Origin of the sequence: Micromonospora mangrovicola (assembly GCF_047200535.1) — a bacterium.
GTDB lineage: Bacteria > Actinomycetota > Actinomycetes > Mycobacteriales > Micromonosporaceae > Micromonospora.
Genome location: NZ_JBJZOG010000055.1, coordinates 1 through 46,752, shown reverse-complemented (window position 1 = coordinate 46,752; position 46,752 = coordinate 1). Strand labels below are relative to the sequence as shown.

The 46,752-nt window shown below is 71.8% G+C and carries 47 protein-coding genes, 2 tRNA genes and 1 riboswitch; of the genes, 24 read left to right on the top strand and 25 right to left on the bottom strand.

The window, feature by feature from the left end; translation table 11 throughout:
* Positions 1-193 precede the first annotated feature (193 nt).
* The 4 genes from ACL02O_RS21310 to ACL02O_RS21295 form a co-directional block, all read right to left on the bottom strand.
* The gene (locus ACL02O_RS21310; RefSeq protein ID WP_412819876.1) at positions 194-2,050 is read right to left on the bottom strand and encodes an acyl-CoA dehydrogenase; all 1,857 of its coding nucleotides are present in this window, start codon (positions 2,048-2,050) and stop codon (positions 194-196) included.
* 115 nt (positions 2,051-2,165) lie between these two features.
* Positions 2,166-2,837 (bottom strand): NAD(P)-dependent oxidoreductase, encoded by a 672-nt coding sequence (locus ACL02O_RS21305; RefSeq protein WP_412819875.1) that lies wholly within the window; start codon positions 2,835-2,837, stop codon positions 2,166-2,168.
* 83 nt (positions 2,838-2,920) lie between these two features.
* The gene (locus ACL02O_RS21300) at positions 2,921-4,048 is read right to left on the bottom strand and encodes a PP2C family protein-serine/threonine phosphatase (protein WP_412819874.1); all 1,128 of its coding nucleotides are present in this window, start codon (positions 4,046-4,048) and stop codon (positions 2,921-2,923) included.
* Between the two features lie 97 nt (positions 4,049-4,145).
* Complete coding sequence (locus ACL02O_RS21295; RefSeq protein ID WP_412819873.1) at positions 4,146-4,763, bottom strand: septal ring lytic transglycosylase RlpA family protein; 618 nt, start codon at positions 4,761-4,763, stop codon at positions 4,146-4,148.
* A 205-nt stretch (positions 4,764-4,968) separates the two neighbouring features.
* Between ACL02O_RS21295 and ACL02O_RS21290 the strand changes: the two genes are divergently transcribed.
* From ACL02O_RS21290 to ACL02O_RS21280, 3 genes are all read left to right on the top strand, one after another.
* On the top strand, positions 4,969-5,505 hold the full coding sequence (locus tag ACL02O_RS21290; protein ID WP_412819872.1) for a phosphoribosyltransferase: 537 nt from the start codon (positions 4,969-4,971) through the stop codon (positions 5,503-5,505).
* A gap of 41 nt (positions 5,506-5,546) precedes the next feature.
* The gene (locus ACL02O_RS21285; protein ID WP_412819871.1) at positions 5,547-6,566 is read left to right on the top strand and encodes a hypothetical protein; all 1,020 of its coding nucleotides are present in this window, start codon (positions 5,547-5,549) and stop codon (positions 6,564-6,566) included.
* Positions 6,567-6,795: 229 nt separating this feature from the next.
* Positions 6,796-7,230, top strand: coding sequence for an ASCH domain-containing protein (locus ACL02O_RS21280; RefSeq protein ID WP_412819870.1), 435 nt, complete (start codon positions 6,796-6,798; stop codon positions 7,228-7,230).
* Positions 7,231-7,288: 58 nt separating this feature from the next.
* Here the strand turns inward: ACL02O_RS21280 and ACL02O_RS21275 are convergent, their stop codons facing one another.
* Together ACL02O_RS21275 and ACL02O_RS21270 are read right to left on the bottom strand one after the other, a co-directional pair.
* Entirely contained in the window at positions 7,289-8,173 is an 885-nt protein-coding gene (locus ACL02O_RS21275) for an LLM class flavin-dependent oxidoreductase (RefSeq protein WP_412819869.1), read from the bottom strand.
* A gap of 43 nt (positions 8,174-8,216) precedes the next feature.
* Positions 8,217-9,272 (bottom strand): MerR family transcriptional regulator, encoded by a 1,056-nt coding sequence (locus tag ACL02O_RS21270; RefSeq protein ID WP_412819868.1) that lies wholly within the window; start codon positions 9,270-9,272, stop codon positions 8,217-8,219.
* A 122-nt stretch (positions 9,273-9,394) separates the two neighbouring features.
* Here ACL02O_RS21270 and ACL02O_RS21265 point away from each other — a divergent pair, with 122 nt between their 5' ends.
* Genes ACL02O_RS21265 through ACL02O_RS21255 form a run of 3 tightly spaced genes read left to right on the top strand, consistent with a single transcriptional unit; the run spans position 9,395 to position 10,841 of the window.
* A complete protein-coding gene (locus tag ACL02O_RS21265) occupies positions 9,395-9,715 on the top strand; it encodes a PadR family transcriptional regulator (protein ID WP_412819867.1) in 321 nt (106 codons plus the stop codon).
* A 37-nt stretch (positions 9,716-9,752) separates the two neighbouring features.
* On the top strand, positions 9,753-10,103 hold the full coding sequence (locus ACL02O_RS21260; RefSeq protein WP_412819866.1) for a hypothetical protein: 351 nt from the start codon (positions 9,753-9,755) through the stop codon (positions 10,101-10,103).
* Positions 10,104-10,841: a hypothetical protein gene (locus ACL02O_RS21255; protein ID WP_412819865.1), complete on the top strand. Its 738-nt coding sequence runs from the start codon at positions 10,104-10,106 to the stop codon at positions 10,839-10,841. It begins immediately after the preceding gene.
* Here the strand turns inward: ACL02O_RS21255 and ACL02O_RS21250 are convergent.
* Together ACL02O_RS21250 and ACL02O_RS21245 are read right to left on the bottom strand one after the other, a co-directional pair.
* Positions 10,828-11,388 carry an NUDIX hydrolase gene (locus ACL02O_RS21250; RefSeq protein WP_412819864.1) on the bottom strand — a complete coding sequence of 187 codons (561 nt, stop codon included), beginning with the start codon at positions 11,386-11,388 and terminating at the stop codon, positions 10,828-10,830. The two genes, ACL02O_RS21255 and ACL02O_RS21250, sit on opposite strands and share 14 nt — an antisense overlap.
* A gap of 1 nt (position 11,389) precedes the next feature.
* The gene (locus tag ACL02O_RS21245) at positions 11,390-12,283 is read right to left on the bottom strand and encodes a LysR family transcriptional regulator (protein WP_412819863.1); all 894 of its coding nucleotides are present in this window, start codon (positions 12,281-12,283) and stop codon (positions 11,390-11,392) included.
* Between the two features lie 107 nt (positions 12,284-12,390).
* On the opposite strand from ACL02O_RS21245, the gene ACL02O_RS21240 reads away from it, so the two are divergent.
* The 7 genes from ACL02O_RS21240 to ACL02O_RS21210 all read left to right on the top strand — a co-directional run bounded on the left by ACL02O_RS21240 (position 12,391) and on the right by ACL02O_RS21210 (position 17,044).
* Positions 12,391-12,747: a DUF1801 domain-containing protein gene (locus ACL02O_RS21240; RefSeq protein WP_412819862.1), complete on the top strand. Its 357-nt coding sequence runs from the start codon at positions 12,391-12,393 to the stop codon at positions 12,745-12,747.
* Positions 12,744-13,130: a VOC family protein gene (locus ACL02O_RS21235; RefSeq protein WP_412819861.1), complete on the top strand. Its 387-nt coding sequence runs from the start codon at positions 12,744-12,746 to the stop codon at positions 13,128-13,130. Before ACL02O_RS21240 ends, ACL02O_RS21235 begins: the two co-directional genes overlap by 4 nt.
* 86 nt (positions 13,131-13,216) lie before the next feature.
* Entirely contained in the window at positions 13,217-14,197 is a 981-nt protein-coding gene (locus tag ACL02O_RS21230; protein ID WP_412819860.1) for a GNAT family N-acetyltransferase, read from the top strand.
* The gene (locus ACL02O_RS21225; RefSeq protein WP_412819859.1) at positions 14,194-14,685 is read left to right on the top strand and encodes a P-loop nucleotide/nucleoside kinase family protein; all 492 of its coding nucleotides are present in this window, start codon (positions 14,194-14,196) and stop codon (positions 14,683-14,685) included. Before ACL02O_RS21230 ends, ACL02O_RS21225 begins: the two co-directional genes overlap by 4 nt.
* A 19-nt stretch (positions 14,686-14,704) precedes the next feature.
* A complete protein-coding gene (locus tag ACL02O_RS21220; protein WP_412819858.1) occupies positions 14,705-15,058 on the top strand; it encodes a hypothetical protein in 354 nt (117 codons plus the stop codon).
* Between the two features lie 249 nt (positions 15,059-15,307).
* On the top strand, positions 15,308-15,943 hold the full coding sequence (locus tag ACL02O_RS21215; protein WP_412819857.1) for a flavin reductase family protein: 636 nt from the start codon (positions 15,308-15,310) through the stop codon (positions 15,941-15,943).
* A 654-nt stretch (positions 15,944-16,597) separates the two neighbouring features.
* On the top strand, positions 16,598-17,044 hold the full coding sequence (locus tag ACL02O_RS21210) for a cytidine deaminase (RefSeq protein ID WP_412819856.1): 447 nt from the start codon (positions 16,598-16,600) through the stop codon (positions 17,042-17,044).
* Between the two features lie 199 nt (positions 17,045-17,243).
* Here the strand turns inward: ACL02O_RS21210 and ACL02O_RS21205 are convergent, their stop codons facing one another.
* Positions 17,244-17,573, bottom strand: a complete 330-nt coding sequence (locus tag ACL02O_RS21205; protein ID WP_412819855.1) for a nucleoside triphosphate pyrophosphohydrolase family protein — start codon at positions 17,571-17,573, stop codon at positions 17,244-17,246.
* A gap of 426 nt (positions 17,574-17,999) precedes the next feature.
* Between ACL02O_RS21205 and ACL02O_RS21200 the strand changes: the two genes are divergently transcribed.
* Positions 18,000-18,185 carry a hypothetical protein gene (locus tag ACL02O_RS21200; protein ID WP_412819854.1) on the top strand — a complete coding sequence of 62 codons (186 nt, stop codon included), beginning with the start codon at positions 18,000-18,002 and terminating at the stop codon, positions 18,183-18,185.
* Between the two features lie 2 nt (positions 18,186-18,187).
* On the opposite strand, the gene ACL02O_RS21195 is transcribed toward ACL02O_RS21200, so the two are convergent.
* Together ACL02O_RS21195 and ACL02O_RS21190 are read right to left on the bottom strand one after the other, a co-directional pair.
* Positions 18,188-18,457 carry an e9imm peptide gene (locus ACL02O_RS21195; protein WP_412819853.1) on the bottom strand — a complete coding sequence of 90 codons (270 nt, stop codon included), beginning with the start codon at positions 18,455-18,457 and terminating at the stop codon, positions 18,188-18,190.
* 105 nt (positions 18,458-18,562) lie between these two features.
* Positions 18,563-18,636, bottom strand: a tRNA-Gly gene (locus tag ACL02O_RS21190).
* Positions 18,637-18,883: 247 nt separating this feature from the next.
* On the opposite strand from ACL02O_RS21190, the gene ACL02O_RS21185 reads away from it, so the two are divergent.
* Positions 18,884-19,870, top strand: a complete 987-nt coding sequence (locus ACL02O_RS21185; protein WP_412819852.1) for a zinc metalloprotease — start codon at positions 18,884-18,886, stop codon at positions 19,868-19,870.
* 71 nt (positions 19,871-19,941) lie between these two features.
* Here ACL02O_RS21185 and ACL02O_RS21180 read toward each other — a convergent pair whose 3' ends face one another.
* Positions 19,942-20,484, bottom strand: a complete 543-nt coding sequence (locus ACL02O_RS21180; RefSeq protein WP_412819851.1) for a pyridoxamine 5'-phosphate oxidase family protein — start codon at positions 20,482-20,484, stop codon at positions 19,942-19,944.
* Positions 20,485-20,562: 78 nt separating this feature from the next.
* Between ACL02O_RS21180 and dcd the strand changes: the two genes are divergently transcribed.
* The gene (dcd, locus tag ACL02O_RS21175; RefSeq protein ID WP_412819850.1) at positions 20,563-21,141 is read left to right on the top strand and encodes a dCTP deaminase; all 579 of its coding nucleotides are present in this window, start codon (positions 20,563-20,565) and stop codon (positions 21,139-21,141) included.
* A gap of 50 nt (positions 21,142-21,191) precedes the next feature.
* Here dcd and ACL02O_RS21170 read toward each other — a convergent pair whose 3' ends face one another.
* The gene (locus tag ACL02O_RS21170) at positions 21,192-22,226 is read right to left on the bottom strand and encodes a C40 family peptidase (RefSeq protein ID WP_412819849.1); all 1,035 of its coding nucleotides are present in this window, start codon (positions 22,224-22,226) and stop codon (positions 21,192-21,194) included.
* Positions 22,227-22,238: 12 nt separating this feature from the next.
* A riboswitch (cyclic di-AMP (ydaO/yuaA leader) is annotated at positions 22,239-22,374 on the bottom strand.
* Between the two features lie 236 nt (positions 22,375-22,610).
* Between ACL02O_RS21170 and ACL02O_RS21165 the strand changes: the two genes are divergently transcribed.
* Positions 22,611-24,638, top strand: coding sequence for an N-acetylmuramoyl-L-alanine amidase (locus ACL02O_RS21165; RefSeq protein ID WP_412819848.1), 2,028 nt, complete (start codon positions 22,611-22,613; stop codon positions 24,636-24,638).
* Positions 24,639-24,699: 61 nt separating this feature from the next.
* On the opposite strand, the gene ACL02O_RS21160 is transcribed toward ACL02O_RS21165, so the two are convergent.
* From ACL02O_RS21160 to ACL02O_RS21140, 5 genes are all read right to left on the bottom strand, one after another.
* Positions 24,700-25,716: an NlpC/P60 family protein gene (locus ACL02O_RS21160; protein WP_412819847.1), complete on the bottom strand. Its 1,017-nt coding sequence runs from the start codon at positions 25,714-25,716 to the stop codon at positions 24,700-24,702.
* A gap of 163 nt (positions 25,717-25,879) precedes the next feature.
* The gene (locus tag ACL02O_RS21155) at positions 25,880-26,884 is read right to left on the bottom strand and encodes a hemolysin family protein (RefSeq protein WP_412819846.1); all 1,005 of its coding nucleotides are present in this window, start codon (positions 26,882-26,884) and stop codon (positions 25,880-25,882) included.
* On the bottom strand, positions 26,877-28,184 hold the full coding sequence (locus ACL02O_RS21150) for a hemolysin family protein (RefSeq protein WP_412819845.1): 1,308 nt from the start codon (positions 28,182-28,184) through the stop codon (positions 26,877-26,879). Before ACL02O_RS21150 ends, ACL02O_RS21155 begins: the two co-directional genes overlap by 8 nt.
* A gap of 168 nt (positions 28,185-28,352) precedes the next feature.
* The gene (locus ACL02O_RS21145) at positions 28,353-30,551 is read right to left on the bottom strand and encodes a (Fe-S)-binding protein (protein WP_412819844.1); all 2,199 of its coding nucleotides are present in this window, start codon (positions 30,549-30,551) and stop codon (positions 28,353-28,355) included.
* Between the two features lie 376 nt (positions 30,552-30,927).
* Complete coding sequence (locus ACL02O_RS21140; protein WP_412819843.1) at positions 30,928-31,191, bottom strand: cell division protein CrgA; 264 nt, start codon at positions 31,189-31,191, stop codon at positions 30,928-30,930.
* Positions 31,192-31,422: 231 nt separating this feature from the next.
* Between ACL02O_RS21140 and ACL02O_RS21135 the strand changes: the two genes are divergently transcribed.
* The 4 genes from ACL02O_RS21135 to ACL02O_RS21120 are packed head-to-tail and all read left to right on the top strand — an operon-like array spanning position 31,423 to position 35,345.
* Positions 31,423-32,229: a DUF881 domain-containing protein gene (locus tag ACL02O_RS21135; protein ID WP_412819842.1), complete on the top strand. Its 807-nt coding sequence runs from the start codon at positions 31,423-31,425 to the stop codon at positions 32,227-32,229.
* Positions 32,226-34,409 carry a class E sortase gene (locus tag ACL02O_RS21130; RefSeq protein ID WP_412819841.1) on the top strand — a complete coding sequence of 728 codons (2,184 nt, stop codon included), beginning with the start codon at positions 32,226-32,228 and terminating at the stop codon, positions 34,407-34,409. The genes ACL02O_RS21135 and ACL02O_RS21130 overlap by 4 nt, the downstream gene beginning before the upstream one ends.
* Before the next feature lie 2 nt (positions 34,410-34,411).
* Positions 34,412-34,690: a hypothetical protein gene (locus ACL02O_RS21125; protein ID WP_412819840.1), complete on the top strand. Its 279-nt coding sequence runs from the start codon at positions 34,412-34,414 to the stop codon at positions 34,688-34,690.
* Between the two features lie 4 nt (positions 34,691-34,694).
* Positions 34,695-35,345, top strand: coding sequence for an aminodeoxychorismate/anthranilate synthase component II (locus tag ACL02O_RS21120; RefSeq protein WP_412819839.1), 651 nt, complete (start codon positions 34,695-34,697; stop codon positions 35,343-35,345).
* A 113-nt stretch (positions 35,346-35,458) separates the two neighbouring features.
* On the opposite strand, the gene pknB is transcribed toward ACL02O_RS21120, so the two are convergent.
* The 7 genes from pknB to ACL02O_RS21085 all read right to left on the bottom strand — a co-directional run bounded on the left by pknB (position 35,459) and on the right by ACL02O_RS21085 (position 44,367).
* Positions 35,459-37,270: a Stk1 family PASTA domain-containing Ser/Thr kinase gene (gene pknB / locus ACL02O_RS21115; RefSeq protein ID WP_412819838.1), complete on the bottom strand. Its 1,812-nt coding sequence runs from the start codon at positions 37,268-37,270 to the stop codon at positions 35,459-35,461.
* The gene (locus ACL02O_RS21110; RefSeq protein WP_412819837.1) at positions 37,267-38,631 is read right to left on the bottom strand and encodes a serine/threonine-protein kinase; all 1,365 of its coding nucleotides are present in this window, start codon (positions 38,629-38,631) and stop codon (positions 37,267-37,269) included. The genes pknB and ACL02O_RS21110 overlap by 4 nt, the downstream gene beginning before the upstream one ends.
* A gap of 1 nt (position 38,632) precedes the next feature.
* Positions 38,633-40,138, bottom strand: coding sequence for a peptidoglycan D,D-transpeptidase FtsI family protein (locus tag ACL02O_RS21105; protein WP_412819836.1), 1,506 nt, complete (start codon positions 40,136-40,138; stop codon positions 38,633-38,635).
* Positions 40,135-41,565 (bottom strand): FtsW/RodA/SpoVE family cell cycle protein, encoded by a 1,431-nt coding sequence (locus ACL02O_RS21100; protein ID WP_412819877.1) that lies wholly within the window; start codon positions 41,563-41,565, stop codon positions 40,135-40,137. Before ACL02O_RS21100 ends, ACL02O_RS21105 begins: the two co-directional genes overlap by 4 nt.
* Before the next feature lie 85 nt (positions 41,566-41,650).
* Positions 41,651-43,090, bottom strand: a complete 1,440-nt coding sequence (locus tag ACL02O_RS21095; protein ID WP_412819835.1) for a PP2C family protein-serine/threonine phosphatase — start codon at positions 43,088-43,090, stop codon at positions 41,651-41,653.
* The gene (locus ACL02O_RS21090; protein ID WP_412819834.1) at positions 43,087-43,572 is read right to left on the bottom strand and encodes an FHA domain-containing protein FhaB/FipA; all 486 of its coding nucleotides are present in this window, start codon (positions 43,570-43,572) and stop codon (positions 43,087-43,089) included. Before ACL02O_RS21090 ends, ACL02O_RS21095 begins: the two co-directional genes overlap by 4 nt.
* A gap of 6 nt (positions 43,573-43,578) precedes the next feature.
* Positions 43,579-44,367 carry an FhaA domain-containing protein gene (locus ACL02O_RS21085; protein ID WP_412819833.1) on the bottom strand — a complete coding sequence of 263 codons (789 nt, stop codon included), beginning with the start codon at positions 44,365-44,367 and terminating at the stop codon, positions 43,579-43,581.
* A 210-nt stretch (positions 44,368-44,577) separates the two neighbouring features.
* On the opposite strand from ACL02O_RS21085, the gene ACL02O_RS21080 reads away from it, so the two are divergent.
* From ACL02O_RS21080 to ACL02O_RS21070, 3 genes are all read left to right on the top strand, one after another.
* A tRNA-Leu gene (locus ACL02O_RS21080) sits at positions 44,578-44,663 on the top strand.
* 107 nt (positions 44,664-44,770) lie between these two features.
* Entirely contained in the window at positions 44,771-45,844 is a 1,074-nt protein-coding gene (locus ACL02O_RS21075; RefSeq protein ID WP_412819832.1) for an NAD-dependent epimerase/dehydratase family protein, read from the top strand.
* Positions 45,841-46,647, top strand: a complete 807-nt coding sequence (locus ACL02O_RS21070) for a WecB/TagA/CpsF family glycosyltransferase (RefSeq protein ID WP_412819831.1) — start codon at positions 45,841-45,843, stop codon at positions 46,645-46,647. Before ACL02O_RS21075 ends, ACL02O_RS21070 begins: the two co-directional genes overlap by 4 nt.
* Positions 46,648-46,752 lie beyond the last annotated feature (105 nt).

Sequence of the window (46,752 nt, the reverse complement as noted above, 5' to 3'; positions counted from 1 at the left end):
CCAGTTAGATCACCTCGATGCCGAGCAGGATGGGCAGTCCGGCGACCACCCCCCCCCCCCCCCCCTCCACCCCCCCCCCCCCCCCCCCCCCCCACAACACCCCCCCCCCCCCCCCCCCCCCCAACCCCCCCCCTCCCCCCCCCCCCCCCCCCCCCCCCCGCCGTCGGTCAGGGTCGAATCGTCCCGCAGGGGATCAGAATGCCTCCTCCGGGAGGTCCATGATCTCCAGGTCGGCGCCCTCGATGATCCGCCGGTCGGCGCCGATTCGCGGCAGCACCTCGCGGGCGAAGAACCGGGCGGCGGCCACCTTGCCGGTGTAGAACGCCTTGTCGGCGGTGGAGACCTCGCCACCGAGGGCCTTGAGCGCCACGTCCGCCTGCTTCTGCAGCAGCCAGCCGACCACCAGGTCGCCGACCGCCAGCAGGAACCGGCGGCTGCTCAGGCCGACCTTGTAGAGGGCGCGGGCGTCGCCACCCTGGGCCTCGCCCAGCCAGCCGGTCATCACGCCGAGGATGTTCTGGATCTCGGCGAGCGCCTTGCCGAGCGCCTGCCGCTCCTCCTTGAGCTGGCCGTTGCCGGCCTCGGAGGTGATGAACTCCTGGATCTCGCCGGCGACCGCCATCAGGGCCTTGCCGTTGTCCCGGACGATCTTCCGGAAGATCAGGTCCAGGCTCTGGATCGCCGTGGTGCCCTCGTAGAGAGTGTCGATCTTGGCGTCCCGGACGTACTGCTCCAGCGGGTAGTCCTGGAGGAAGCCGGAACCACCGAAGGTCTGCAGCGCCTCGTGGCCGAGCAGCTCGTACGCCCGCTCCGAGCCGACACCCTTGACCAGCGGGAGGAGCAGGTCGTTGACCCGCTTGGCCAGCTTGGTGGCCTTCTCGTCGCCGGCCGCCTCGGCGATGGCGACCTTGTCCTGCCAGCTGGCGGTGTAGCAGACCAGCGCCCGCAGGCCCTCGGCGTACGACTTCTGCATGAGCAGCGAGCGACGCACGTCCGGGTGGTGGGTGATGGTCACCCGCGGGGCGGTCTTGTCGGCGCTCTGGGTCAGGTCGGCGCCCTGCACCCGGTTCTTGGCGTACTCCAGCGCGTTCAGGTAGCCGGTGGAGAGGGTGGCGATCGCCTTGGTGCCGACCATCATCCGGGCGTACTCGATGATCATGAACATCTGCCGGATGCCGTCGTGCTTCTCGCCCAGCAGCCAGCCCTTGGCCGGTACGCCGTGCTCGCCGAAGGTCACCTCGCAGGTGTTGGAGACCTTCAGGCCCATCTTGTGCTCGACGTTGGTGGCGAAGACGCCGTTGCGCTCGCCCAGCTCGCCGGTCTCCTCGTCGAAGTGGTACTTCGGCACGACGAAGAGGGAGAGGCCCTTGGTGCCCGGGCCGCCGACGCCCTCCACGCCGACCGGACGGGCCAGCACGTAGTGGACGATGTTGTCGGAGAGGTCGTGCTCACCCGAGGTGATGAAGCGCTTGACGCCCTCGATGTGCCAGGAGCCGTCCGGCTGCTGGATGGCCCGGGTACGGCCGGCGCCGACGTCGGAACCGGCGTCGGGCTCGGTCAGCACCATGGTCGAGCCCCACTGCTTCTCGATGAAGAGCTTGGCCCACTTCCTCTGCTGCTCGGTGCCCTCGACGTGCAGCACGTGCGCGAAGGACGGGCCGGAGGCGTACATCCAGATCGGGGCGTTCGCGCCGAGCACCAGCTCGGCGAGGGACCACCAGAGGGCGCGCGGGGCGTTGGTGCCGCCCAGGACCTCGGGGAGGTCCAGCCGCCAGAACTCGGAGTCCATGAATGCCTGGTACGACTTCTTGAACGACTCCGGCAGCGGCGCGGTGTGCGTCGCGGGGTCGAAGACCGGCGGGTTGCGGTCGCTGTCCGAGTAGCTGGCGGCCAGGTCCTCGCGGGCCAGGCGGTCGACCTCGGAGAGGAAGCTACGGGCGGTGTCGACGTCCAGGTCCGTGTACGGCTCCTGGCCGAACGCCCGGTCCGCCCCGAAGACCTCGAACAGGTTGAACTCGAGGTCCCGAAGGTTGCTCTTGTAGTGGGTCATGCTCGCTGGCCCCGCTTCCGGACAGGTGTTACCGATCAGTAACCCCGACTGTATTACTCACCGGTAGCCATCGACAAGCCGATCTCGGAAGTGATGGCGATTACACACTTCCGGTTCAGCTTCCGGCCACCCCGACGGTCTGCCGGACCGACTCGGGCCGGTCGAGCAGGGCGAGCATGAGGTGGGCGACGTCGGCCCGGGACACCGCGAACCCGCCCCGGACGTTGCGCCCGTACGCCGTCCGGTAGCTGCCGCTCGCCGGGCCGTCGGTCAGCCGCGGCGGCCGGACCACGGTCCAGTCGAGGTCACCCTCCCGCAGGCCCTCCTCCATCAGCGCGAGGTCGGCGTAGCTGCGCCGCAGCAACCGCCGGATCACCGGCCCGAACACGAAACGCATCAGCGGACCGTCGCCCGGGTCGCGGCGGGGCGGGTTCGGCCGGCCGGGAGACGGCACCACGCCGACCGGCGCGGCACTGACCACCACGATCCGCCGGACGCCCACCCCGGTCATCACATCGGTGATCTCCCGGGTGCCGCGCGACGTGATCCCGGCGTCGGCCGCGGAGCGGGCACCGAGACCGGACAGCACCGCGTCCGCGCCGTCGACCGCATTCCGCAGCGCCGCCGGGTCGGCCGCCGCCAGATCCGCGGTCACCACCCGGGCGGTCGTGCCCGGCAGCCGGGCCGGGTCGCGGACCACCGCCGTGACGTCGTGACCGGCGGCCAGCGCCTGGTCGACCAGGTGACGACCGATCCCGCCACTGGCCCCGAAGATCGTGAGCTTCATTCCGCCATTCCTTCACCGGCCGCCGCCTGCGGCGACCGGGCATCCTGAGACAACTGGCCGAAGGCCGACCGGGTCGGGTCCCGTCAGCTCTCGGCCGCCCCGACCTCCCAGCTCGGCACGGCGGCGGTCACGGCGGCACGCGGGCCGCTGTATTCCATCAGCACCAGCGCGATGTCGTCGTCGAGCCGGCCGTGCACCCACTCGACCAGCGCGGTCTCCAGCGAGGCCAGCCCGTCGGCGACGGTGCCGTGGCCGAGCAGCCGCCAGGCCCGGTCGGCCGTCGGGAAGAACTCGCCGTCCCGGCGGGCCTCCCCGAGCCCGTCGGTGAAGAGCAGCAGCCGGTCGCCCGGTTCGAGCCGCTCCACCCGGGGCCGGACCACCGGCATGAAGCCAAGCGGGGGCGCGGGCGCCGGGGGCTCGAGCGGGATCACCGCGCCCCGGCGCAGCAGCAGCGGCGGCGGGTGACCACAGTTGACGATGGTGAGGGTGCCGCCCCGCTCCTCGACCAGGGCGGCGGTGACGAAGTCCTCGTCGCCCACGTTGCGGGCCACCGCCCGATCCAGGTCGGTCACCACGGCCCGCAGGTCGGCCCGCTCGTAGGCGACGTGCCGGTAGGAGCCGAGCACGATGCTGGCCAGCCGGACCGCGTCCAGCCCCTTGCCCCGTACGTCACCGATGATCATGCGGACGCCGTATGGGGTGTCCATCACCTCGTACAGGTCGCCGCCGATCTCCGCGGTGGCGGTGGAGGAGATGTAGCGGGCGGCCACCGCGAGCGTGCCCACCTGGGGACCGAGCGGCCGAAGCACCGCCTGCTGGGCGACCGAGGCGAGCCGGGTCAGCTCGGCGATCCGTTCGGCCTGGCGCTGGCGTACCGCCGCGACGCCGGCGGCCAGCGCGGCGGCGAGCGCGATCGCCGCGACGTTGACGGCGGTGACCAGGGAGGTCGTCGGCTCCGCGAGCGCGAACGCCACCCCCGCCCCGGTGGCGAGCACACCCAGCCCGAGCACCACCCGCCAGGAGGCGAGCGCGGCGGCGACGAGCGGAGCGGCCGCCATCAGCGCGATGTAGTGCGCAGGGCGGCCGTCCGCCAACTCCACGGCGGAGACGAGTGCGAGCAGCGCGAGGGCCGCGCCGATGCCGGCGCGGGATCCGGGGCTCAGCGGGCCGCGGCCCGGCTGGAGAGGTTGGCTGCGTACACCGGACAGCATGCCTGATTGACGCGACCGGGTGAATGCACCTGGCGGGTGGTCCGTGGAACTTCTGTCCGGCCAGGACGGTCCGGCCCGTTCCGCGCCGGTCACCCGGTCAGCCGAGGACCTCGTACCTGACGTCGACCTCGCCGAGGCTGGTCGAGGCGATGGCCGCGAAGGCGGCCCGGGACAGGTCGAGGCACCGGCCGTCCACGTACGGACCGCGGTCGTTGATCCGCACGATCACGGACTTGCCGTTGGCCGGGTTGGTCACCCGGACCTTCGTGTTGAACGGCAACGTCTTGTGCGCGGCGGTCAGCGCGTCCGGGTTGAAGGTCTCCCCGTTCGCGGTCATCTGACCCTCGTCGTAGAACGACGCGCCGCAGGAACCGCTGTCCACGACCTTCGGAGAGGACGTGGTCTTGGTCGCGGTGGGCTTCGGGCTGGCGGTTCGGGTCTTGTCCCGCGAGGCCGCCTGGGTACGGGTCGCCTTGGCGCTGGGGGTGGCCTTCGGCGACGGGCTGAGGCTCGGCGACGCGGAGGGGGACGCCGAGCTGGGGGCGAGGGTGCTGGGCAGCGCCTCGGCGGCGGTCGGCTCGGGGGCGGCGGGCTCGGCCGAGGTGAGCTGGACCGCGCCGACGGTGCCGCCGACCGCGAGCACCACTCCGACGGCCGCGGTGGCGGCGATGCCGGTGGGCGAGAACTTACGGGTACGGAGGTGCCTGCCAGCCACCAGCCGGTCCTTTCGTCAACGGAACAAGCCGGCTGGGACCGTAACGAGAGAAGTACTTCCGAAGTCAACGTGATCATGGTGCTATGCCCGCATTTACCCCGGTACGTGTAGCCGATCAAGCCAGCCACCCTCCTACGAAAGGGGGAAGGATTGCTGGTCGGGGCCGGTGTCGCCGTATCCGGCGTCGGTACCCGAGGATGGGAGCGTGCTGAGCCGACGTCTGGTCGAGCTGTTCCGCTGGGTCGACCCCGGGCCGGACAGCAGTCATCTGGTCAGCGACACCTCCGGCTGGTGGCGCGATCCGGAGCTGCTGGCCGGCCTCGGACCCGCCCTCGCCGGCCTGTTCCCGGCCGCCCGGCCCACGGTCGTGGTCGCCCCCGAGGTGACCGGGCTGCTACTCGGCCCGCTCGTCGCGGTGGCCGCCGGCGCCGGCTTCGTGCCCGCCTACAAGGACGGCGGCGAGCGCCGGCGGGTCGGCGTGCTGAGCTGGGCGGAGACGCCGCCCGACCACCGGGGCCGGCGCCTGCGGCTCGGCTTGGACCACGCCCGGCTCGGCCCCGGCGACCGGGTGCTGCTCGTCGACGACTGGGTGGACAGCGGGGCCCAGCTCGCCGCGCTGCACCGGCTGGCGGTAGCCGGCGGTGCGGAGGTGATCGGCGCCGCCGCCGTGGTGACCACCTGCCCGCCGGCCGTCGCCGAGCCGCTCCGGCTACGCGCCCTGCTCACCGGGGACCACCTGTGAGCGCTTGACCTCAAGCGTGGTTGAGCATCGACGATCACCGGATGAGCGACGGCATCCTGGACGAAGCGTACGGACGACTGCACCGCACCGGCCCCGAGTTCGAGGGCTGGCTCTCCAACCACGGGCCGATGGCGGTCGAGGCGCTGGTCCGGCACGGCCACGGCACCCGGGTGCACCGCTGGCTCGACGACTACCTGCGCCGCCTCGACGACCTGCCGCGCGGGCTCGCGCCGATCGACGACTGGCGGGCCGCGCTGGGCGACCCGAAGCGGGCCGGCGACTGGCTCACCCACTTCGACCACGAGCTGCGCGAACACCCGTGGCAGGACGTGCTCGGCACCTGGTGGCCCCGGCTGCTGCCGGGCATCGCGGCCGGGGCCACCCACGGCGTCATCCGGGTCGGCCACGCGGTACGGGTGCTGCGTACCGACGGGGTGAACACCGCACGGCTCGCCGAGCTGGGACAGGCGCTCGGCTACTGGGCCGCCCGGTGGCAGCCGGTGCCCGGGGCCGGCCCGCTCACCGGACACTCCGACGTGGCCACCGCCTTGGCCGGGGTGCCCCGGCTCCCCGACCAGACCGGCGGGATCCGGGACCGGCTGGGCCGGCTGGCCGGCGTACCGGACTGGGCCGGCGCGGCCGTGGCCCTGCGCCCGCCGGCGGGCCCGGCGGAGGCCGAGCGGACCCTCACCGACCTGGTGCACCGCACCGGCCTGGACTACCTGCGGTTCGGGCACGGCAACCCGGTGATGCTGGTGCACGCGGTGACCGCGCCGACCGCGGTGCTGCGTACCCTGCCGGCCCTGGACCCGGCGCTGTGGGCGCCGAGCGTCGCTGCGGCCTGGTCGGCCACGGCCGCCGTCACCTCGGTGTACGCCCCACCCGTCGCGGCCGCCCCGCCCGCGGTCACGCCCGGCGACCCGGGCGAGGTCTTCGCGCGGGCCGCCCGGCACGGCGACGCGCACGTGGTGAAGCTGGCCGACGCGGTGCTGGACGTACACGCGGCGACCGGCGACGGTCGGGTGCTGGCGGCGGCCGGCTACGCCGGTCAGCTCATCTGACGAACTCCTCCACGGCGGTGCAGACCCGGCCCAACACCTCGGCGGAGCGCGCCAGCGGGCCGGGCACCAGCAGCGAGTGGTCGGCCTCGGGCACCTCCAGCACCTGCGGGCTGAGCCGGCGCGCCTCCTCGTGGTCTGGCCGGTCCCCACGCTAGTGCAGCCGGCCCCGTCCGTCGGGGGCGATCGAAATCCCGCGACCGGCCGTCGACCGGCGGCTAGCCTCGGCAGGATGTGGCCCCGGATCGGTGGACTCCGCACGCTCGCCCTCGGCACGCCCGGCGAGATGCGCGCCAACCTCAACGCCCTCGTGCTGGCCGGCGTGAAGACCGCCACCGCCGGCCTGCTGACCGACGAGTACACCGCCGAGAACGAGGAGCTGGAACACGTCGGCGAGCGGCTGGTCCTGGTCGACGACCGGGACGCCCTGGTCGGCATCGTCGAGGTGACCGGCGTGGAGGTGGTCCGCTTCGCCGACGTGACCTGGGACTTCGCCCGCTCCGAAGGGGAGGGCGACCGGTCGATCGAGGAGTGGCGGGAGGGGCACCACCGCTACTGGGCCCGGGCGGGCTTCCCGGTCGACGACGACACCCCGGTGGTCTGCATCCGGTTCCGGCTGGTCTCCGCCGGGGGCGGCGGGATCAGCACCGGCGACCTGGGCACCTGAGGTGCACGGAGGGGTGCCTCCTGACGTCGCCGGTGAAGCAGGGGCCCCTGCCGACCCGTCACAGCCGACGTAGCTCCGGCAGCAGGCCGGCCGCCACCACCAGCACCGCCTCGTCGCCGGCGTACCAGCTGCTGGCCCGGGGCCAGTGCGTCACCACGTCGGTGAAGCCCAGCCGCGCCGCCCGCGCGACCTGCTCGGCGAAGAAGTCCGCGCCACTGAGCGAGAAGACCGGGGCCGAGTCCAGCGACAGGTAGCGGTCCAGGGTGGCCGGGTCGCGGCCCGCCTTCTCCAGGGTCCGGTCCATCCGTGCGGCGAGGTCGGCGACCGTCGACCACCAGCTCTCCAGATCGTCGCCGCCGAGCCCGGTGGTCACCCAGCCCTGGCCGTACCGGGCGACGAGTCGCATCGAGCGTGGTCCGTTCGCGGCGACCACGAACGGCACCCGGGGCTGCTGCCGGCAGCCAGGGTTGTTCCGGGCGTCCACGGCGGCGAACCACTCGCCGCGCCAGGTGGTGCCGTCCTCCCGCAGGATCCGGTCCAGCAGCTCCACGAACTCGGCGAACCGGTCGACCCGCTGCCGCGGCGGCAGGGTCTCGCCGCCCAGCACCGCGGAGTCGAACCCGATGCCGCCCGCGCCGAGGCCGAGCAGGACCCGACCGTCGGAGACGTCGTCCAGCGCGGTGATCTGCCGGGTGAACGCCGCCGGGTGCCGGAAGTTGGGCGAGGCGACCAGGGTGCCGAGACGGATCCGCGTGGTCACCGTCGCGGCGGCGGTCAGCGTGGTCATCGAGTCGAACCACGGACCGTCGACCAGGTCCCGCCAGCCCAGGTGGTCGTAGGTCCAGGCGTGGTCGAAACCCCACTCGTCCGCCTGCCGCCAGCGCCGCCGCGAGTCCGACCAGCGCTGGTCGGGCAGGATCACCAGGCCAATTCGCATGATCACCAGGGTACGACCCCGGGCCGGTAGGCCCGCCCGGGATCGCGTACTACCCCGCGACCACGTCGGCGACCACGCAGGCGATGTTGTCCGGCGCGCCCCCGGCGTACGCGAGGTCGACCAGGTGCCCGACGGCGGTCTCCGGGTCGTCGGCCCCGGCGAGCGCCGCGCGCAGCGCCTCCGGCCCGACCACGCCGGAGAGCCCGTCGGAGCAGAGCAGGTAGCGGTCCCCGATCAGGGCGGTCCGCAACGCCAGGTCCGCCTCGACCGGGGCACCGGCCCCGAGGGCCCGGGACAGCAGGGCCCGCTGCGGGTGGGCCATGGCCTCCGCCGGGGTGAGCCGGCCCTGGTCGACCTGCGCCTGCACGTACGTGTGGTCCTGGGTCAGCCGGGACAGCTCGCCCCCGCGCAGCAGGTACGCCCGGGTGTCCCCGATGTGCGCCAGAGCTAGCTGTGTGCCGCGCCGCAGGACGGCGGTGAGCGTGGTGACCGGTTGGTGGCGGTCGGTGCCCTGCGCGCGGACCGTCCGGTCGGCCGCGGTGATCGCGGCGGCCAGCGTGGCGAGCAGTTCCGCGGCGGGTGCGTCGGCGAGTTCCAGCGGCCGGAGCGCGTCGACGGCGGCCGTGCTGGCGGCCGCGCCGCCCGGCCCGCGCAGGCCGTCCGCCACGGCGAGCAGGGTGTCGCTGGCGTACGCGGTGTCCTCGTTGGAGTCCCGGACCGCCCCGGCCGCGCAGCGGACGGCGTACCGGAAGGTGGGTTCGGGCATGGTGGCGCCCCTTTCGGAGAGCTGGTCGACGAGGAGCGCGACGACGCGTCCGCGGGCCGCCGTGTCGGCGCTGACCCGACGCCACCAGGCGTCGACCGCCTCGGCCGCCGCCGCCGGGCGGAGACCGCAGACGGCCCGGATCTCGGCCAGCGGCATCCCGGCCCGGCGCAGCGTGGCGATCAGCCGGGCCCGGTCGAGCTGGGCCGGTTCGTAGTACCGGTAGCCCGAGTGCGGGTCGACGGCGGCGGGCGGGAGCAGGCCCAGCTCGTCGTAGAGCCGCAACGCCTTCGGCGTCAGGCGCGCCGCTCGGGCGAACGACCCGATGGTCAGCAGCTCCACGGACACATCCTCCCCGTGCCGGTCACGGCGACCGGCACGGACACGCTGGGCCTTGCCGCAGGGGCAGGGTCAAGGCGTTGACCATATATCGATCACTTATATATGTTGGCCGGGTGTCCCAGATGCGTGAGCCGACATTCCTGATCCTCACCGCGCTCACGGCCGGCCCCCGGCACGGCTACGGGATCATCCAGGAGGTCACCGCGCTCTCCGCCCAGCGCGTCACCCTGCTGCCCGGCACGCTCTACACCGCGCTGGACCGGCTCACCGCCCAAGGGCTCGTCGAGCCCGACCGGGAAGAGGTGGTCGACGGGCGGCTGCGCCGCTACTACCGGCTCGCCCCGGCCGGCCTGGCCGCCCTGCGGGCCGAGACCGACCGCCTGCGCCAGCTCGCCACCGCTGCGGAGACCCGGCTGCGCGCACTGCGCCCCCGCACCGCCTGACCTGGTTCCCGCTTACGCTCCCGACGAAGGGGAGGCCATGTCGCTCATCCGCCACTACCGACGGCTGCTGCTCGCCTACCCCCGCGCCTACCGGCGGGAACGAGGCGAGGAGATCCTCGGCCTGCTGCTCGACACCACCCCTCCGGGGCGGACCCGACCCACCGTCACGGGGGCGGTGGACCTGGTCCGCGCCGGGCTGCGCTGCCGGCTCGGCCGCCCGGCCAGCCGTACGGTCGGCGTCTGGGCCGCCCTCACCGCGCTGATCTGCGGCCTCTTCACCGCCGCGGTGGCGTCCCGGCTGGTCTGGGAGACCTCCCGTCCGCAACCGGACCGGGCCGAGGTCATGGCGATCTTCACCGAGGCGTTTCCTTCGGTGGTCACCAGGTAGGTGGAGCCCCACCGGCTGGACGAGGACGTGTTGACCGCTCCCGCGCTCTTCGTCTACTACAACCAGCCGGTGACGCTGGACATGTGGCCGGGCCTGCTGTTCGGCGACGGCGGCGAGTACCAGGAAGGCTCGGCCGGGGGGTCGGCGGTCGGCCCCATGCCGACGTCCCCGGCGGAGACCCTGGCCACTGCGGAGCGACGCCTGCGGGCCGCCGGCTGGCAGGTGTACGAGCCGACCTCGACGGTCCTCCAGACCTGCGCCGCCCCGCCCTGCGAACCGCAACAGATCCAGACCGTCCTGGTGGCCCGCCGGGGCGACACCGTCTTCCGGGCCACCTTCAACGATCCCCGCACCTACAACTCGTATCTCAACGTGGAGGCGCAGCGGGCCGCGCCGCCGCTGGTGCTGCCCACCGCCGTGCCGGCCGGCCTGGTCGGCGGTGTGCTCGCCTGGCTGGTCTTCGCCTGGGCCAGCCGGCGCACCGAGGGCCGCCGAGGCATGAGGCCGCTGCTCGGGCTCACCCTGTTCCTGTGGTGGGTGCCGGCCCTGCTGACCACCCCGTCGCTCGTCGGCCACCACCTCGACGAGCCGCACCCCTCGTGGCACCCGCTCTGGGAGTGGCTCGGGCAGCCGGCCTGCTCGCTGCTCTTCCTGATCGGCGCCGGCTGCGCGATCCTGCTGGCCATCGCGCTCGTGCCCCGGAGGGACCTGCGGCCGCTGACCGTCAGCGTCGGCTGAGCTTCGCCAGCATCCGCGCCAGGTGCGGTTCGATCCTGCCCGGCTCGGCCGCGGCGACCTCCCGGGGCGTCCACCAGCGGACGCCCCGGAACTCGCCCGGATCGGGGACCAGCTTCTGGTCGCGGCTGCCGCTCAGCACGTACCAGAGGCTGACGTCGGTGTGCCGGTCCGCCGGCCCGCCGACGGTCTCGGTGACCGTCAGGAAGGCTGGGCGCTCGCCGTGCGGCGGGGCGAAGACGGCCGGCACGCACAACTCCTCCACCACCTCCCGGCGCACGGTCTCCGCCGGGTGTTCGCCCGGCTCGACGTGACCGCCGGTCGGCAGCCACATGCCCGCCTTGCGGTGGTCGACCAGCAGCACCGCACCGTCCGTCACGTCCCGGAGCAGGAAGTACGCGACCAGGTGCGGCGAGGGCGTACGCGGTTTCTCCCGACGGAAGATGTCCGCCGTCCGTGCCAACCAGGCCAGCGTCTCGGCGCGGTGCCGCGCCTCCAGTTCGTCCCCCGGGGTGAGCGCCTCGACCAGCGCCCGGATCTCGTCCCGCACGTCACTCCTCCGGGTGGCTGTTGGCGTCGGCGGCGGCGCGCACGAACTCGCGTACCCGGGCGGTGGTGTTGGCCGCCAGCCACACCGGGCCCCGGAGGATCGGCGGCGCATCGTGGATCGGCACGTACGCGAGGTCCGGACGGGGATGGTAGCGGCGGGTCCGCTCGCCCACCGGCAGCACTCCCCGACCCATCGCCACCAGGGACAGCATCTCGGAGAAGGTGTTGCCGGCCGGCCCCTTCGGCACCGGCCGGCCCGACGGTGTCCGGTCCGGGGTGCGGTCGCGCTTGAACTCGGTCGAGGTCACCGCCGGATACTGCACCACCGGATGGTCGGCCAGCGCCTCCAGCGACACCGACTCCGCCCCGGCCAGCGGGTGGTCGGCGGCCACCGCGAGGACCCGCCGCTCGCGCAGCAGCGCCGGGCCGTTCGCCATGCCGTCGAATGGGAACGACGCGATGAGCACGTCCAGCGAGCCGTCGCGCAGGCTGGACCGCGTACTGGCCAGCGGGGCCTCGTGGACATGCACCACGCAGTCCGGGTGGCGCTCGGTGAAGAGGGTGACCGCCCGGAGCAGCACCGGCGCGGTCGACTCACCGACGAACGCCACCCGCAGCTCGCCGGTCAGCCCACGCCCGGCCTCGACGGCCCGCCGGACGGCGTCCTCCATGCCCGCCACCAGGGGTTGCAGGTCGTCGGCGAGCCGGGCGCCGATCGGGGTCAACCGGACCACCCGACTGGTGCGCTCGAAGAGCGGCGCGCCGATCCGACGTTCCATCTTCCGCACCACGTGGCTGATCCGCCCGGTGGTCACCCGCAGCCGCTCGGCGGTCCGGCCGAAGTGCAGTTCCTCGGCGAGGGTCAGGAACGTCTCGACCTCGTACCGTTCCAGCACGTCGCCCCCATCGTTGACTCAGGGTCAACAATCGTAGCTCGATCGCGTCTTGGTCGGCGGCGGCATCCGGACGAGGGTGAACGGTGAGACCTTCAGGGAGGAACACCATGGACCCCGTCACCGACCACCTCGCCGGACTTGCTCCCGCACTGCGGGAGACCGGCGAGAAGCTGCGTACCGTCATCGACGCCGCGCTGCCGGAGGCCACCGGCGCGATGTGGCACGGCCACCCCGTCTGGAGTCTCGGCGATCGCCCGGGACGGACGCCGGTCTGCCTGGTCAAGTCGTACCCGGCGGATCTCACCTTCGGCCTGTGGCGCGGGCAGGACGTCGACGACGACTCCGGGCGGCTCGTGCCGGGTGCGCGGCGGATGGCCTCGGTCAAGCTGCGGACCGTCGACGAGAACGACCCGGTCCGGTTCGCCGGCTGGCTCCGCCAGGCGTACGAGCTGGAGACGCGGTGAGCGCGGTGCGGGTGACGGGCTTCGACCATCTGGTCCTCACCGTCGCCGACGTCGAACGGGCCCTCGACTTCTACTGCGGCATCCTCGGCCTGGCACCGGTCCGGGTCGGCCGCTGGCGGGCCGGGGAGGTCCCCTTCCCCTCCGTGCGGGTCAACGCCGAGACCATCATCGACCTGGTACGCGGCGAGCCGGACGGGTCGAACGTGGACCACTTCTGCCTGGTCGTGGAGCCGCTCGACTGGGCCGAGGTGATCGAAGCGGGGGTGTTCACCGTGCTGACCGGGCCGGTGCAACGCTTCGGCGCACAGGGGAGCGCCACCTCGATCTACGTGCGCGATCCGGACGGCAACACGGTGGAGCTGCGCTGGTACCCGACGCCGTGAGGGTTCGCGCGGGATCCGGCCGCGCTGACCGGGTCCCGCGGATAAACGGGTGACGAGGCGGGCGGGTCCGTTGTTAGCGTGGCGCGATGCCCGAACTCCAGCGGCTCGACGCCCGTCACGCCCCCGCGCTGCTCCGGTTCGAGCGGGAGAACCGGGCGTATTTCGCGCGGTACGTGCCGGACCGGGGCGACGACTACTTCACCGGGTTCGCCGCCCGGCACGCGGCCCTGCTCGCGGAGCAGGCGACCGGCCGGTGCCACTTCCACCTCCTGATCGACGACGACGGGTCCGTGCTGGGCCGGTTCAACCTGGTCGACGTGGCCGACGGCAGCGCCGAGCTGGGCTACCGGGTGGCCGAGCTGGCCACCGGGCGGGGCGTGGCCGGGGACGGCGTACGCCGGGTCAGCGAACTGGCCCGCGACGCGTACGGGCTACGCCGGCTGGTCGCGTCGGCGGCGCTGGCGAACCCGGCGTCGCTCGCCGTACTGCGGCGTGCCGGGTTCGTCCCGGACGGCGAGGTGCTGCTCAGCGGCCAACCGGGCCTCCGGCACGTGCTCGACCTGGCCGGCGACATGTCGATGAGCGCCGACGAGGTCCACACCGTGCTGGACGCCCTGGCCGCCGTCGGCTGCCCCGCCTGGATCAGCGGCGGCTGGGGCGTGGACGCCCTGGTCGGCGAGCAGACCCGCCCGCACCGGGACCTGGACCTGGCCGTCCCGGCCGAGCACGAGTCGGCGGCGCTGCGGGCGCTCGCCCGGCTCGGGTACGCCGTCGAGACCGACTGGCGCCCGGTCCGCGTCGAGGTCGTGGCGGCTGGGCGGGGCCGGGTGGATCTGCACCCGCTGACCTTCGACGAGGCGGGCGACGGCCACCAGGCCGGCCTGGACGGCAGCAGCTTCCGCTGGCCGAGGGACTGCTTCACCACCGGGACCATCGGTGGCCGTCCGGTCGACTGCATCTCCGTGGACCAGCAACTGCGGTTCCACAGCGGCTACGAACCGCGCGAGGTCGACCGGGCGGACCTGGCCCAGCTGCACCGGCTCGCCGCGGCGGTCCGCCAGCCGTGACCAGGCCGCCGGCCACGCTCTTCCTGACCTGTGGCCTGCCGGGCAGCGGCAAGACCACCCTGGCCCGACGGCTGGAGCGGGATCACTCCGCCCTGCGGCTCACCGCCGACGAGTGGCTGTGCGACCTGCATCCGGAGCTGTCCGAGGCGGAACGCGACACGCTCCGCGACCGGGTGGAACGGATCCAGTGGTCGACGGCGCTCGGGGTGCTGGCGCTCGGCGCCAACGTGGTCCTGGACTGGGGGCTCTGGGCGCGGGAGGAACGGGACCGCTACCGCTCGCAGGCCCAGGCGATCGGCGCGCGCGTGGTGCTCTGCCCGCTGGAACCCACCCGCCAGAAACTGCTCGACCGGCTGCGGCCGAGGAACGCCGCCCCGGGACCCGGGGTCTTCCGGGTCACCGAGGATGAGTTCGAGCGGGCGTGGCACTTCTTCCAACGGGAACGTCCGACGCCGGAGGAGCTGGCGCTGTTCGACCCGATGCCCTGACCGGGGGGAGCATCACGCGATGGACGAGATCAGTGACGCCGAGCTGACCGAGATCGACACGCTCGCCCAGGCCGCCACCCCGGGCCCGTGGTACGTGCGTCAACTCGACGATGATTGGGCCATGAGCCTGGTCGCCGTCAGCACCGTCCCCGACACCGGCCGGGGTGAACGCTGGCCGGACTTCGACCATCGCGAGGTGGTGGCCGCCACCCTCGTCCAGCAGCCCCGCTACGCCGACGTCGCCGACGAACGCTGGGACGAGAACGCAGCGTTCATCGCCAACGCCCGCCGGGACGTACCGCGCCTGGTCGCGGAGGTTCGTCGGCTCCGACAACTGCTGGCGGCCACCTCTGCCAAGCTTCCCGAGGACTGAGCCGGCCCGGCGACGCCCGTGCAGGTTTGCGTTTCCACCCGCTGGCGCGGGCAGTCAGCCGGAGCACGCCGTTAGGTCGCGAGGTGGGCCGGCGCGGCGAGCGGGACGTGGCGCAGCCCTTGGCTGGGGGTCGGCTAACCGCTGGGGTGGTCCGGGTCGGAGACACGGTGCGCCGCCCGGCGTCGCGTTACGTGGCGCGTGGAGTTCTGTTCGCCGTGCACCGAACCGTCCCGCCCGTACCGTCCGGGCATGACCCAGGCGAGCGATCATCTGACCATCCGACCCAAGATCCTTTACTTTGGTACGCCCGTGGTGCTGTTGAGCACCGAGAACGAGGACGGGACGAGCAATCTCGCGCCGATGTCGTCGGCCTGGGCGCTCGGCCAGGTCATGGTGCTCGGTCTGGGAGCGGAGGGGCAGACCGCCCACAACCTGCGGGAGCGGCCGGATCTCGTGATCAACCTGCCGAGCGCGGAGCAGTGGCAGGCGGTGGAGCGGCTCGCCCCGCTCACCGGCCGCAAGCCGGTTCCGGAGCACAAGCGGGCTACGTTCCGGTACGAACCGGCGAAGTTCGCCGCCGCCGGGCTGCGTCCGGAGCCGGCCGAACTGGTACGACCGCAGCGGGTCGCGGAGTGCCCGCTGCAACTGGAGGCGCGGGCCGTACGGATCAACCCCGACCTGCGCGGCGACTTCCTGATCGTCGAGGCGCACGTGCTCCGCGCACACGCGGATCCCGCCATCGTCGTGCCTGGTACGCAGCACGTAGCCCCCACCGCCTGGCGTCCGTTGATCTACAACTTCCGGCACTACTTCGGCCTCGGCCCGGAACTCGGGCACAGCTTCCGATCGGAGACCCCGGTGACTGGGACGCAGGCCTGGCGGTAGGGCCAACCGCCTGGCCAGGAGGCGATCCGGTCGGCTGCGAGACCACCCGTTGCGTCAGGCTCCGCCGGAGGTAGACCGCAAAGAAGAGACTCTATGGCGGCCCGAGCTCCACGACCGCACGAACGCCCAGCCGGGGCCGGCGGTCCAGATCAGCAGCCCGGCGGAATGAGCCAGGCGTGGGTTGACTAATGCGGCGAGCGAACAGCCAGGCCCAAGGAGAAGCCGTGACGATTAGGGACGACGTCCGAGAGCTCTGCCGACACGGCCCGCTGCCCCCTGAGCAGGACGGCTCAGAGCATGCCGATGCCGACCTCGAAAAGCGGGAACAGCTCCTGCACGCCATCACCCCACCCGTCACCCGAGGAGGTCAGGCTCCCACACCACCCGTGACGTCCGAACCACCCGAAGGCTCCAACCCATGGATCATGAGGCTGTGGATCCGGTACCGGAACACTCTCGGCGGGTTGATCCCGAGGCGAAGGCAAGCAAAGAGACGATCGTCTAGCCGGACGTGTCACCCAACATCTGACACCGATCCGTCACGCATCAAGTGGAGCCCGACACCGCCGGCAGCCGACTGTCCGGTCTCAGGACCTTCGTGACGGATCGGTATCAGGACCTGGGTGACGTCGGGTCGTAGCTTACGCTCGCGCCATGAATCTTGATCAGCGTCTCATTGATGCAGCCGTTGACCAGATGGACCGCCGATGGCCAGCTGAGGAGTACGGCGGGGCAGCTGCGGTTTACCTTGAGGACGGTCAGATTCTGACCAGTGTTTGCCTAGATAATCTCAACGCCGGGGTCACTCTCTGCCATGAAACCGGAGCCATCTGCCAGGCGTACACGTTGAACAAGCGGGTCACTGCTTCGGTGTGCGTGGGACGAGAGGCTGGCAGCAGCGACATCTTCGTACTGGCACCGTGCGGAATCTGTCAGGAACGCCTCGCCCTGTGGGGACCGGAGGTTCAGGTGGGTGTCGCCGATCCGACCACCTCATCTGGATGGACAGCACGGACGCTTCTCGAGCTCAACCCGTTCTACTGGGGAGCTCGATTTGCCGATGGTGGCCCTTGGCCGTCTCCGGCGGTCCATACATCCTGACCCGGCTGTTACTGACCAGTCCGTTCACCTTAGTGATCATCCAGCCGGAGGTGTCACCCACGTCCTGATAGCGATCTGGGTCCATTTTCGGGCGTCGTTGACGCTCTCGACCGCACCAGCGCCTCGTCGTGACCAAGCCTGACAACAAGCCTCGTTCCTGATCCACAGCCCAAGCTGTGGGCACCGCCGAACCCCTGGCTCAGCGGTTGTCGCCGCTGCCACTCAGCACGCCACGGCCCTGGCGGCTGGCCAGCTTGGCCAGGTTGGCCGTCGCGATGTCGTCCAGCGACAGGTCGAGGTAGTCGGCGAGCACGGCCACGTACCAGAGCACGTCACCGAGTTCCTTGACGATGTCGGCCCGGTCGATCCGCGACTCGTCGCTGTCCAGGTCGCGGACCCACTTCTTGAACTTCTCGGCGATCTCACCCGATTCGCCGACCAGCCCGAGCACCAGGTGAAGCAGCTCGTTCCTCTTGTCACGTGGAGCGGCGGTACGGAGGGCGCCGCGCTGGTACTCGTCCAGGTCCATGGCGGACCAGTATGGTCGAACCCCTCCCACCCGACAACGCCGCGACCATCTGCCCGGCCCGCCACCGGGTCGACATCCTCCACAACCACACCCCACCAGGACCGGTCACCCGCTCCTGCAGCCACACGGCGGGGCCTCATTGCCATCTCCGCCGTGAGTCCCACCCACCGCGGAGCGGCTCTGCCTGGAACTCATGGTGGAGATGGCGACTCGCGCAACCATCGACTACCGCACCGTCCGGACAGGCTTCCCCCATCTCTGTCGTCGATCCCTGCCCGGGGGCAAACAGCTCTTGCAGCCCGCCAGCGTGGCTGGCCGGCCCGGCCGATGCCGGCCGGCGGTCGCCAGCAGGCCGGGGCCGGGCCGGCGCGGCCCGCTTGCGGGCCCGCGCGGACCGGAGCGAGCACCCGCGATCTGATGGCCCGGATGGGCCACGACTCATCCCAGGCCGCGTTGATCTACCAGCACGCCACCGCTGAGGCGGATCGGGCCATCGCCCAGGCGCTGCACGAGGCGGTACGCGCGGACCGGGAGAAGTCGAAGAAGTCAGCCGGCAAAGGCAAGCCCAAGGACAAGGCCGGTAAAAGGGCTAAGGAGCGTGGGGAAGGGTGAGGCTATGTGCTCGGCGGCGGCGCCGTCCATGGCGTGGACCGCATCTGGATCGGCTGATAGGCCAAGGCTCGGTCAACCACCTCAGCAGCCGTCAACTCGGGGTCGGTCCAGAAGATCAGGCCGGAGACGTAGCCGTCCGGGCAGACGAGGTCTCGCTCAAGTTGGTCCAGCCAACCGCCCAACTCATCGTCGTCCGCGTAGTCGACACTCATGATTCGCTCGACAAGGGCGATCGCCTCGTCTCGGGTCAGCTTCGCTGCCAGGTCGCTCACCCCTCAGCGGAGGCTAACGGCACGCCAATGGCACGGGCAACGATCGCAGGCTACGGAACATCGAAGGCCCTGGCTGGGACTTGCGTCCTGGCCAGGGCCTTCGTGTGGAGCGGGTGACGGGAATCGAACCCGCACTGTCAGCTTGGGAAGCTGATGTTCTGCCATTGAACTACACCCGCAGGCGGCACCACTGTACCTGAGGTCACCAGCTCCGTGCATCCAGGTACCCCCCGTGGCGGCTTCGCCGACCGCGCAACCACCCAGAAACGATCTTGAAACGGCTCCGGGGCGTTCGAGCAGCAGGATGTTTCACGACGGCAACATATGGTCGTTCTCAAATTCGTCGATGGGATGTAACGTCTCCCCCACGTTCTCCGACTCGGCGTGACACACCCCCAGGTCGCGCCGGCAGAAAGAGGTGGGCCCATGGGACTGCGTCCCAACCTGCTGACCCGGCGTGCCGCCGGTGTCGCGTCGACGACCCTCGCGCTGCTGCTCAGCACCGCCGCCGTGGGCGTCCTTCCCGCTGCGTCGGCCTTCTCGGCCGCTCCGGGTGGCTCCTGTGCGGAGCCGACCGACGTCCACTCCGACGCCCGGGTCGCCAAGGGTGGCAGCACCAAGCTGGACCCCAACGCCCTGACCGGCAAGCAGGTGTCCGAGCGCGAGGCCGATCTCGCCGCCGCCCTGCGTGAGCGGGCCGCCTTCCGCGGCGGCGCTCAGGCCGCCGCCCCGCTGGCCACCGTCACCGTGCCGGTCGTCGTGCACGTCATCCAGCGGGACAGCACCCGCGCCGGCGGCAACATCCCGGACTCGATGATCAACTCCCAGATCACCGTGCTCAACCAGGCGTACAGCGGCGCGACCGGCGGTGCCCCCACCGCCTTCAGCTTCCAGCTGACGAAGATCAACCGGGTCACCAACCCGTCGTGGTACCCGATCGTGTACGGCTCCTCGGCCGAGCGGCAGATGAAGACCGCGCTGCGCGAGGGCGGCAAGAACACCCTGAACATCTACCTGGGCGAACTGAGCGACAACCTGCTCGGCTGGGCCACCTTCCCGAAGCGCAAGCTCGACAGCATGGACGGCGTCGTCGCGCTGGGCGAGTCGCTGCCGGGCGGCACCGCGACCAACTACAACGAGGGTGACACCGGCACCCACGAGATCGGCCACTGGCTGAACCTCTACCACACCTTCCAGGGTGGCTGTAAGGGCTCGGGCGACGGCGTCGACGACACCCCGGCCGAGGCGTCCGCGGCGTACCAGTGCCCCACCGGTCGGGACACCTGCTCCGCTGCCGGCCTGGACCCGATCACCAACTTCATGGACTACACCTACGACTCGTGCATGTACCAGTTCACCCCTGGTCAGGCGAGCCGGATGATCACCGCGTGGAACGCCTACCGCGCGCCCTGATCGCCCAGCACCGAACCGCCGGTGCCGGCTCCGTCCTCGGACGGGGCCGGCACCGGCGGTTTGGTCGGGGGTCAGGCGGCCGGGCGGCGGGTGTCGAAGCCGTGCCGACCCCGCCGCCCCTTGGCCGCCACGGCATGCCGGGGCGGGGCGCTCGCCAGCGGGTCGAGCCAGACCCGCACCTGCGGCCTACCGGCGCCGGGCTGGGACGCCTGCCCACGCCGGGTCAGCATCGCCACGTCGACGGTGAACTCGAAGAGCCGCCAGTCGACCTGCGGCGCGGCCCGGCCCAGCTCGGCCAGCCGGGCCAGGGTCGTCGGATCGGTCACCGGCCGGGCCCGGCCGGCCACGTACGCCTCGTCGTCGCTCTCCTCGGGCGGGAACGAGTGCAGCGCGTAGCGGCCGTCGCGTTCGAGGTCGCGCCGCTTGGGCGAGTCGATGACGAAGCAGTAGAGCCCGTCGTCGGTGATGACGGGGGAGACCGGGTGGACCCGCGGCCCGCCGTCGGCGCGGACCGTGGCGAGGTAGCCGAACCCTGGCCCGTACTGCTGCATGAGAAGGCGGATCTCGTCGGCGAGTCGGGGCTCGTCGGCGGCAAAATCGGACCAGGAAGCCATGCGGACATTCTATCGAACAGGTGTACGAAGATGTAGTCCGACACGCAGGTCACCCGTACCGGTCGCTATGGTGTTCCGATGCTGCTCTCCGACCGTGACCTGGTCTCCGAGATCAAGGCGGGCACGCTCGCGCTGGAGCCCTTCGAGCCCACGCTGGTCCAACCGTCCAGCATCGACGTACGCCTGGACCGACTCTTCCGGGTCTTCAACAACCACCTCTACACCCACATCGACCCGGCGGTCCAGCAGGACGAGCTGACGTCGATGGTGGAGGTCCCCGAGGGCGAGCCGTTCGTGCTGCACCCGGGCGAGTTCGTGCTCGCCTCGACCCTCGAGGTGATCTCGCTGGGCGACCAGCTCGCCGGACGGCTGGAGGGGAAGTCCAGCCTGGGCCGGCTCGGGCTGCTCACCCACTCGACGGCGGGCTTCATCGACCCCGGCTTCTCCGGGCACGTCACGTTGGAGCTGTCCAACGTGGCGAACCTGCCGATCACGCTCTGGCCGGGCATGAAGATCGGCCAGCTCTGCATCTTCCGGCTCTCCTCGCCGGCCGAGCACCCGTACGGATCGGCGGTCTACGGGTCGCGCTACCAGGGGCAGCGCGGGCCGACCCCGAGCCGATCCTGGCGCAACTGGCGGGTCTGGCCGACCCGTTGAGCTGAACGACGACGCAGGGGCCCCGCGTCGCGGGAGCCCCTGCGGACCGGTCAGCCCGGGCGGCCGTAGCTGTTGATCTGGCCGTCGTCGACGCGTTTCATCGTGATCGGCTTGCCGGACTGCGAGGCGTGCACCACCCAGCCGTCGCCGACGTACAGCGCGACGTGGTGCAGGTCGCTGTAGTAGAAGACCAGGTCGCCTACGCGCAGCTCGCTGCGGCTCACCCGCCTGGTGACGTCGTGCTGCTGCCGGGCGTTGTGCGGCAGTGAGACGCCAGCCTTGGCCCAGGCGGCCATGGTCAGGCCCGAGCAGTCGTAGTGGTCCGGGCCGGCGGCGCCCCAGACGTAGATCTTGCCGATCTGGGCGCAGGCGAATTTGGCCGCCACCCCGCCGGGACCGCCCGGGTAGCCGGCCGGGCAGGGCGCGGGACGCAGCGGCCCGCCACCGCCGTTGCCGTAGACCTTGAGCCGCAGCTTCTGGAGCCGGGCGATCTCGGCGTCGATCTGCTTCTTCTGCGCCGCGAGCTGGGCCTCGGTGCGGGCCAGCTTGGCGATCATCTCGTCCAGCGGCTTCTTCTTCGCGGCCAGCTGGTCGCGCAGCGCGGCCACGGTCTGCACCTGCTGCTGCTGCCGGTGCGCAAAGCGGTCGAGCAGTTCGAGGCTGTCCACTATCTCGCCCGGGGAGCGGCTGCCCAGCAGCGCGTTCACCGTGGAGATGTTGTCCCCCTTGTACGCGTCCGCGGCGAGCCCACCGACCTGCCCGAGGGCGCGGTCGACCTGGGCCTCAAGCGGGGCGATCTGCTTGGCCAGCGCCGCGGCCTGCTTGCGCTTGGCGGCGAGGTCCTCACGAGTGGCGTTGACCTGTTCGATGACCGGTTCGAGCTTGTTCCAGTCCTTGTCGATCTGGGCTTCGATCTCGGCGACCGACGGGTCGGCGTGGGCCGCCGTGGCGCCGCCGGTCAGGATGACGGCGGTGCCGACCAGGGCGGCGAGGGCGGTGGTGAAGCGGGACCAGCGTGAACGCGGCGCAGCCGGCAGCCGGTCGACCGACCGGACCGACGGCGGCCGCGGGGCATGGTGTGCCACCGGGCTCCGTACTCCTTCTTCCCGACCGCCTACCGGGTTAGCTGACGGGTTCGGGCGGGAAGGGAGCCGCCCTACCGCAGAGGCTGCGGATTCACCCCGGTTACCTGGGTCCCCGGCTCGCCCGGAGGCGACTCGGCGGTGTCCGACCGTCACCACCCGGGCTGGACGGTGAACTGGCGGCCCGACGATTGACCAGAGTAGAGATCGCTGTTATCGATCCGCAACCCAGGGGGCCGTGACACTCCGTACGTAAATTCGCGGTCATGATCGACATTGGTGAAGGTTTCCTTCAAAGCCGATTACCTGCTGGAAAGGTATTGACCGCGAGCCGGGTGCGGAGTGAGGGTGGGAACGCAGTGACCCCCATCCCTGTCTGGAGGTTCGATGCACCTCTCACCCCCGCCGTCGGGCAGACGGATACTGCTGGCCGCCGCCGTGGCGGCGGCCACCGCGCTCGGTACCACCGGCCCGGTGGCTGCCGAACCGCCCACCAACAACGCCAGCGACCGGCAGCAGCAGTACGCCGCCGCGGCCGACGAGTACGGCGTGCCGCAGGCCGTCCTGCTCGGCGTCTCCTACCTGGAGTCCCGCTGGGACACCCACCCGGGCCAGCCGAGCACCAGCGGTGGCTACGGGCCGATGCACCTCACCGACGCAGAACAGGTCGCCTCGACCCCGTCCGCCGCGCACGTGGACGAGAACGAGGACCCCCGGGGCGACGAGTCCCGGCCGCTCACCCTCGACCCGGCCGTCGCCGCCGCGCCCACCGGCGACGTGCTGCCCCAGGCGTCCCTGCAGACCGTCGACGCGGCCGCCGCGCTCACCGGCATCCCAACGGAGACGCTGCGCACCGACGTCGTGGCGAACATCCGGGGCGGCGCGGCGCTGCTCGCGTCGTACCAGAAGGGGTTGGGCGGGCCGGTCGGTACCGGCAGCGACCCGGCGGCCTGGTACGGCTCGGTGGCCCGGTACTCCGGCGCGGACACCGAGGACGCCGCAGCGGCCTTCGCCGACGAGGTGTACGACCAGATCGGCCAGGGCGCCGGCCGGACCACCGACGACGGGCAGCGGGTGACCCTGGCCGCGACCGCGGTGACGCCGGACGAGTCCGGGCTGCACAAGCTGGGGCTGCGCCGCGCCGAGCGGCCGGACGGGCTGGAGTGCCCGGTCCGGCTCGCCTGCGAGTGGATCCCCGCCCCGTACGAGCAGCTCAGCGCCAACCCCGGTGACTACGGCAACCACGACCTCGGCAACCGGCCGGCGCAGCAGAAGATCGAGTACATCATCATCCACGACACCGAGGGCTACTTCGGCCCGAGCGTGAACCTGGTCAAGCGGGCCGACTACCTGGGCTGGCACTACACGCTGCGCTCGGTCGACGGCTACGTCGCGCAACACATCAAGGCCAAGGACGTCGGCTGGCACGCCGGCAACTGGTACGTCAACGCCAAGTCCATCGGCATCGAGCACGAGGGCTTCGCCGGCCACGGCACCTGGTACACGGAGGCGATGTACCGGACCTCGGCCAAGCTGGTCCGCCACCTGGCCCTGCGCTTCCAGATCCCGCTGGACCGGCAGCACATCCTCGGCCACGACAACGTGCCCGGCATCCTGCCCGGGTACGTCGCCGGGATGCACTGGGACCCGGGTCCGTACTGGGACTGGTCGCACTACTTCGACCTGATGAAGGCGCCGTTCCAGGGCACCGGCACGCCGCACACCGGCCTGGTCACCATCGACCCGGACTACGCCACCAACCAGCCGGCCTTCACGGGCTGCAACCAGCAGCCGCCGGGCGTGCCGACGCCCAAGCCGCCGGCCGCGCCCTGCCCGCTGCGCGGCTCCTCGTCGGTCATCCTGCACACCGCGCCGAGCCCCGACGCGCCGCTGGTGAACGACCTCGGGCTGCGCCCGAACGGCACGCCGGACACCATGTACATCTCCGACCACGGCGCCCGCGCCTCCGCCGGCCAGACGTACGCCCTCGCGGACGTCCAGGGCGACTGGACGGCGATCTGGTACCTCGGGCAGAAGGCGTGGTTCCACAACCCGGCCTCGGCGCCCACCGCCAAGTGGGCGGCGGGCTTCGTGGTGACCCCCAAGCCGGGCAGGGCCACGATTCCGGTGTACGGGCGGGCCTACCCGGAGCGGGAGGCGTACCCGGCCGGTGTGCCGGTCCAGACCATCGCGCCGCTCCAGTACACCTTCGCGGCGGGCCAGCGGTACGCGGTCGGTGGCGTCCTGCCGGGCGAGTACTACCGGGCCGTCACCTTCGACGGTTCGGCGCCGGGTGACTGGACCGTCATCCGGGGCGAGAACCGGTACGTGCAGGTCCAGTTCGGCCACCGGGTGATGTTCGTCAACCTCGACGACGTGCAGATCCTGCCGGCCGCGGTCGGCGCGCCGGCCTGACCGGTCCCGACGACGAAGGCCCCCGGTCCGTGTGGACCGGGGGCCTTCGTGCTGATCGGGGTCAGTAGACCCGGCGATACCCGGCGACCGGCATGTAGGCGACCTTCGCGACCTGGACCGGTTTGCCGGTCCGTGGCGCGTGCACCATCAACCCGTTGCCGAGATAGAGCCCGACATGGTGCAGGTCGCTGTAGAAGAAGACCAGGTCACCGGGGCGGGCGTCGGACTTGGAGACCGCCTTGGTCTCGCTCCACTGCGCGCCGGTGAAGTGGGTGAGGTAGATGCCCGCGGCCTTGTAGGCGTACTGGGTGAGGCCGGAGCAGTCGAACGAGTTCGGGCCGGTGGCCCCCCAGACGTACGGGTCGCCGACCTGCGCGCAGGCGGTCTTGATCGCGGTACGCGCGGCGCTGCTGACCACGCCGTCGATGTTCGGGCAACCCTCCACCCGCACCGAGGTCACCGGCAGCATCGCGGTCAGCCGCTTGATCTCGGCGTCGATCTGCTTCTTCTTCGCGTTCAGCTCGGCGACCTGCTTCTTCTGGGTCTCGATCAGGGCGTCCAGCTTCTGCTTCTGCGCGTTGTACTTGTCACGGATGGCCAGCACCCCGGCGACCTGCTTGCGCTGCTGCTCGGCCAGCCGGTCGAGGATGACGAGCTGCTCACCGAGCGTGCCCGGCTTGGTGCTCACCAGCAGGGCGCCGATGTCCTGCGAGGGGCCCTGGATGTAGAAGCGGGCGGCCATGTCGCCGACCCGGTTCATCGCCAGGGCCGACTCCAGCTCCAGCGGCACCATCTTCTTCTCGAGGTTCGCGGACTTCTTCTGGTTGCTCTTGAGCTGGGCACGGATCTTGTTGTAGCTCTCGATGGTGGGCTCGAGCTGTTCCCACTGCTTGTCGATCTGCTTGTCGATCTCGTCCACCGACGGCGCCGCGTGCGCCGGAGCCGTCAGCATCCCGGCGCCGACCGCGACGGCCGCGACCAGGGTGAGGAGACGGCGTAGGACCCGGCGTGCTCCGACCGGTCTGGCGGGCGGCTGACTCGGGGCGTGACGATGAGGGGGCGTGGTTGCCACCGGCACGGACTCCTTTGCAACCGACCGCCGGGCGCCCCGCGAGAGGGAAGGTCGGGGCGGACGACCCACAGCGGTCGGTGCCCCACATTAGGGAAGGCACCGGGTGGAATCAAGGCGACCTTTTGTTCAATCACGTATCTGCGACGGCTTGCACACCAAGGGTATTCATTCACCTTCCAACGATCGCGGTCAATACGTCATCCAGGGTCACCACACCCAGCGCACGGCGACCGTCACTCACCAGCACCATGTGCCGCCGCTCGCGTCGCATGGCGAGCAGCAGATCGGCCAGCGTGCGGTCGGGCGGCACCACGGCCAGCGGCCGGTAGACCTCGACCGGCACCGGGGCCCGCCGGCCCGCGCCCGCGTACCCGAGCACGTCCTTGACGTGCACGAAGCCGAGCACCCGGCGGGTGGACCGCTGCACCACCGGGAAGCGGGACCGGCCGGTCCGCGTCGCCAACACCTCCAGCGAGGCCGGTGAGACGTCCTCGGCCACCGTGGTCACCGTGGACCAGGGCTGTAGCGCGTCCGCCGCGGTACGGCTGTGCAGGGCCAGCGCGCCGGTGATCCGGGCGTGCTCCTCCGCGTCCAGCAGCCCCTCGGTACGCGCCTGCGAGACGAGCCCGGCCAACTCCTCCGCCGTGAACACGGTCTTCACGGCGTCGGTCGCCTCCACCCGCCACAGTCGCAGCACCTGCCGGGCCGACCACTTCATCGCCAGCAGCAGCGGCTTGGTGGCGACGCAGAAGGCCAGCATCGCCGGACCGAGCCAGAGCGCGGAGGGCTCCGGGCCGGCCAGGGTGATGTTCTTCGGCACCATCTCCCCGACCACAGTGTGCAGGAAGACCACCACGCCCAGCGCGATCACGAACGCCACCGGGTGCACGGCGGAGGCCGGCAGGCCCAGCCGCTCGAACGGCGTCTCCAGCAGGTGGGCCAGCGCCGGCTCGGCGATGGCGCCCAGGCCGAGCGAGCAGACCGTGATGCCGAGCTGCGCCCCGGCGATCATCAACGGGATCTGGTTCATCGCGGAGAGCGCCCAGAAGGCGCGCTTCGACCCCGCCGCCAGCGGTTCGATCACCGTACGCCGGGACGCGATCAGGGCGAACTCGCTGCCCACGAAGAAGGCGTTGCCGAGCAGCAGCAGGACGGCGATCAGCAGCTCACTCATCGCCGTCGGGCTCCTCGGGGCGGACCACCCGGACCTGCTCCACGCGGTGCCGCTCGACCTCCACCACGGTGAACTCGTACCCGGCCTCCTCGACGGTCTCGCCGGGTACCGGGATGTGCCCGAGCCGGGCCATCAGGAAGCCGGCGAGCGTCTCGTACGGCCCCTCGGGCAGCCGGAAGCCGGCCTGTTCGGCCAGCTCGTCCTCGCGCAGCACGCCGTCCACCAGGACGGTCCGCTCACCTCCCGGCACGGTCAGCTCGACCGGACCGAGGTCGTCGACCGCGTCCGGGTCGAACTCGTCGGCGATCTCGCCGACCAGCTCCTCGACCAGGTCCTCCACCGTCACCACGCCGTCCGTGCCGCCGTACTCGTCGACCACGATGGCCAGATCGGCACCGGCCGCCTTCAGTGCGGCCAGGACCCCGTCCAGGTCGAGGCTCTCCGGGACGTACACCGGCTCGCGGGCGACCGCCGCGACGGTGGTGGACCCGCGACGGGCCAGCGGTACGCCGAGCGCGTCCGGCACTCCGGCGACGCCGGTGACCAGGTCGAGCGTCTCCTCGTAGACCGGGAACCGGGTCCGGCCGGTCTGCCGGGACAGGTCCAGCAACTCGGCGACGGTGGCGGTCGCCCGCAGGGCGATCACGTCCACCCGGGGGGTCATCGCCTCGGCGGCCCGCTTGTCGCCGAACCGGATGGTGCGGCGCAGCAGCATCGCGGTGTCCGGCGGCAGCGCGCCGGCCCGGGCCGAGATGGCGGCGAGCAGTCCCAGCTCCTCCGGGGACCGGGCGCTGGCCAGCTCCTCCTGCGGCTCCACGCCGAGCCGGCGGACCAGCCGGTTCGCCGAGTCGTTGAGCAGCCGGATCAGCCAGCCGAAGGTCCGGGCGAAGGTCCGCATCGGCCCGGCGGTGGCCAGCGCGGCCGGCATCGGCCGGGCCAGCGCCAGGTTCTTCGGCACCAGCTCGCCGAAGAGCATCGAGATCAGCGTGGCCAGGGCCAGGGCGAGCAGCCCGCCGAACCGGTCCGCCCCGCCGAACGGGCGCAGCAGCGGGGCGAAGAGCCGGGCCAGGGCCGGTTCGGCCAGATAGCCGGTGAGCAGCGCGGTGATGGTGATGCCGAGCTGCGCGCCGGAGAGCTGGAAGGAAAGCTCGCGCAGCGCCCGGCGTACGGTCGCCGCCCGGCCGTCGCCCTCGCCGGCCCGCCGGTCGATCTCCGCTCGGTCGACGGTGACCAGGGCGAACTCGGCCGCCACGAAGAACGCGTTGCCGGCGGTCAGCAGGACGAAGCCGACCAGGGGCAACAGCGTGGTGACCAGAAGGCTGTCGATGTTCGTCTCACCTCGGACGGGATTCTTGCACGGCCCCGCCAGACCGCATGAGCACGCGGGTCCGGACCGTGAGCGCGGCACCGAACGAGAGCGGCGCCACCCCGCAGGGTGGCGCCGCTCCCGTGGTCCGTAGGAGCTCGCTCAGCCGGCCGCGCCGGCCGTCTCCTTCTCGCCCGCGGCGCCCCCGGGCTTGACCGAGCGGAGCAGCACGCTGGCCACGTCCACGACCTCGACCTGCTCGCCGGCGCCCTTGCCGTTGACCCCGTCGTTGAGCATCGTCGAGCAGAACGGGCAGCCGACCGCGATGGTCTTCGCCCCGGTGGACATGGCCTCCTCGACCCGGTCCACGTTGATCCGCTTGCCGATCTTCTCCTCCATCCACATCCGGGCGCCGCCGGCACCGCAGCAGAAGGAGCGCTCGCTGTTGCGCGGCATCTCGGTGATCTCACCCTGGATGGAGTCGCCGAGCACCTCACGCGGGGCGGCGAAGACCCGGTTGTGCCGGCCCAGGTAGCAGGGGTCGTGGTAGGTCACGCCGCCGTCGACCGGCTGCACCGGGGTGAGCTTGCCGGCGCTGACCAGGTGCGCCAGCAGCTGGGTGTGGTGGACGACCTCGAACTCGCCGCCGAGCTGCCCGTACTCGTTGCCCAGCGTGTTGAAGCAGTGCGGGCAGGTGGCCACGATCTTCCGCTTGCTCTTCTCCCGGCCCTCGAACGCCTCGTTCAGCGTCTCGACGTTCTGCTGGGCGAGCATCTGGAAAACGAACTCGTTGCCGATCCGGCGGGCCGGGTCACCCGAGCAGGTCTCGCCCTCGCCGAGGATGGCGAAGGAGACGCCGGCCTCGTTGAGCAGCGTGGCGACCGCGCGGGTGGTCTTCTTGGCCCGGTCCTCGAACGCGCCGGCGCAGCCGACCCAGAACAGGTACTCGAAGTCCTCGACCTCGCCGACCCGCGGCACCTCGAAGTCCAGGCCCTTGGTCCAGTCCTCGCGGGTGTTCTGCGGGGCACCCCACGGGTTGCCCTTGTTCTCCAGGTTGCGGAGCATGACGCCGGCCTCGGACGGGAAGCTCGACTCGATCAGCACCTGGTAGCGGCGCATGTCGACGATGTGGTCCACGTGCTCGATGTCGACCGGGCACTGCTCGACGCAGGCGCCGCAGGTGGTGCAGGACCAGAGCACGTCCGGGTCGATGACACCGCCCTCGTCCGCGGTGCCGATCAGCGGCCGGTCGGCCTCGGCCATGGCCAGCACGTCGACGTTCGCGAGCTGCTCCTGGGTGGCCTTCTCCTCGCCGGTCAGGTCCTTGCCGCCACCGGCCAGCAGGTACGGCGCCTTGGCGTACGCGTGGTCGCGCAGGCTCAGCACCAGCAGCTTCGGCGACAGCGGCTTTCCGGTGTTCCAGGCCGGGCACTGCGACTGGCAGCGACCGCACTCGGTGCAGGTGCTGAAGTCCAGCAGGCCCTTCCAGGTGAACTGCTCGACCTGGGCGACGCCGAACTGATCCTTCTCCGGGTCGGCCTCTTCGAAGTCGAGCGGCTTGCCGTCGCTCATCATCGGCCGCAGCGCGCCGAGACCGGAACCGGCCGCCTTCTCGGGCTCCCGCTTGAAGAAGATGTTCGGGAAGGCCAGGAAGCGGTGCCAGGCGACACCCATGGTGACGTTCAGCGAGATCACGATGAGCCAGGTCATCGAGATGACGATCTTGATGAGGGCGGCGACGCTGACCCCGGCCGTCCAGGCCGGCAGCGCGGCACCGACCGCGTGGCTGAGCGGGGTGGCCCAGACCGGGAACTCGAAGTGGTCGGTGGCGACCTTGAAGCCCCGGATCACGAAGCCGAAGATCAGAACGAGCAGCACGACCCACTCGACGAAGTAGCCCTGCCACATGGTCGAGCCGGTGAACCGGGACCGGTTGCCCGGCCGGTTGGGCCGGTTGCGCAGCCGGATGGCCATCAGCACCAGGATGCCGACCAGGCCGAAGATCCCGATCCACTCGGTGGCCAGGCCGAAGATCGTCCAGTCTCCGATGATCGGCAGCCCGCCGCCCGGGCCGACCACCTCGAAGTACGCCTCGAGCACCAGCAGCGACAGCACGATGAACCCGACCATCACGAACCAGTGCGCCGCGCCGATCACGCTCCACTTGAGCATGCGGGTGTGGCCGGCGGTCTCCACCAGCATCTTCTTCGTGCGGGCGCCCTTGTCGGTGAACCGCTCCGGCGCGGGTTGCCCCAGCCGGATGACGGCCGTCATCTTCATGACCGCGCGTACCGCAAGCCACACCGCCACGGCGGTGATGGCGGCCGCGAGGATCGTGGTGACGATCTGGACGCTGCCCATCGAGTTGGCCTCCCGGTCTGCTGCCTGTCGAGCGGCTCGGCGACCGGGAACGGCTCAGGGGCCGGCCGGCGTTCCGCCGCCACCGCCACCCCGACCCGACCGGCCGATGACCTCGCTCCGCTCGGTCATGCAGTGCAGCCTACGCGCAAGGTTACCCAGCAGTAACGTGAGTCATCTCGCATCCGGCCACGCCGCCCTGCGGACACCTTAGGTGGACGGGATCGTCCCCGCCGGGCTGGGGCGTGGTGGCGTGACGTTTATCCACCGGACGGAGGGGACGAAACCGGTCAGCGACGACCTATCGGCACCGGACAGGACAACGACCCGGACCCCCACGGAGTTGTCTCGGTGGGAGCCGGGCCGGCCGTCGACCGGGTCAGCGCCAGCGGGAGAGCAGGATGAGCGAGGCGACCATCGCGCCGAAGCCCACCGCGAGGTTCCAGTAGCTCCACGAGGCGACCGGGTAAGCCTGCTCGGAGAGGTAGTACACGACCAGCCAGCCGATCCCGGTCACGATCAGCGTGACCGCGGTGATCGGCAGCCACACCGGGCTAGGCTTGCGCGTCGCCGCCGTTGCCGTCGGACGGACGTCCGTCGGCGGGGTGTACACCTTCTTCTTGCGGACCTGAGACTTGGGCACGACGCTCTCCAGAGGGGGGTACGACCTCGTCCGGCCTGACAACCGGGCGCGAGGGCGACGGTCCATGGCCAATAATGTTCGACAGCTAGCGTAGTCCCGAAGGACCGTCCGGGCCACGAATGGGGTCAGGCCGGTGCACGGAGTGACCGAAAAGGGTGGGACTTTTCGGGTCGAGCACACCGGTCCGCACCGTCGCGGCCCGGAACGAGACAACGGGAAAGGGAACGCCCGGTGGAGTACACGTCCGGCGCCGCCTCCTGGCAGAAGGTCCTCCGGCGGGCGGTCGTCGGCCTGCTGCCCCGGCGGCCACGGCAACGCCGCCCGGGATGGTCGGTCGGCGTACCCCTGATCGCCGCCGCGGCGGGCCTGCTGTTCACCACGACCGCGACCACGGCCGGCGGCACCGCGCTGCGGGAGGACCGCCGCCCGCAGCTCACCCAGTTGATCGAGGACCGGCGCGAGCAGGTCGCGCAGAGCGAGGCCAGGGCCGCGCAGCTGCGCGCCGAGGTCGAGGAGCAGACCGCCGCCCTGGCCGGCACCGACGGGCCGATCAGGGAGCAGCGGGACCGCGCCGCCGCCAGCCGGCAGGTCGCCGGGTTCACCGCACTCACCGGCATCGGCCTCACCATCGAACTCAACGACGCGCCCCGGCGGGCCGACCAGACTCTGCCCAAAGGTGCCAGCAACGACGATCTGGTCGTCCACCAGGGCGACGTCCAGGCGGTCGTGAACGCGCTCTGGGCGGGCGGAGCCGAGGCCATGTCAATCATGAATGTGCGTGTCCTCAGCACCAGCGCGGTACGCTGCGTCGGTAACACCCTGCTGCTGCACGGCCGGGTGTACTCCCCTCCTTTCAAGATCGTGGCTATCGGCGACCCCGCCTCGCTCCAGCAGGCCCTCGCCGCGTCCGAGGGAGTCCGGTTGTTCAAGGAAGCGGTCGACCACTACCAGCTCGGCTATTCCGAGACCGTTTCCACGGTCACCGTTCCGGCGTTCGAGGACTCGACCGCCCTCCGCTCCGCGAAGGTGCCCCGGTGACCACTGAGGAGCCCCGGGAACGGAACGGGCGCCACCGCGACGACAGCGACGAGCCCACCGCATTCATCCGCCCGGTCGAGCGCCCGGCCCCGACCCCGCCGCCGGCGCCTCCCGCGCTCAACCTTCCCTGGCCGGAACCGGTCGAGCGCCAGCCCGCCGTACCCCGTCCGCCGGTCGACGACCGGCGGACCGCGTTCTTCGGCGACAGCGCCGGAGGCACCCGCACCGCGTCGGCCCCCGCGGATCGCGACCGGGTCCCGCCGACCGCCGCCGACCGCGATCGGATCCCGCCGCCGGCGATCCACGACCAGCGCCGTGCCGCGCCCGCCGGCCCGGATCGGCCGGCCGCTCCCGGTGCCGATCCGGGCGGTTCCGGTCTCGGCCCGGACCAGCACCGGACCGTCGTGACGAGCGCGCCCCAGCAGGCAGCGGCCGCCCCGCCGCCCCAGGCCACGCAGCGCCCCGCGCCGAGCGCCTGGCCGGGCACCGGCCAGGGCGTGCCGCCGCGCCGGCTGCCCACCGAGCCGCCGCCGCGATGGGGCGAGGACGCGGCCTCCGCACGTTCGCAGCCCACCCCGCCGCCCGCCCCCCAGCAGACCGCCCCCGGCGGTTGGCCGACCGCTGGCGGCTCCGACCGGCCGACCACCGGCGCGCGGGCCGTGGACCCGTCCGGTACGAGCAGCCCGACCACCGCCGGCCCGGCCGCCCCAGCGCCAGCCGCCACCCAGCCGGGCGCCGCCGGGCCGGCCCCCACGGCGCCGACCGCAACCAGCCAGACCGCAACCAGCCAGACGGCCGCCGGCCCGGCCGCCGCAGCACCAGCCGCCACCCGGCCGACCACCGCTGGCCCGGCCCCCGCAGCGCCAGCCACCGCAGCGCCAGCCACCGCAGCGCCGGGCACGGCCGGGCCGGGGGCGGCCGGGCCGGGGGCGGCCGGGCCGGGGGCGGCGGCCGCCTCGCCGGCCAAGGCTGGCGAGCAGCCCGGCAGCCGACCGTCCACCCCCGCCTCGACGCCGGGGGTACGACCGGCCGCCCCGGGCGACGCGCCGACCGCGATCATTCCCAAGGTGACCGGCCGGCCGGAGACCCGTTCCGGCTCCGCTGACGGTGCCGAGAGCCGCGCCCGGGACACCGGACCCGCGGGCGGGGAGCGGGCCGCCGGCTCGCCGCAGCCGGCCACACCCTCCGGTGGGGTGCCACGATCGGCAGCGCCCGGTGGCGCACCGCAGGCGGGCGGGCGACCCGAAGCCGGCGGCGTGCCGGCGGATCCGGGGGCTACCGCCGTGCTCCCGGCCGTCACCGCCCGGCGCCCGAACCACCCCGGGCTCGACCACACCGCGCTGATGGGTGCCGTGCCGCCGCTGCGCGAGAAGCGCGGCGACGAGCCGGACGGCACTCCGGCCGAGCCGCCCCAGCCTCGGCGGGGTGAGCGCGTGGTGCAGCTCCGGCCCGAGCAGACCGGGGAGGGGTACAAGAGCGTCTACTCGGAGCTGACCCGTCCCAGCGTCGGCTCCCGGCTACGCACCGGCATCCGGGCCACCGGCGAGGTGCTGATCACCTTCGGCCTGATCGTGCTGCTCTTCGCCGGATACGAGATCTGGGGCAAGACGGTGATCGTCGACGCCCACCAGAACGACCTGAACAGCCAGCTCGCCCAGGAGTGGGGCGGCGACACCGACCCGACGGTCGCCCCGACCGGCCCCGCCCCCAAACCCACCCCGCCCGCCGAGGGCAAGCCCGTCGCCGGGCTCTACATCCCCAAGCTCGACAAGCACTGGGTGGTGGTCGAGGGGGTCACCCCGGACGACATCCGGTACGCCCCGGGCCACTACCCGAAGAGCGCCCTGCCGGGCCAGGTGGGCAACTTCGCCGTCGCGGGGCACCGGATCCGGGCCACCTTCTGGCGGCTGGACGAGCTGAGGTCGGGCGACAACATCGTGGTCGAGTCGCAGTCCGAGTGGTTCATCTACAAGGTCTACCAGCAGCAGGTCGTGCGGCCGACCCAGGTGGAGGTGGTCGCGCCGGTCCCGGGTCGGCCGGGCCAGAAGCCGACCGAGAAGCTGCTCACCCTGACCACCTGCAACCCCAAGTTCAACAACTACCAGCGACTGATCATCCACGCCCGGCTGGACCACGTCGTGGCCAAGTCGGCGGGCCGGCCGCCGGAGCTGGAAGGCTGACGATGTACGCGTGGATCTGGCGCAAGCTGCCGTTCGGGCTCGCCGGGAAGCTGATCGGCGCGCTGCTGCTCAGCGCGGCCGCGGTCGCTCTGCTCTGGTTCGTGGTCTTCCCGTGGGCCGAGCCGCTGCTCCCCTTCGACGATGTCCAGGTGACCCAGGACTCCGGCGTGCCGGGCGGCGACGGCGGCGAGCTCACCGTGCCGAGCGTGCAGCCGAGCGAGGAGGAGATCCCGTACAGCACGGAGACCAACAACGCCCCGCCCACCACCCCGAACAGGTGACCCGATGCGCGTCCTGGTGATCGACAACTACGACTCGTTCGTCTTCAACCTGGTGCAGTACCTCGGCCAGCTCGGGGCGGACTGCGAGGTGCGGCGCAACGACGAGATCGACGTCGCCGAGGTCGGCCGGACGGGCGCGGCGGGCGTCCTGCTGTCGCCCGGGCCGGGCAGCCCGGACCGCGCCGGCATCTGCCTCGACGTCATCCGGGAGTACGCCGGCAAGCTTCCGCTGTTCGGTGTCTGCCTCGGTCACCAGGCGATCGGCGAGGCGTTCGGCGCGACCGTGACCCGGGCGCCGGAACTGCTGCACGGCAAGACCTCCGAGGTGAGCCACCACGGGGTCGGGGTGCTCGCCGGCCTGCCCGACCCGTTCACCGCCACCCGGTACCACTCGCTGGCCGTGCTGCCCGAGACGCTGCCGAACGAGCTGGAGGTGACCGGCTGGACGGGCTCCGGCGTGGTCATGGCGATGCGGCACCGCACCCTGCCGATCGAGGGCGTCCAGTTCCATCCCGAGTCGGTGCTGACCGAGGGCGGGCACCTCATGCTGGCCAACTGGCTGGCGGTCTGCGGCTTCCCCGAGGCGCTGGAGCGGGCCCCGGAGCTGGCGGCCGAGGTGGACGCCCGTCGCCGGGCCGCCTTCGCCACCGCCTGACAGCGTTCGTCGCCGGAGCGGCGAGGTTTCGGTGTCCCGGCCACCCCGACACCGCAGCGATTCGGAGTAGGCAAAAACGTCGAGGCCCCGACCGGAGTCGGGGCCTCGATCCGTCACTGGCCGGAGAGCCGCGCCGGAGGCGAGGTGGGGAAGGGGAATCCTCCGCCGCCACCGCCGGCCGTGGGCGAGCCGGTCGGGTCCGGGGTGGGCGACGTCGGCGTCTCGGTCGGCTCCGGCGGTGCGATGTCGACGTAGATGGTGACCTGCTTGCCCTTCGCGTAGTCCTTCTCCGCGTCGGGGCTCTGCCTGCTGACCTTGCCGACCTGGTCCGGGTTGGAGGTCTCGTCACCGTCAAGGATTCTCACCTTGTATCCGGCGTTCTTCAGCATCCTGACCGCCTGGTCCTTGGGGAGGTCGACCACGTCCGGGACCTTGGCGACGTTGCCCTTGGAGACCTGCACCTTGACGGTGGTGCCGACCGGTACGGTCGTGCCCTCCTTGGGATCGACGCTGACGACGAGGCCCTTCGTCAGGCTGCTGTCGACCGGCTCGGACTCGACGGCGAGCTTCAGGTTTTCGAGCTGCTGCTTGACGTTCTCGAACTGGGAGCCCGTCAGACCGGCCGGGATGGTGGCCTGCTCCGGGCCGCCACACATCTGGATCGTGACGTTGTCCCCCTTATTCAAGGGGGTGCTGGCCGGCGGGCTCTGGCCGGCCACGGTGCCCTCCTTGCAGGTGCTGTTCTGCACCGAATCGCCCAGCACCGGGACGAGCCCCACGTTCTGGACGTCCTGGAAGGCGGCGGCCTGGGCCTTGCCCTCCAGGGACGGCACCCGGACCTGCTCCACGCCCTTCTCCCTCAGGAACAGGGCGGTGGCCAGGGCGATCACCGCGAGCACGCCGAGCGCGGCGAAGGTGGCGATCACCCAGGAGGAGCTCTTCCGCTTGCGCGGGTCGCCGACCCGGGCCGGCACCTGCTGGTGGGTCTGCGGACCCATCACCTGCGTCTGGTACCCGGCGGCGGCCGGCGCCATCGCCGCGGTCTCGTCCGCGGGCATGACCGGGGTGGCCAGCACCGGACGGCCGGCGGCGGCGCGGAGCAGGTCCGCCCGCATCTCGCCGGCGCTCTGGTAGCGGTTCACCGGGTTCTTGGACAGCGCCTTGAGCACGATGGCGTCCACCGCCGGGTTGACGTCCCGGTTGATGCTGCTCGGCGTCGGCGGCTGCTCCCGCACGTGCTGGTACGCGACGCTGACCGGGCTGTCCCCGACGAACGGCGGGTGCCCGCAGAGCAACTCGAAGAGGACGCAGCCGGCCGCGTACACGTCGGAGCGGGCGTCGACCGACTCGCCGCGCGCCTGCTCCGGGGAGAGGTACTGCGCGGTGCCGATGACGGCGCTGGTCTGTGTCATCGTGGTGGCCCCGCTGGCCAGCGCTCGGGCGATGCCGAAGTCCATCACCTTGACCTGGCCGGTCTGGGTGAGCATCACGTTGCCCGGCTTGATGTCCCGGTGGATGATGCCGTGCCGGTGGCTGAACTCCAGCGCGGCGCACATGTCGGCACAGATTTCCAGCGCCCGGCGCGGCTGGAGCCGGCCCTCGACGCCCAGCACCTCCTTGAGGGTCCGTCCGTTGACGAACTCCATCACGATGAAGGGCAACGTCTCGCCGGTCGGCGCGGTCTCCTCGCCGGTGTCGTACACCGCGACGATCGCCGGGTGGTTCAGCGAGGCGGCGTTCTGCGCCTCGCGACGGAACCGCATCTGGAACGTGGCATCTCGGGCGAGATCAGTCCGAAGCATCTTGATCGCGACATCCCGCCCGAGCCGGAGATCGCGACCACGATGCACCTCCGCCATGCCGCCGTAGCCGAGCAGCTCGCCGACCTGGTACCGGCCACCGAGCAGGCGGGCCTGCGCTGTCATCGCGTCTCTCGTCCTTCGCTCGTCGTCGTCTCGCCGCCAGCCGGCTGGAGTCGTACCTCACGACGGTACGACGTTAGGGCCAGATCGTCCGCACCGTGGGTCCGCACCGCGCCGGACATCACGCTCACCGGAGCGAGCGCGCCGGGTCGACCGGTTGCCGCGTACTTCCGGTAGTAGTACGAAATCACGCCCGAGCACAGTACGACCAGTACGGCCACCACCACGGCGGTGACCCACAGCCCGGACCGGGACCGGCGCGGAGCCGGCGGGGCGGCCGACGGCCGCGCGTACGCGACGGGGCTGTGCTGCCGGGGCGGCGGGACGGTGGCCGCGCCGCGCGGCGCCACCGCCGGGCGCGGCTGCGGGACGGGTTGCGGCACCGCGGCGGGTCGCGGCGCGACCGGCGGCCGGGCGGGCGACGCGGGTGACCGGGGCTGCGGGCGCGGCGCGGCCGGGGCCTGCGCCCGGGCCGCCGGAGCAGCCGGCGAGGAGGGTACGCCGGAGATCGGGCCGGCGTGGCCCGCCCCGCCCCGGGCCTGCTGCGACAGGGCGAGCTTGGCCTGCCGGGCGACGCCGGCCAGGGCGGCGGCGCTCGGCCAGCGGGCCGTCGGGTCCTTCGCCAGGGCCCGCTCGACGATCGCCCGAACCTGGGGCGGAATGTCGGCGGGAAGCGGGCGGGGTGCCTCCCGGACGTGCTTCATGGCGATTTCGAGCGGGTTGTCCCCCTCGAACGGCCGCCGGCCGGCAAGGCACTGGTAGGCGACCACGCCCAGCGCGTACACGTCGGAGGCGGGGGTGGCGACCGCGCCGGTGGCCTGCTCGGGCGAGATGTACGAGGCCGTGCCGAGCACCGAGCCGGCGGCGGTGAGCTGACCCACCAGGTCCGAGCGGGCGATGCCGAAGTCGGTGAGCACCAGCGTGCCGTTCGGCCGGACCAGCAGATTGCCCGGCTTCACGTCGCGGTGCACGATCCCCTTCTCGTGCGCGGCGTGCAGGGCGTCGGCGGCCTGCGCCAGCAGGGCCATGGTCCGGGCCGGGGTGAGCCGACCGACCCGGCTGAGCGTCGAGGCGAGCGCGTCGCCTTCGACGTACTCCATGATCAGGAAGGCGATCTGCTGGTCGCTGCCGAAGTCGTAGACGTCCACCACCCCGGGGTGGTTGATGGTGGCCATCGTCCGCGCCTCGCCGCGGAACCGCTCGGCGAAGCCCGGCTCGTCGAGCAGGGCGGGGAGCAGGCTCTTCACCGCGACCGTCCGGCCCAGCACCTGGTCCGTGCCGCGCCAGACGTCGCCCATGCCACCGCTGGCGATCCGCTCGTCGAGGCGGTAGCGGTTACCGAGCAGCACCCCGGGACCGAGCATGTCAGCGCCCCCCGGAGTCGGCGATGGCCGCTGCCATGATCCGCCCCGCGATCCGGGCCGCCTCGTGGCTGCCGCCGCTGCCGGCCTGTTCCAGCTCCACGCAGACCGCCGAGATCGGGGTGCCGTTCTTGTCCAGGGCGAAGCCGATGAACCAGCCGTGGTCCGGGGTGCCCGGGCCGGACTGCGCGGTGCCGGTCTTGCCGCCGACCGTGTAGCCGCCGATGCGGGCCGACTTGCCGGTGCCGTTCTCGACCACGCTGACCATCATGTCCCGCAGGTCGCTGGCGACCGTGCCGCTCACCGGCTGGCGCAGCTCGCGCGGCTTCGCGGTGTAGTAGCTGGTGGTGCGGTCCGGGGCGAGCAGCTGCTTGACCAGGTACGGCCGCATCTGGCTGCCGCCGTTGGCCACCGACGCCGCCATCAACGCGCCCTGCAGCGGGGTCATCCGCACGTCGCGCTGGCCGATCGACGACTGGGCCAGGGCGGCCGGGTCGGTCGCTCCGCCCGGTGCCGTCATGTCCCCGGTCCGGCTGGCCGCCACCGGCAGGCCGCCCTCGCCCAACTGCCCGACGGTGAGGTCGTCCTGCTCGAAGCCGAACTGGCGAGCCTTCTCCTTCACCTTGTCCGCCCCGAGCTCCACGCCGAGCTGGGCGAAGCCGGTGTTGCAGGACTCGGTGAGCGCCTGGATCAGGGTCACCTCGTTCTGCGGGCAGATCGAGTCCGCCGCGTTCTTGATCGGCTGGCCGGACGTCGGCGGGGTCCAGCTCTGCCCGGCCGGGATCTTGGTCTCCTTGGTGTAGCCGCTCTCCAGCGCCGCCGCAGACATGATGACCTTGAAGGTGGAGCCCGGCGGCAGCACCTCGGAGAGCGCGCGGTTGGCCAGCGGCCGGTCCTTGTCCTGCTCGAGCTTGTTGAACGCCTTCGCCGCTGCAGCGGTGTCGTGGCTGACCAGCGGGTTCGGGTCGAAGCTCGGCATGGAGACCAGCGCCTGCACCGCGCCGGTGCGCGGGTCGATCGCGATCGCCGCTCCCCGGGTCGCGCCGACCTCGTTGTTCTGGAGTTGCTTGTACGCCGTGTCCTGGGCCCGCTTGGAGAGGGTCAGCAGGACGTTGCCGCCGCCGGTCCGATCGCCGGTGAACATGTCCTTAATCCGGTTGGCGATGAGCTGGTCGCTGGTGCCGGCGAGGAACTGGTTCTCCGTCCGCTCGATGCCGACCGCGCTCCCGTTGACCGGCTGGTAGCCGAGCACATGCGCGTACTCCTCACCACCGGGATAGGTGCGCAGGTAGCGCAGCTTCCCGCCGGTGTCCTTGCTGATCGCGTACGCGGTGCCGCCGACTTCGATGTTGCCGCGCTTGCGGTCGTACTCGGCGACCTGGACCCGACCGTTGTAGTCGCTGTTGCGGTACTCGTCGCCCTTGTAGGCCTGGATCCAGTTCAGGTTCGCGAAGAGCAGGCCGAAGAGAATCATGACGACCACGCCGACGCGGCGCAGGGGTGCGTTCACGGCCGGATCACCTCCGTGGGGGCCCCGTGCAGCTGTTCCGGCGGGCCGCCCGCCGGCCGGTTCACGGGGCCGCCCCCGGTCACCGGCCGGCGGGCGCCGTCGGAGACCCGGAGCAGGGTCGCGATGAGCAGCCAGTTCGCCATCAGGGAGGAGCCACCGGCGGAGAGGAACGGGGTGGTCTGGCCGGTCAGCGGGATGAGCTTGCTGATCCCGCCGACGATCACGAAGACCTGGAGGCCCAGCGTGAAGGCCAGGCCACCGGCGAGCAGCTTGCCGAACGAGTCGCGGACCGCGAGCGCGGCCCGCAGCCCGCGCTCGACGATCAGCAGGTAGACCACGAGCAGCGCGGAGAGGCCGAAGAGGCCGATCTCCTCGCCGATGCCGGCGAAGATGAAGTCGGTCTGCACCTCGGGCAGCAGGGTCGGCTGGCCGCCGCCCGGGCCGGCCCCGAAGAGCCCGCCGGTGCCGAGCGTGAGCAGGCCCTGGACCAGTTGGTAGCCCTTGTCGTACGGGTCCCCGAAGGGGTCGAGCCAGATCTCGGCCCGCAGGTAGAAGTTGGCGAACGGGCCGCCGACGGTGCCGCCCAGCAGGTACGCCACGTAGGCGCCGCCGAAGAAGAGGACCAGACCGATCAGCAGCCAGCTCACCCGTTCGGTGGCGATGTAGAGCGTCACCACGAACATGCCGAAGTAGAGCAGCGAGGTGCCCAGGTCCTTCTCGAAGACCAGGACGAGGAGGCTGATCATCCAGACCACGAGGACCGGGCCGAGGTCTCGCCCGCGCGGGAAGTCGATGCCGAGCAGCCGGCGGCTGGCCAGCGACAGCACCTCCCGCTTGCGGACCAGGTAGTACGCGAAGAAGGCGAGCAGCGCGAGCTTGGCGAACTCACCCGGCTGGATGGAGAAGCCGCCGATCCGGATCCACAGCTTGGCGTTGTTGATCTCGGAGAACCGGGCTGGCAGCACCGCCGGGATCATCACCAGCACGATGCCGGCCAACCCCAGGGTGTACGCGTACCGGGAGAGCGACCGGTGGTCCCGCATGATCGCCAGCAGCCCGGCGGCGAGGATCACCGCACCGAGCGTCCAGGCGAGCTGCCGGCCGCCGGTGCCGGCGAAGATCGCCAGGTGTTCCCGCTCCTCCGGGGCCGCCTGAGCCAGGTCGTAACGGCGCAGGAAGCCGACGCCGATGCCGTTGAGCAGGGCGACCGCCGGCAGCAGCGCCGGATCGGCGAAGGGTGCCAGCCAGCGGATCACCAGATGCAGGCCGAGGAAGACCAGGCCCAGCGCGGCGGCCGGGATCCAGAAGTCCGAGGTGACCGTGTCCAACACGTTCGCCTCGACCGTGGCCGAGTATGCCGCCACCAGCACCATGGCGAGCAGCAGCAGGGACAGCTCGGCGTTGCGCCGGGACCGGGCCAGGCGCACGCCGGGCTGCTCGCCCGTCGAGGCGGGCGAGGCTGCCGGTACGGCGGCTGCGGTCACGGATGCGTCCTCCGGGTCGAACCGACGCTCACTCCGGCGACCGGCACCCGGCCGGATCGACCGGCGGGACGGTGTCGGAGGGGACGGCGTCAGGCGTGGTCGTCGGCGCGGCCGGCGCGGGCGTCGGGGTGGGGGTGGCCGCCGGCAGGATGGCGGTGGCGCTGCCGGACGGGGCCGCCGGGGTGGTGATGGCGGACGGCGTCGGGCTGAGCGCGGCGACCGTGGGGGTCGGGCTCGGGGGACATAGCGGCTTGAGGTTCGGATTCGCCGGGTCATCGCTGGTGAGCTCGGCCAGCCGCCGCTCGGCGTCCGGCTCGCTCTTGGCCTGGATGCCCTGCTTGACCTGCTCCTGGGCGGCCAGGGTGAGGTCGTCCAGCTTCGCCTCGCTGGTGGCGTGCACGCGGGACAGGTCGAGTCCGGCGATCTGGCCCGGTACGCCCCGGAACACGGCGAGCTGCCCGTCCTCGGTGGCGCCGACGTAGTACTGGCGCTGGGTGTAGCTCCACCCGCCGAAGAGGCCACCGCCGAGGATGACCAGCAGCGCCAGCAGCATGGCGGCGGTCCGCAACGGGCGGTGCCGGCGCCCTGCCGGTTCGTCGTCGCGGGTGTCCGTCGGCTCCTCGGGCGTGGCCGCGCGGGGGGCGGAGAGTGCGGAGGCGCGGGCCGCCGGGGTGGAGACGTCGGCCGAAGTGGCCATGCCCCGGTCCCGGGCGGCGGCGCCGCCGACGATCGGGGACGCCTCGACGATGTCCTGGTCGGTGGCGTCCGCGATGATCACCGTGATGTTGTCCGGGCCGCCACCGCGCAGGGCCAGCTGCACCAGGCGCTCGACACACTGCTGCGGGTCGGCGTACTCGCGCATGGTGTCGCCGATGGTGTCCGCGCTGACCACGCCCGAGAGGCCGTCGGAGCAGATCAGGTAGCGGTCGCCGGGCAGCACCTGACGGACGCTGTACTCGGGGTCGATGTCGCGACCGTCGAGCGCCCGGGTGAGCAGCGAGCGCTGGGGGTGGCTGCTCGCCTCCTCCGCGCTGATCCGGCCCTCGTCGACGAGCATCTGGACGTACGTGTCGTCCTTGGTGATCTGCGCGAACTCCCCGTTGCGCAGGAGGTAGGCCCGCGAGTCACCGATGTGGACCATGCCGAGCTTGCTGCCCGAGAAGAGGGTCGCGGTGAGCGTGGTGCCCATGCCCTCCAACTGGGGGTTGGCGTCCACGGTGTCGCGGAGTTGTTGGTTGGCGGTGCCCACGGCAGAACGCAACGCGTCGACGAGGGCGTCCCCGGGGACGTCCTCGTCGAGGGGCGCCATGGCACCGATGACGATGTTGCTGGCGACGTCACCGGCGGCCATGCCGCCCATGCCGTCGGCTACGGCAAGCAGCCGCGGTCCGGCGTAGACGGAATCCTGGTTGCCGTCTCGGATCAGACCGCGGTCGCTGTGGGCCGCATAGCGCAGGGTCAGAGTCATGGCCGTAATTCGAGAGAGGTGCGGCCGATCCGGATCGGCACGCCGAGGGGGACGGGGGTTGGTCCGGTGACCTTAGCGCGATCCAGGTACGTGCCGTTAGTCGATCCGAGGTCCTCGACGTACCACTGCCCGTCACGCGGCACGAGTCGGGCGTGTCGCGCCGACGCGTAGTCGTCGGTGATCACCAGGGTCGAGTCCTCGGCGCGACCGATGGTGATCTGTGCCTCACCCAGGGTGATCCGGGTGCCGGCCAACTGACCCGCGGTGACCACGAGCTGGTGCGCGGCCCGGCCCCGCTTCACCTTCGCCGGCTTCGCCGCCGGTCCGGCCGGGGCGCCGACCCCGCGCGGCGCGGCCACCAGCCGACCCGAGCGGGCTCCCGCGAAGAGGTCCCGGCGAATCACCCCGACCACCGTGAACACGAAGATCCACAGCAGGATGAGGAACCCGAACCGGGCGACGGTGATGACGAGTTCCGGCAACGCGGATCAGCCGTCCACGCGGAAGGTCAGGGTGGTCGTGCCGAGCTGGACCATGTCGCCCGGGTTGAGGGCGACGGCGGAGACGCGCTGGCCGTTGACCATCGTGCCGTTGGTGGAGCCGAGGTCGGTCAGCACGACCTGGCCGCCGTCGAAGTCCAGCCGGGCGTGCCGGCGGGAGATCCCGACGTCGGGCAGGCGCAGGTTGGCCTGGTCGCCGCGACCGATGACGGTCGAGCCCATCTGGAGGGGGTAGGTGCGGCCGTCGCCGGAGACCAGCCGGACGTTGCGGCCACCGCCGTGCCCGGGCGGCGGGCCGTAGCCGCCACCCTGGTCGTACGCCGGGTAGCCGGGACCGGCGTCGTAGCCGCCGGGCGCGGAGACCGGCGCCACGTCGCCACCGGTGTAGACCTCGGCGGTGACCCGGAACATGCCGGTGTCCAGCCCCTCGCCGCGCTCGATCTCGACGATCACGTCCCCGTAGACCGTCCAGGCCTGCTCGCCGATGAACTCCGCCTGCGACTGGGCCAGCTCCTGAGCCAGCGCGGCGGCGTAGGGCGCCAGCCGACTGTGGTCGTAGGGCGAGAGATCGATCACGTAGCGGTTGGGCACCAACGTGCGCCCGCCGGCCAGGATCGCCTTGTGCGCCTCGGCCTCCCGCTGCATGGCGTTGAGGATCTCCACGGGGTGGACCACCCCTTTGAAGACCTTGGCAAAGGCCCCCTCGACTAGGCCTTCCAGACGCTTTTCAAAGCGTTGCAGCACGCTCACCGGCTCCTCCTCGGGTCCCGAGGCCATGATGGTATCCGGACACCGCCTCCGCAGCTCACATGCCGCTCGGCCGGGTGCCGGCGGCCCGTTCGTGGACGGCACCGAGGTCGTGCTACAGTTTCGTCCGCCACGAACGGTGATCGCTCGTGGCGATGACCGGTGAACAGCGTAATATGTCCGGGCACCCGCCGCAGAAGGCGGGACCGCGATGAGATACGGTGTTCCAGGTCAAGCCACGGGGAAGTGGCGGAATGGCAGACGCGCACGGTTCAGGTCCGTGTGCCCGAAAGGGCGTGGGGGTTCAACTCCCCCCTTCCCCACCATCACGAGGGCTCCGCGGGCAGCGGGGCCCTCGCGCTGTATCGGGGCGTGCCTGACGTCACGCTATGCTCCGATTCGTTCCCTGCCTCCTATGGATCAGGAGTGGCGTGTGAGTGTCGCGTTGGTGACCGGCTCCGGCGGTCTCATCGGTTCCGAGGCGGCCCGGCACTTCGCCGGCCTCGGTCTCCACGTGGTCGGCATCGACAACGACATGCGCCGGTACTTCTTCGGCGAGGACGGCTCGACGGCCTGGAGCCTGGACCGGCTCGCCGCCGACCTGGGCACCGCGTACACCCACTACCCGGTGGACATCCGCGACCGGGACGGCCTGGAGAACGTCTTCAAGAAGTACGGCTCGGACATCGCCGTGGTGATCCACAGCGCCGCCCAGCCGAGCCACGACTGGGCCGCCAAGGAGCCGTACACGGACTTCGACGTGAACGCGGGCGGCACCCTCAACATGCTGGAGAACACCCGCCGGCACGCGATCGAGGCGCCGTTCATCCACTGCTCCACCAACAAGGTGTACGGCGACCGCCCGAACACCCTGCCGCTGGTCGAGCTGGAGACCCGGTACGAGCTGCCCGAGGACCACCCGTACCACCAGGGCATCACCGAGGACATGTCGATCGACGAGTCGCTGCACTCGATCTTCGGCGCCTCGAAGGTCGCCGCCGACGTGATGGTCCAGGAGTACGGCCGGTACTTCGACATGCGGACCGCCTGCTTCCGGGGTGGCACGCTCACCGGCCCGGCGCACTCGGCGGCCGAGCTGCACGGCTTCCTGGCGTACCTGATGCGCTGCGTGATGGAGGGCCGGACGTACAACCTCTTCGGCTACAAGGGCAAGATGGTCCGGGACGCGATCCACTCGCACGACGTGCTGACCGCGTTCGAGGCGTTCTTCCGCGAGCCGCGCTCGGCCCAGGTCTACAACCTGGGCGGCGGCCGGCACTCGAACACCTCGCACATCGAGGCGTTCCGGATCGCCGAGCAGATCACCGGCCGCGAGGCGCAGATCAACTACGTCGAGCAGGCCCGCACCGGCGACCACCAGTGGTACGTCAGCAGCATGGCCCGGTTCGAGGAGCACTACCCGAGCTGGAAGATCACCTACGACGTGCCGATGATCCTCCGCGAGATCTACGAGGCGAACGTCGACAAGTGGGTGCCGAAGGCATGACCAGCGGCACCAAGCGGAACGTGCTCGGCGTACTCGTCGACGCGACCGACTACGCCGGAGCGACCGAGGCGGTCGTCGCGGCGGCGCACGAGCGGCGCCCGCTGGCCCTGACCGCGCTGGCCGTGCACGGCGTGATGACCGGGGTGCTCGACCCCGCGCACAACGCCCGGCTCAACTCGTTCGACCTGGTCACCCCGGACGGCCAGCCGGTCCGCTGGGCACTCAACCTGCTGCACGGCGCCGGCCTCACCGACCGGGTCTACGGACCCGAGCTGACCCTGCGGGTGCTCGCCCACTTCGCCGACGAGGGGCTTCCGGTCTACCTCTACGGCTCCACCGAGGAGACCCTGTCCCGGCTGGTCCCGGCCCTGGAACGGAAGTTCCCGGCGCTGAAGATCGCCGGGGTGGAGGCGTCCAAGTTCCGCGCGCTCTCCCCCGGGGAGGACGTCGAGATCGCCGACCGGATCAAGGCCAGCGGGGCTCGGCTCGTCCTGGTCGGGCTGGGCTGCCCCCGCCAGGAGGTCTTCGCGTACGCCATGCGACCGCTGCTGGACATGCCGCTGATGGCGGTCGGCGCGGCCTTCGACTACCACGCCGGCCTGCTGCGCAACCCCCCGGCGTGGATGCAGCGGACCGGGCTGGAGTGGTTCTGGCGGCTCGGCCTGGAGCCGAAGCGGCTCTGGCGGCGCTACGTCATCCTCAACCCGGCCTACCTGGCCCGGCTGGCCGCGCAGCGGACCGGCCTGTGGAAGGCCACCCCGCCGCCGCCGGCCACCGGCCGCCCGGCCACCTTCGACGTCTGACCCACCGCTCGACCAGTTGGCTCCGTCGCCCACCCGTCGGCGCGGAGACGACGTCCGGCGGTCACCCCGAGGGGGACCGCCGGACGCCGGTGGGAAGAGATTGGC

Bases quoted from the DNA above. Each gene is read 5' to 3' on its own strand.
- ACL02O_RS21310 (WP_412819876.1), bottom strand. From the start codon at position 2,050: ATGACCCACTACAAGAGCAACCTTCGGGACCTCGAGTTCAACCTGTTC.
- ACL02O_RS21305 (WP_412819875.1), bottom strand. From the start codon at position 2,837: ATGAAGCTCACGATCTTCGGGGCCAGTGGCGGGATCGGTCGTCACCTG.
- ACL02O_RS21300 (WP_412819874.1), bottom strand. From the start codon at position 4,048: ATGCTGTCCGGTGTACGCAGCCAACCTCTCCAGCCGGGCCGCGGCCCG.
- ACL02O_RS21285 (WP_412819871.1), top strand. From the start codon at position 5,547: ATGAGCGACGGCATCCTGGACGAAGCGTACGGACGACTGCACCGCACC.
- ACL02O_RS21280 (WP_412819870.1), top strand. From the start codon at position 6,796: ATGTGGCCCCGGATCGGTGGACTCCGCACGCTCGCCCTCGGCACGCCC.
- ACL02O_RS21265 (WP_412819867.1), top strand. From the start codon at position 9,395: ATGCGTGAGCCGACATTCCTGATCCTCACCGCGCTCACGGCCGGCCCC.
- ACL02O_RS21260 (WP_412819866.1), top strand. From the start codon at position 9,753: ATGTCGCTCATCCGCCACTACCGACGGCTGCTGCTCGCCTACCCCCGC.
- ACL02O_RS21240 (WP_412819862.1), top strand. From the start codon at position 12,391: ATGGACCCCGTCACCGACCACCTCGCCGGACTTGCTCCCGCACTGCGG.
- ACL02O_RS21230 (WP_412819860.1), top strand. From the start codon at position 13,217: ATGCCCGAACTCCAGCGGCTCGACGCCCGTCACGCCCCCGCGCTGCTC.
- ACL02O_RS21220 (WP_412819858.1), top strand. From the start codon at position 14,705: ATGGACGAGATCAGTGACGCCGAGCTGACCGAGATCGACACGCTCGCC.
- ACL02O_RS21215 (WP_412819857.1), top strand. From the start codon at position 15,308: ATGACCCAGGCGAGCGATCATCTGACCATCCGACCCAAGATCCTTTAC.
- ACL02O_RS21210 (WP_412819856.1), top strand. From the start codon at position 16,598: ATGAATCTTGATCAGCGTCTCATTGATGCAGCCGTTGACCAGATGGAC.
- ACL02O_RS21205 (WP_412819855.1), bottom strand. From the start codon at position 17,573: ATGGACCTGGACGAGTACCAGCGCGGCGCCCTCCGTACCGCCGCTCCA.
- ACL02O_RS21200 (WP_412819854.1), top strand. From the start codon at position 18,000: ATGGGCCACGACTCATCCCAGGCCGCGTTGATCTACCAGCACGCCACC.
- ACL02O_RS21185 (WP_412819852.1), top strand. From the start codon at position 18,884: ATGGGACTGCGTCCCAACCTGCTGACCCGGCGTGCCGCCGGTGTCGCG.
- ACL02O_RS21180 (WP_412819851.1), bottom strand. From the start codon at position 20,484: ATGGCTTCCTGGTCCGATTTTGCCGCCGACGAGCCCCGACTCGCCGAC.
- dcd (WP_412819850.1), top strand. From the start codon at position 20,563: ATGCTGCTCTCCGACCGTGACCTGGTCTCCGAGATCAAGGCGGGCACG.
- ACL02O_RS21165 (WP_412819848.1), top strand. From the start codon at position 22,611: ATGCACCTCTCACCCCCGCCGTCGGGCAGACGGATACTGCTGGCCGCC.
- ACL02O_RS21155 (WP_412819846.1), bottom strand. From the start codon at position 26,884: ATGAGTGAGCTGCTGATCGCCGTCCTGCTGCTGCTCGGCAACGCCTTC.
- ACL02O_RS21145 (WP_412819844.1), bottom strand. From the start codon at position 30,551: ATGGGCAGCGTCCAGATCGTCACCACGATCCTCGCGGCCGCCATCACC.
- ACL02O_RS21125 (WP_412819840.1), top strand. From the start codon at position 34,412: ATGTACGCGTGGATCTGGCGCAAGCTGCCGTTCGGGCTCGCCGGGAAG.
- ACL02O_RS21120 (WP_412819839.1), top strand. From the start codon at position 34,695: ATGCGCGTCCTGGTGATCGACAACTACGACTCGTTCGTCTTCAACCTG.
- pknB (WP_412819838.1), bottom strand. From the start codon at position 37,270: ATGACAGCGCAGGCCCGCCTGCTCGGTGGCCGGTACCAGGTCGGCGAG.
- ACL02O_RS21110 (WP_412819837.1), bottom strand. From the start codon at position 38,631: ATGCTCGGTCCCGGGGTGCTGCTCGGTAACCGCTACCGCCTCGACGAG.
- ACL02O_RS21095 (WP_412819835.1), bottom strand. From the start codon at position 43,090: ATGACTCTGACCCTGCGCTATGCGGCCCACAGCGACCGCGGTCTGATC.
- ACL02O_RS21085 (WP_412819833.1), bottom strand. From the start codon at position 44,367: ATGGCCTCGGGACCCGAGGAGGAGCCGGTGAGCGTGCTGCAACGCTTT.
- ACL02O_RS21070 (WP_412819831.1), top strand. From the start codon at position 45,841: ATGACCAGCGGCACCAAGCGGAACGTGCTCGGCGTACTCGTCGACGCG.